This is a genomic window from Facklamia sp. P12955, from assembly GCF_050409565.1.
In the GTDB taxonomy this organism is placed as follows: domain Bacteria; phylum Bacillota; class Bacilli; order Lactobacillales; family Aerococcaceae; genus Facklamia.
In genome coordinates this window covers 1-45365 of the sequence record NZ_JBNUPF010000019.1, presented here as the reverse complement: position 1 = coordinate 45365, position 45365 = coordinate 1, and the positions used below count along the sequence as shown (strand labels likewise).

Annotated in this window: 39 protein-coding genes, 1 pseudogene and 1 riboswitch; of the genes and pseudogenes, 29 read left to right on the top strand and 11 right to left on the bottom strand. The window is 38.4% G+C overall.

The features are described from left to right. Positions 1-115 precede the first annotated feature (115 nt). The 4 genes from ACQV2G_RS06590 to ACQV2G_RS06575 are packed head-to-tail and all read right to left on the bottom strand — an operon-like array spanning position 116 to position 5489. Complete coding sequence (locus ACQV2G_RS06590; protein WP_428876414.1) at positions 116-1858, bottom strand: ABC transporter ATP-binding protein; 1743 nt, start codon at positions 1856-1858, stop codon at positions 116-118. Continuing rightward, positions 1848-3611, bottom strand: coding sequence for an ABC transporter ATP-binding protein (locus ACQV2G_RS06585; RefSeq protein ID WP_428876413.1), 1764 nt, complete (start codon positions 3609-3611; stop codon positions 1848-1850). The genes ACQV2G_RS06590 and ACQV2G_RS06585 overlap by 11 nt, the downstream gene beginning before the upstream one ends. Then, positions 3604-4062: a MarR family winged helix-turn-helix transcriptional regulator gene (locus ACQV2G_RS06580; RefSeq protein WP_428875374.1), complete on the bottom strand. Its 459-nt coding sequence runs from the start codon at positions 4060-4062 to the stop codon at positions 3604-3606. Before ACQV2G_RS06580 ends, ACQV2G_RS06585 begins: the two co-directional genes overlap by 8 nt. 59 nt (positions 4063-4121) lie before the next feature. Continuing rightward, the gene (locus tag ACQV2G_RS06575) at positions 4122-5489 is read right to left on the bottom strand and encodes a PLP-dependent aminotransferase family protein (RefSeq protein ID WP_428876412.1); all 1368 of its coding nucleotides are present in this window, start codon (positions 5487-5489) and stop codon (positions 4122-4124) included. 84 nt (positions 5490-5573) lie between these two features. Here ACQV2G_RS06575 and pdxS point away from each other — a divergent pair, with 84 nt between their 5' ends. Beyond that, positions 5574-6434 carry a pyridoxal 5'-phosphate synthase lyase subunit PdxS gene (gene pdxS / locus ACQV2G_RS06570; RefSeq protein WP_428874142.1) on the top strand — a complete coding sequence of 287 codons (861 nt, stop codon included), beginning with the start codon at positions 5574-5576 and terminating at the stop codon, positions 6432-6434. A 73-nt stretch (positions 6435-6507) separates the two neighbouring features. On the opposite strand, the gene ACQV2G_RS06565 is transcribed toward pdxS, so the two are convergent. Continuing rightward, positions 6508-6849 (bottom strand): phage holin family protein, encoded by a 342-nt coding sequence (locus tag ACQV2G_RS06565; protein ID WP_428874141.1) that lies wholly within the window; start codon positions 6847-6849, stop codon positions 6508-6510. Between the two features lie 122 nt (positions 6850-6971). Between ACQV2G_RS06565 and ACQV2G_RS06560 the strand changes: the two genes are divergently transcribed. Continuing rightward, positions 6972-9866, top strand: a complete 2895-nt coding sequence (locus ACQV2G_RS06560) for an insulinase family protein (protein ID WP_428876411.1) — start codon at positions 6972-6974, stop codon at positions 9864-9866. A gap of 71 nt (positions 9867-9937) precedes the next feature. Here the strand turns inward: ACQV2G_RS06560 and ACQV2G_RS06555 are convergent, their stop codons facing one another. Next, positions 9938-10891: an NAD(P)-dependent oxidoreductase gene (locus ACQV2G_RS06555; protein WP_428876410.1), complete on the bottom strand. Its 954-nt coding sequence runs from the start codon at positions 10889-10891 to the stop codon at positions 9938-9940. Between the two features lie 333 nt (positions 10892-11224). On the opposite strand from ACQV2G_RS06555, the gene ACQV2G_RS06550 reads away from it, so the two are divergent. Next, on the top strand, positions 11225-12967 hold the full coding sequence (locus ACQV2G_RS06550) for an ABC transporter ATP-binding protein (RefSeq protein ID WP_428876409.1): 1743 nt from the start codon (positions 11225-11227) through the stop codon (positions 12965-12967). Further along, on the top strand, positions 12954-14699 hold the full coding sequence (locus tag ACQV2G_RS06545; RefSeq protein WP_428874137.1) for an ABC transporter ATP-binding protein: 1746 nt from the start codon (positions 12954-12956) through the stop codon (positions 14697-14699). The genes ACQV2G_RS06550 and ACQV2G_RS06545 overlap by 14 nt, the downstream gene beginning before the upstream one ends. Positions 14700-14780: 81 nt before the next feature. Here the strand turns inward: ACQV2G_RS06545 and ACQV2G_RS06540 are convergent, their stop codons facing one another. Then, positions 14781-15464, bottom strand: coding sequence for a histidine phosphatase family protein (locus ACQV2G_RS06540; protein ID WP_428874135.1), 684 nt, complete (start codon positions 15462-15464; stop codon positions 14781-14783). A gap of 158 nt (positions 15465-15622) precedes the next feature. Between ACQV2G_RS06540 and ACQV2G_RS06535 the strand changes: the two genes are divergently transcribed. Beyond that, positions 15623-16474 (top strand): YihY/virulence factor BrkB family protein, encoded by an 852-nt coding sequence (locus ACQV2G_RS06535; RefSeq protein WP_428875498.1) that lies wholly within the window; start codon positions 15623-15625, stop codon positions 16472-16474. Positions 16475-16537: 63 nt separating this feature from the next. Then, on the top strand, positions 16538-17749 hold the full coding sequence (locus ACQV2G_RS06530) for an FtsW/RodA/SpoVE family cell cycle protein (RefSeq protein WP_428874133.1): 1212 nt from the start codon (positions 16538-16540) through the stop codon (positions 17747-17749). Between the two features lie 43 nt (positions 17750-17792). Here the strand turns inward: ACQV2G_RS06530 and ACQV2G_RS06525 are convergent, their stop codons facing one another. Next, positions 17793-18530 carry a gamma-glutamyl-gamma-aminobutyrate hydrolase family protein gene (locus tag ACQV2G_RS06525; RefSeq protein ID WP_428876408.1) on the bottom strand — a complete coding sequence of 246 codons (738 nt, stop codon included), beginning with the start codon at positions 18528-18530 and terminating at the stop codon, positions 17793-17795. 130 nt (positions 18531-18660) lie between these two features. On the opposite strand from ACQV2G_RS06525, the gene holA reads away from it, so the two are divergent. Beyond that, a complete protein-coding gene (holA, locus tag ACQV2G_RS06520; RefSeq protein ID WP_428876407.1) occupies positions 18661-19680 on the top strand; it encodes a DNA polymerase III subunit delta in 1020 nt (339 codons plus the stop codon). Positions 19681-19695: 15 nt separating this feature from the next. Further along, positions 19696-20673, top strand: a complete 978-nt coding sequence (locus tag ACQV2G_RS06515; protein ID WP_428874129.1) for a diaminopimelate dehydrogenase — start codon at positions 19696-19698, stop codon at positions 20671-20673. 163 nt (positions 20674-20836) lie between these two features. Here ACQV2G_RS06515 and rpsT read toward each other — a convergent pair whose 3' ends face one another. After that, entirely contained in the window at positions 20837-21097 is a 261-nt protein-coding gene (rpsT, locus tag ACQV2G_RS06510) for a 30S ribosomal protein S20 (RefSeq protein WP_428874128.1), read from the bottom strand. A 186-nt stretch (positions 21098-21283) separates the two neighbouring features. Between rpsT and uvrB the strand changes: the two genes are divergently transcribed. From uvrB to ACQV2G_RS06460, 10 genes and pseudogenes are all read left to right on the top strand, one after another. After that, positions 21284-23281 carry an excinuclease ABC subunit UvrB gene (gene uvrB / locus ACQV2G_RS06505; RefSeq protein WP_428876406.1) on the top strand — a complete coding sequence of 666 codons (1998 nt, stop codon included), beginning with the start codon at positions 21284-21286 and terminating at the stop codon, positions 23279-23281. A gap of 61 nt (positions 23282-23342) precedes the next feature. Beyond that, positions 23343-23435: riboswitch (THF riboswitch) on the top strand. A gap of 75 nt (positions 23436-23510) precedes the next feature. Further along, a complete protein-coding gene (folP, locus tag ACQV2G_RS06500) occupies positions 23511-24503 on the top strand; it encodes a dihydropteroate synthase (RefSeq protein WP_428876405.1) in 993 nt (330 codons plus the stop codon). A gap of 8 nt (positions 24504-24511) precedes the next feature. Further along, entirely contained in the window at positions 24512-24862 is a 351-nt protein-coding gene (gene folB / locus ACQV2G_RS06495) for a dihydroneopterin aldolase (protein WP_428874125.1), read from the top strand. A gap of 3 nt (positions 24863-24865) precedes the next feature. After that, positions 24866-25937: pseudogene (gene folE / locus ACQV2G_RS06490) on the top strand (GTP cyclohydrolase I FolE). Further along, entirely contained in the window at positions 25934-27208 is a 1275-nt protein-coding gene (locus ACQV2G_RS06485; protein ID WP_428876404.1) for a bifunctional folylpolyglutamate synthase/dihydrofolate synthase, read from the top strand. Before folE ends, ACQV2G_RS06485 begins: the two are co-directional and overlap by 4 nt. Next, on the top strand, positions 27195-27728 hold the full coding sequence (locus tag ACQV2G_RS06480; RefSeq protein WP_428876403.1) for an NUDIX hydrolase: 534 nt from the start codon (positions 27195-27197) through the stop codon (positions 27726-27728). Before ACQV2G_RS06485 ends, ACQV2G_RS06480 begins: the two co-directional genes overlap by 14 nt. A gap of 131 nt (positions 27729-27859) precedes the next feature. Beyond that, positions 27860-28129 (top strand): 30S ribosomal protein S15, encoded by a 270-nt coding sequence (gene rpsO, locus ACQV2G_RS06475; protein ID WP_428874122.1) that lies wholly within the window; start codon positions 27860-27862, stop codon positions 28127-28129. Positions 28130-28290: 161 nt separating this feature from the next. Next, positions 28291-30396 (top strand): polyribonucleotide nucleotidyltransferase, encoded by a 2106-nt coding sequence (gene pnp, locus ACQV2G_RS06470; protein ID WP_428874121.1) that lies wholly within the window; start codon positions 28291-28293, stop codon positions 30394-30396. Positions 30397-30624: 228 nt separating this feature from the next. After that, positions 30625-32313, top strand: coding sequence for a ribonuclease J (locus ACQV2G_RS06465; protein WP_428873766.1), 1689 nt, complete (start codon positions 30625-30627; stop codon positions 32311-32313). A gap of 2 nt (positions 32314-32315) precedes the next feature. Beyond that, the gene (locus ACQV2G_RS06460) at positions 32316-32915 is read left to right on the top strand and encodes an energy-coupled thiamine transporter ThiT (protein ID WP_428874825.1); all 600 of its coding nucleotides are present in this window, start codon (positions 32316-32318) and stop codon (positions 32913-32915) included. Positions 32916-33010: 95 nt separating this feature from the next. Here ACQV2G_RS06460 and ACQV2G_RS06455 read toward each other — a convergent pair whose 3' ends face one another. Further along, entirely contained in the window at positions 33011-33361 is a 351-nt protein-coding gene (locus tag ACQV2G_RS06455) for a hypothetical protein (RefSeq protein WP_428874824.1), read from the bottom strand. 190 nt (positions 33362-33551) lie between these two features. On the opposite strand from ACQV2G_RS06455, the gene gmk reads away from it, so the two are divergent. The 11 genes from gmk (at position 33552) to ACQV2G_RS06400 (ending at position 44946) form a co-directional block, all read left to right on the top strand. Continuing rightward, a complete protein-coding gene (gene gmk, locus ACQV2G_RS06450) occupies positions 33552-34193 on the top strand; it encodes a guanylate kinase (protein ID WP_428873763.1) in 642 nt (213 codons plus the stop codon). Next, positions 34190-34384: a DNA-directed RNA polymerase subunit omega gene (gene rpoZ / locus ACQV2G_RS06445; RefSeq protein WP_428873762.1), complete on the top strand. Its 195-nt coding sequence runs from the start codon at positions 34190-34192 to the stop codon at positions 34382-34384. The genes gmk and rpoZ overlap by 4 nt, the downstream gene beginning before the upstream one ends. Positions 34385-34458: 74 nt before the next feature. Next, the gene (gene priA, locus ACQV2G_RS06440; RefSeq protein WP_428874822.1) at positions 34459-36873 is read left to right on the top strand and encodes a primosomal protein N'; all 2415 of its coding nucleotides are present in this window, start codon (positions 34459-34461) and stop codon (positions 36871-36873) included. Between the two features lie 14 nt (positions 36874-36887). Next, positions 36888-37868: a methionyl-tRNA formyltransferase gene (fmt, locus tag ACQV2G_RS06435; RefSeq protein ID WP_428873760.1), complete on the top strand. Its 981-nt coding sequence runs from the start codon at positions 36888-36890 to the stop codon at positions 37866-37868. A 6-nt stretch (positions 37869-37874) separates the two neighbouring features. Next, complete coding sequence (gene rsmB, locus ACQV2G_RS06430; protein ID WP_428876402.1) at positions 37875-39236, top strand: 16S rRNA (cytosine(967)-C(5))-methyltransferase RsmB; 1362 nt, start codon at positions 37875-37877, stop codon at positions 39234-39236. Positions 39237-39244: 8 nt separating this feature from the next. Next, entirely contained in the window at positions 39245-40021 is a 777-nt protein-coding gene (locus ACQV2G_RS06425; RefSeq protein ID WP_428876401.1) for a Stp1/IreP family PP2C-type Ser/Thr phosphatase, read from the top strand. Beyond that, a complete protein-coding gene (pknB, locus tag ACQV2G_RS06420) occupies positions 40005-41984 on the top strand; it encodes a Stk1 family PASTA domain-containing Ser/Thr kinase (RefSeq protein WP_428873757.1) in 1980 nt (659 codons plus the stop codon). Before ACQV2G_RS06425 ends, pknB begins: the two co-directional genes overlap by 17 nt. A 78-nt stretch (positions 41985-42062) precedes the next feature. Next, entirely contained in the window at positions 42063-42983 is a 921-nt protein-coding gene (gene rsgA, locus ACQV2G_RS06415) for a ribosome small subunit-dependent GTPase A (RefSeq protein WP_428876399.1), read from the top strand. 12 nt (positions 42984-42995) lie between these two features. Further along, positions 42996-43640 carry a ribulose-phosphate 3-epimerase gene (rpe, locus tag ACQV2G_RS06410; RefSeq protein ID WP_428873755.1) on the top strand — a complete coding sequence of 215 codons (645 nt, stop codon included), beginning with the start codon at positions 42996-42998 and terminating at the stop codon, positions 43638-43640. An 11-nt stretch (positions 43641-43651) separates the two neighbouring features. Further along, a complete protein-coding gene (locus tag ACQV2G_RS06405) occupies positions 43652-44314 on the top strand; it encodes a thiamine diphosphokinase (RefSeq protein ID WP_428876397.1) in 663 nt (220 codons plus the stop codon). Between the two features lie 131 nt (positions 44315-44445). Beyond that, a complete protein-coding gene (locus ACQV2G_RS06400; protein WP_428873753.1) occupies positions 44446-44946 on the top strand; it encodes a hypothetical protein in 501 nt (166 codons plus the stop codon). A 67-nt stretch (positions 44947-45013) separates the two neighbouring features. On the opposite strand, the gene rpmB is transcribed toward ACQV2G_RS06400, so the two are convergent. After that, on the bottom strand, positions 45014-45202 hold the full coding sequence (gene rpmB / locus ACQV2G_RS06395) for a 50S ribosomal protein L28 (protein WP_258436016.1): 189 nt from the start codon (positions 45200-45202) through the stop codon (positions 45014-45016). Between the last annotated feature and the right edge of the window lie 163 nt (positions 45203-45365).

The following is a 45365-nucleotide window of genomic DNA, read 5'->3' as shown; positions in this document are numbered from 1 at the left end:
TTTTTATTATATATCAAAAAGCCCTCTAAATCACCATAGGTTGGTGATTTAGAGGGCTTTGTCTACAGTCTGAAGCTCGCCTGCTAGGGCGAGCTTTTGTGTGAGTAAACTTAGATTAGGCAGCTTCAAACTGACTATTATAGAGGTCGGCGTAGAATCCTTGTGCTTGAATTAATTGGTCATGGTTACCTTGTTCTATGATATTACCATCTTTTAGGACTAAGATTAAATCAGCATTACGAATAGTTGATAAGCGGTGGGCAATGATAAAGGAAGTTCGACCCTCAGTTAATTTATCCATGGCTTCTTGGATAAGCACTTCTGTTCGTGTATCTACTGAAGATGTTGCCTCATCTAGAATTAATAATGGCGCGTCCTTAATGAGCGCACGGGCAATGGTTAGTAATTGTTTTTGCCCAACTGATAGGGTAACTTTTTCATCTAGGACAGTGTCATAAGTATGGGGGAGGGTATTAATAAAATGGTCAATGCCGACAGCTTGACAAGCCGCAATCATTTCAGCTTCTCCCACATCTTTTTTATTAAAGAGTAAGTTTTCACGAATGCTTCCTTCAAATAGCCAAGTATCTTGTAAAACCATAGAGAAGTAATCGTGAATTTCACTACGTTTCATTTTTTGGATATTTTTACCGTCTAGACGAATCTCACCCCTATCAATTTCATAAAAGCGCATTAATAAGTTCACAATTGTGGTTTTCCCCGCACCGGTTGGCCCAACAATGGCAATCTTTTTGCCTGGCTTGGCATAGGCAGAGAAGTCGTGAATAATCATTTCTTCAGGATCGTAGCCAAAATGAACATGGTCGAATTCAATTAAACCCTTAACGTCTTCTAATTGACGCGTCTTATGGTTTTCATCTTCTAATTCTGCTTCATTAAGAAAATCAAACACACGAGCCATAGCAGCGCGAGCCTGAGCTAAAGCTTGGCTGGATTGAGCCAACTGTTGAATCGGCCGAGAGAACATCCGAATATACATCATAAAGGCGACAATGACTCCAATCGTTATCTGACCTTCGATTACTAAGGCTGCACCGAAGATACACACCAATACATAACCAAAGTTACCAATAAAAATCATTAAAGGCATGGCAATACCTGAGAGAAATTGGGCTTTCCAAATGCTACTTTCTAAATCTTCATTAATCGTCCGAAAGGTTTCCTTGGCGAATTCGATGGCATTATATGAACGTACAATAGCATGGCCAGTATACATTTCTTCTATATGGCCGTTAATGTCGGCTAAGTGGTTTTGTTGTTGCTTAAAAAAGCTCCTGGATTTTATCATTAGAAAAATAGTGATTCCAAAACCAACTACAACGGTTGCGATAGAAACAAAGGTCAAAGTAACATCTGTGCGAAACATCATAATAAGTGTTCCGATTAACATAGTGGTAGCAGAAACAAGGGTAGACATACTTTGGTTGAGTGTTTGTCCTAAAGTGTCTAAGTCATTGGTCACTCGTGACAGGGTATCGCCTTGCGAATGTTGGTCAAAATAATTAAGAGGCATGCGGTTGACCTTGTGACCAATCCCTTCACGCAAATTTTGCGTTAAACGTTGTGAGATAGTTGCCATGATAAAGGAAGCACCGTAGTTGGCAACAGCCCCCAAAGCAAACAACATAGCTAAATAAGTGGCTTGTTGACTGATCTTTTCTAAATTCATTTCATTCATCATGCCTTGAGCAATTAAGTCGGTAATTTGGCGAATTCGATCCGGTCCGATTACTGAAATATAAGAACCAGCTATTGAGAAAAGAAGAGCCAATGCAAAGATTAGACGGAAGCCCTTGCTATAGGTTCTTAAAGTAACAGTTTTATCTTTATTTTCCATTGTCAAGTTCCTCCTTGTTTAATTGTGAATAAGCGATTTCTTGATAGATTTTGTTGGATGTTAATAATTCTTGGTGGGTTCCTTTACCAACAATTCGTCCCTTTTCTATGACCATAATCAAATCAGCATCCATGATGGTTGAAATTCTTTGACCGACAATGACTTTAGTCATTTCTTTGGTTTTTTCAGCTAGAATGTGGCGCAATTTACGATCGGTTTGATAGTCAAGGGCTGAGAAGGAATCATCAAAGATAAGAATTTGCGGTTTTCGACCGATAGCTCGGGCGATGGCTAAACGTTGCTTTTGCCCACCTGAGAAGTTGGTACCGTCTTGAGCCACATAACTTTGTAATTGTTCTTCTTTTTCAGTGACGAAATCTTTTGCTTGGGCGATATCGATGGCCTCCCATATTTCGGCTTCACTGAGTGGGCTTTGGCTGGAATCGCCAAAAGCAATATTAGATTCAATGCTTCCTGAAAATAAGACAGACCTTTGGGGGACATAGCCAATAATTTCGTTTAGGCGTTCACGAGGATAGTCTTTGATCGAATTGCCATTAATCAAAATTTCTCCTTCAGTGGTATCGAATAAACGTGGAATCAAGTTGATCAAGGTGGATTTACCAGATCCAGTTGACCCGATAAAGGCGAGGGTTTGACCAGCTTTTGCTTCAAAGGATATATCCTTAAGTACAGGCTTAGAAGCACCTGGATAAGTAAAGCTAACATCTTGGAATACCAGCGACCCTTTATCTTTTTCTTGTGGGGCATTTTCTGGATAGATGAGACTCGATTTAGTATCTAGTACTTCACCGACTCTTTTAGCAGAAACCATGGTACGAGGCGTTATAATGAAGATCATAGTCATCATCATAAAACCAATCACTACTTGCATGGCATAAGATGAAAAGACAATCATATCTGAAAAAAGAACGATTTTTTCTTGAAAGGCAGCAGCTGCAATCAAATAGGCGCCTACCCAATAAACTCCTAAAGTCAAACCGTTAGAAACAAGCATCATTAGAGGGTTCATAAAACTCATTGTTCGGTAAATGACTAAGTTTAAACCGGTTAGTTCTTGGTTAGCGTCTGAGAATTTTTCGGTTTGATAGTCTTCCGCATTATAAGCACGAATTACGCGCATACCGGATAGGGTTTCTCGCATGATACGGTTCAAGCGGTCGGTTAAGCTTTGGACTAGCTTTTGTCTAGGTAAAACGATGGATAAGAGGATAATAATGGTTGTTAACATTAAGCCAACAGCAGTAAAGGTTACCCACATCCATTCCACATTTTTTGTAGAAATTTTACCAACAGCTAAAATAGCCATCATCGGTCCTCTAACAATAATTTGTAGGCCCATAGCCAAGAAGACTTGAATTTGAACGATGTCATTGGTTGTTCGCGTTAATAAGCTAGGAATGGAGAAATCTTGCAATTCTTTTGTTGAATAATCCATAACAGAATCAAAAACGTCACGTCTCAATCCCGAGGCAAAACTAGCTGCCACTCGTGCTGATAGGAAGACAACTATCAGCGATAAGACGAGACCAATAATCGATAGACCAACCATCTTAGATCCTGGATGATAGAGATCTGAAACAGCTACTCCCGGATTTTGCAGTCTTTGTGTAATTTCTGACATATAGCCAGGTACTTGCAATTCAATCCAAACGCTAGCAATGATTAAGATAATAGCAGTTATCATCGTGGCTACTTGTTTAGCGGTTAGTCTTTTAAATATTTTAAACATGAGTATCCTCCTTTTGATCCAATAATTTATTGGCTCTTATAATATTTTGGTCTATTCGCAGAAAAATTTTATGCAAGCAATTAATTTCTTCTTGTGAGATTCCATTCAGAAGGGTTTGTTTGATCATGATAATAAACGCTTCAATTTTACTCGATTTTTCAAGACCTAATTTTGTTAATTGTATGACTTTATGACGTTTATCTTCCGCATAGGGAAAAGTTTCAATAAAACCATTACGTTTCATCCGTTGAATTAAATGGCTGGCCACAGATTTAGAAATGTTTAAGTGGTCTTCAATATCCTTTTGAAAAACGTCTGAGTCTTGATGGCAGTATAGGTACATAATAGTGTGTCCTTGTGGACCGTCTAAATGTTGTATATCATAATCATTTGCATAACGCATTTTAAGTTGTTCGGCCTGGTGGATTGTATGTTTTAAATGATAGAGCATGGAAGTCTCCTTTCATATTAGTTACCATGAGAACTATTTTAAAGCAATCCTTTCCAATGTCAATCATTATGATCTGAAAGCTCTCTCTTTTTAAGATTTAATATTTCCTCCAAAAGCTTCATTCCGGCTTCTAATTCATTAAAATCAGCTCTAGCATATCCAACTACTAAACTAGCGGGTCTTCTTTTTTTATTTAATTCATAGTCTGCTAAAGGGGATAGAGCCATGCTGTTTTTTTTTGCTATCTCAACAATTTTACTTTCACTAAGAGTAGTAGCGTGAATTTCCAATAATAGGTGGAGCCCCGCGTTTGTACCAACAATTTTGAGATTATCGAAGTTTTTAGCCCATTCTTCTAATAATTGTCTTTTTTTAGCATATTTTCGTCGCATGCGGTTAACATGACGCGTAAAATGTCCACCAGCCATGAATTGTGCTAAGACATTTTGGGTCAATCGTGGAACGGGACAAGAAAAATAATAAGGGTATTCTTTAAATTTTTGTAAGAGCGAGTCTGGTAAAAGTATAAAAGATATTCTTAAAGCGGGACTAATTAATGATGAAAAAGACTGTAAGTAGATAACATGGTCATGTGAGTCGATCGCCTTTAAAGGGGGAATAGGCTTACCTTGATAGCGAAATTCACCATTGTATTCATCTTCAATTATCCATTTATCGTCTTGATTGGCCCACTCTAATAATTCTTGTTTGCGTCCGATTGTCATAATCGAGCCCGTCGGAAACTGGTAAGAGGGGGTAACATAGAGTAAGTCCATTTCTTTTTTATCAGTGGGACTAGGATTTGCACCTTCTTGATCTAATTCAATCGGTATCTGTTCAATTTGATTGGCTTTTAAAAAATCACCCCAACGATGAAAACCAGGATCTTCAACACCGATTTTAGCCTTACCAATCAATTTAACTAAGAGTAAAAGTAAGTTTTCAGTTGAGGAGCCAATAATAATGTGACTAGGAGAAGCCTTAATTCCTTTGGCATTCCATAAGTAGGTAGCAATCGTTTCACGTAAATGATGTTCACCGAGTTTAGAGCCTTTTTCAGTCAAATATCTTGCATCTTGATTGAGACACTCCATAGTAATTTTTTTCCAAGTGGCTACTGGAAATTCAGGATCCACTCCCTTGTAACGCCAATCAATAGCTGGCTGGCTTTCTGCTTCTATTTCACTTAGCTGCCATTGATTGGGTTCTTTTAAACTTAACTTTTGGCTGAGAACGAAATATCCCTTTCGCTGAATAGCTTCAATATAGCCTTCTGCGGCTAACTGATCCAAACTAGCTGTTATAGTATTAAGGCTGACCCCACGGTCTTTAGCCATTTGTCTTTTACTAGCTAGCTTTTCACCGGGATTTAATTGACCTTGTAGGATTCTTTGTTTGATTTCATTATATAATTGTAAGTATAACAATCTGGTACCCTCACATTCTTTTGTTTTGGTACTTTATATAGTACCAAAATCTTTTATCATATAGCTATAGAAGGGAATGATTTTATGTCTAAAGAAATTATTGATCCAAAAACTTTTGTCGGTGGCGTGATTATGGATGTTATGAATCCAGAGCAAGCTAAAATTGCTGAAGCGGCGGGTGCAGTGGCTGTTATGGCTCTAGAACGTATTCCAGCAGATATTCGTCAAGCAGGTGGCGTTAGCCGGATGTCCGATCCAGCCTTAATCAAGTCGATTCAAGAAGCTGTTTCTATCCCGGTTATGGCTAAAGTGCGTATTGGTCATTTTGTCGAAGCGCAAATCTTACAAGCTATTGACGTTGATTTTATTGATGAATCTGAAGTTTTATCACCAGCTGATAATGACCATCATATAAATAAGACAAATTTCCAAATACCTTTTGTATGTGGAGCTAGAAATATTGGCGAAGCTCTCCGTCGTATTCAAGAAGGAGCTTCCATGATTCGGACCAAAGGAGAAGCGGGAACAGGAGATGTGGTTCAAGCTGTGACCCATATGCGGTCGATCCAAGCGGGCATTAAACGTATTCAAGCCATGGATGAAGATGAACTATATGTCGAAGCCCGTGACTTAAAGGTACCTTATGATTTACTTAAAAAAGTGCATGAAACGGGTGAATTACCAGTAGTTAACTTTTCTGCTGGTGGGGTAGCGACTCCTGCCGATGCAGCTTTAATGATGCAATTAGGTGCTCAAGGGGTCTTTGTTGGGTCTGGTATTTTCAAATCAGGTAACCCTGAAAAAAGAGCCAAAGCAATTGTTCGAGCTGTTGAAAATTATCAAGATCCTAAAGTCATCGCCGAAGTGTCAGAAGATTTGGGTGAAGCCATGGTCGGCTTGAACCCAGATGAAGTCGAAGTGATTATGGCTAATCGCGGTAACTAATCGAAAAGATACATACTTCAAAAAAGACAAGGTCTGCCATGGCAAACCTTGTCTTTTTGTTTTTAAAATGGAACTAGATTCTATTGTGTTTTATATCTTCGTTCTGATTGAAAGTAGAGAAGAGGCTAATAACGATTGACAGTAAAGCTGCGTACCAGAAGTTTTCAACTTGAATACCATCCAACATACTGTCTACTAATTGAATCATAAAAGCATTAATAGCAAGGTTGAAGAAACCAAAGGTCAGTAAATTAATGGCACAGCCTGCAAACTTTAATAAACGTCCTAGAGTTCCACTTACTAATCCCAATAAAATAGAAAAAATAATGACAGACAATAAACTAGTGACAACAATCCCAGGGATTATGTAACTTAAAACAAGAACCACTAAAGTTGTTGTTAAAATATTTTTCATTCAATCACTCCTTTTATAATATTATAGCAGAAATTATCGCTTCGAAATACTTCTAAATTCTTTTAAAGGGCTTACAATTATGCCATAATGAGAAAGTAAACAATTAATTAGGAGGTCATATAATGACATTTAACAAAATAGAAAGTCAAAACATTCCAGATATTCACTCGGTGGGACATTTATATGTCCATGAAGAAACGGGGGCTCAAGTTCTATATCTCGAAAATGAAGATAAGAATAAATCTTTCACCATTGGCTTTAAAACACCGCCATATAGTGACAATGGAATTACGCATATTATCGAACATTCAGTTCTCAATGGGTCTAAAAAATATCCGTCTAAAGAACCTTTCGTAGAGATTATCAAAGGATCGATGAATACCTTTGTAAACGCTATGACTTTTGCCGATAAAACCATTTATCCTGTCGCTTCAACGAATGACCAAGACTTTAGCAACTTGATGAGCGTTTATTTAGATGCCGTTTTCGAACCGAATTTCCGTCAAAATCCTCAAATTTTAGCGCAAGAGGGTTGGCATTATCATTTAGAAAAGGCTGAGGATGAGCTGATTTATAAAGGGGTCGTCTATAATGAAATGAAAGGGGCAATGGCTTCACCGGATGATCAAATGTATCATGCCATGAGTCAATCCTTATATCCAGACTCTATTTATCAATATGAATCAGGTGGTCTACCATCAGCTATTACAGATTTAACCCAAAAAGAATTTGTGGACTACCATCAAGAATATTACCATCCAAGCAATTCATTAACCGTTCTTTATGGTGACTTAGATATTAACCATGCTTTTGAGAGGTTAGAAGAATACTTTTCAGGAAAAGGCAAAACACCAGCTGTAGATTTAAAATTTAATATCCAAGAGCCAAGTCAAAAAGAAATTAATAAACACTATTCGATCACTGAAGGAGATGACCCAGCTGACAAAGACTATCTATGTTTAGCTTGGCATGTTTCGACTGCTGACAGATTACTAGAAGCCATGGCCTTTGAAATTTTGGAAGAAATTTTATTCGGTAATAACCAGTCTCCCTTGAAGAAAGCACTCCTTGATGCGGAAATAGGTGGCGACATCAGTGGAGGTCATGATTTACCTGGTTATACTGAAGTTTTTATGATTCTAGCTAAGTACTCGTCTGCTAATAAGATGGAGGACTTTAAAAAGGTTGTTAAAGAAACCTTAGCTAAATTGGTTGATGAAGGAATTGATCCAGCAATTATTCAAGCTTCCATTAATAAAATTAGCTTCCGTTTGAAAGAAAGAGTCATTTCAGAATCACGTCCTCGCGGCCTTTTTTATACCTTATCGGCTTACCAAACCTGGTTGTACGACTTTTCACCTTTTGACATTCTTTCCTTCTCTGAGAGGTTAACAGAATTGCGAAAGCTTGCCAAAGAGGGCTACTTTGAAAAATTAATTGAAGAAAAATTGTTAAACAATAACCACCGTGTGGCAATCACGCTTGAGGCAAGTCCAGGACTAAGTGATCAAAAAGAAGCCAAGCAAGATCAAGAACTACAAGCATACAAGTCTCAACTCTCTCAACAAGAGGTAGAAGATTTGGTAGCTTCCACTCAAGCCTTAATTGAACGTCAAGTATCGGTCGATAAACCAGAAGATTTAGCTAAAATCCCTATGTTAACTAAGGAAGACTTAACAACAGAAACAGAAGAATTACCTTTGACAATTAATCCGCTTGAAAAGAGTCAAGGTAAGTTTTATCATGCAGACCAATTCACCTCAGGCATTGATTACTTATCGCTTTATTGGGATATTCGTGATCTTGAAGTCGAAGAATACTCACGCCTTTCATTATTAGCCAAGTTGATGTCAGGCCTTGCTACAAAAAACTATTTTTCTGATCAATTACAACGGCAAATGGATACCCACACCGGTGGCATCTTAGCCTCAGTAGATATCGTTCCCAAATTAGACGGTAGTATTCAAACCTATTTTGCCTTAAATGGAAAAGCACTGGAAGCTTCATCCGATCATTTGATCGACTTAATGCAAGAAATTATGACTTCGACCTTGATTGAAGATCAGCAAGAAATCTTACGCATCATCCAAGAATTAATTGCCGGTTTTGAAAACCGTATAAACTTTGGGGCTCATGTTTTAGCCCTTAAACGCGCACTGAGCCAGTATAAGCCAGCTCTTAAATTAGAACAAATGACTTCAGGCATTGATTTCTTTAATTATTTAAAAGAATGCCGTGACTTACTCAAAGAAGGAAAAGGCGATCGATTATTAGACCAATTAAAGACTAGCTATCAAAAAATTCTTAACTTTAACCGTCTAAACATTTTATATACCGGTAATCAAGAGCGAGCAAGTTTGGTTAAAAATAAGGTGCTTAAAGCGTTTAATCAGCTTCCATCAAAAGATTTAGGACCTTTGCAAACTTATCCAAGTGGCAAGAAACAAAATGAAGCCTTTGTCACCGCTCAAGATGTCAACTATGTTGGTCTTGCGGCTGATGCTAGTGACCACCTACAGTATTCAGGTGCTTCTAAGGTCCTGAGCAATGAATTGAATTTAGGCTATCTTTGGAATACCATTCGTGTACAAGGTGGAGCCTACGGTTCTGGTTATGGTCATGATCGGTTAGGTTCTTTATATATGATGTCCTATCGTGATCCTAATATCCGCCAATCAGTAGAAAGTTATTTAGCGATTCCTGCTTATGTGCGCCAATTAGAGCTTTCAGAAAGCGAGCTACTTAAGAATATCATTGGCAGTCTTTCACCATTAGAACGTCCTAAATCAGCACACGAAAAAGGAGTAGAAGCCTTCACCTTGCATTTAACTGGCTTAGATTATCAAATGATTAGTCAGTTAAAAGAAGAGATGATTGCTGTAACGAATGAGCAACTAAATGACTTAGCAGATGGATTAGAAAACGCACTTCAAGATTACACTCTAGCAGTTATTGGTAATAAGGCGAAAATTGAAAAAGATAAAGACTTATTCGATGTAATCTATGAATTATACTAAGCTATTTAACTGGTTCAAATTGAAAGAGAAAAAGCATCCTATTTTTTTAGGGTGCTTTTTTATAAGGAGTATTAAACTAAGTTTTGTGGTTGATTTTCAAGATAACGATAGATGTTTTCAAAAGCGATTTGAGCTCTTAAATCCATCGCTTCATGGGTAAAGTAACCAACATGAGGAGACAGTAGGATGTTTGGTGCGGTTAGCAGCGGGTGGTCTTCACGAAGAGGTGCCTCGCTATCAAAGACATCAATTCCGGCTCCAGCAATCTCTCCATCCTTTAAGGCTTGGGCTAGGGCATCACTATCAATGATTGGACCGCGAGCGCAATTAATCAAAACGGCTGATTTTTTCATAGCTTGTAATTGATCTTTTCCAAAGAATTGCTGGGTTTCGCGATTAAGTGGAAGGTGGATAGTGATGATATCACTCTTAGCTAGTAATTCTTCTAAGGAGGAGTAATCCATTCCCATATTGATTAATTCCTGATCACGACTGCGATTGAATCCCATTAAGTTAGCGCCAAAGGCCTTGAATAATTTAGCCGTTTCTTTACCAATTTTTCCAGTTCCAATAATTCCTACCGTCTTGCCTTTAATTTCAGAGCCTTGCCGAATACCAGGAAAGTCTTCGGTCATTCTTACTTCTTGGTCGCTAGCCTTGAGTTGACGGAATAAATTAAGCGTCATCCCTAGGACTAATTCAGCGACGGCTGTATTGGCATAGCCAGCGGCATTCGAAACTAAAATGTCGCGATCTTTGGCTTTGATTAAAGGAATATGGTCGACGCCAGTAAAAGCCACATTGATATATTTCACCATGTCTAATTGATCTAAGACTTCTTCGGGAAAAGGATTGTTTGCCAAAGTTATTATATCTGCTCCCTGACAGCGTTTAATCATTTCGTCTGGGTCTGTCGTTTTTTCAGGATAATATTTAAATTCATGGCCTGCTTCTATTAAAGGTTTTGCCAGTTCTTCAATCCGTTCTTGGGGGACTTTTAAGTTTTCTAGAACAACAATTTTCATAAATAAACCTCCTAATTAAATAGCAACTCTAATTATACGATACGCTATTGACAATTAATTGCAAATAAAATGAAATCAGTGTTTACAGATTATATGAAAAGGTATACAATAGATTCATTAAATTTAGAAAGGAGTTAAAACAATGAACACTATGAACTTATTTGTCTTTCATTTAATTATCACAAAAACTCCTTTCATAATAAATAGGAAGACTCACTAGCTAATTGATCTAGGAGTCTGTCATTATGCAAAAAGACACCTATTTAAGGAGCACCTTAAATAGGTGTCTTTTATGCTTACTTATTATGAAAGGATCTAGGAAGAAGGAGAGAGATGTTAGCAGCATTATATCAATTTATTAAGGAACATAAAATGGCTTATTTCATTGGCGGCCTACTAGCCATTTTATCAGGCTTATTAGCTATCGTTCCCAATTATATTATTCAATTATTCATTGATGCCATTGTCAAAAAATCTTTAGATTCAAAGACTTTAATTTTTTATTTAGCCGTTTTCTCAGTAGCGGCTGTATCAAATTATATCGTAGAGGCTTCTTGGTTGGTGATTCTTTTTGGTCGTTCATCACTTTTCACCAAGCAAGTCCGTCAAAAATTATTTCGCCGACTCACTTATTTAAAATTACCTTTTTATGAAAATTACCGCTCGGGTGATTTAATGACGCGGATGACTTCAGATATAGATCGTTTGGGGGAAACATTAGCTTATGGTTTTCTAATTATCATTTCAGATGGATCTTGGCTGATTTCAATTCTTTTAGTCATGTTTATTACTATTTCCTGGAAATTGACCTTAATATCAATTATTCCTTTAATTCTTTTTGGGGTGATCATTCATTTCCTAGGACAAGAAGCCGATAAACGCTATGAAGCCAGCCGCGATGCGGTAGCTAAATTGTCTAACGAAGTGCTTGAAACAGTTGATGGGGTACGCGTAATCCGTGCCTATGGAAAGAAAGACTTAGAGCAGGTGCGTTTTCAAGAAAGAACCAAAGATGTTGTCAAACAAACCAATGTGATGAACTTCTTATTTGGTTTTTTTGGACCTTCTGCTCGTATCTTTTCTGGCCTTTCCACAGGGATTGGTCTGGCCTTAGGGGCATACTACGTCAACCAAGGCCAATTATCAATTGGTCAATTGATTACCTTCCAAATTTATCTCGGTATGTTTAATGAAGTGATTTGGGGGATGTCTGATTTGATTGCGATCTATCAACAGGGTCAAGTTTCACACCGTAAGATTCAAGAAATCGAAGAGGCTGATGATCTCTTTGGCAAAGAAGGCGACCGATCGATTAGTCAGATTGAACAAATTGATTTCAAAGATTTTCAGTTTGCCTATCCTGATGATCAAGAGCCAGTTATTCAAGCCATCAATTTTTCTTTAAAGGCGGGTCAAACTTTAGGAATTGTTGGCAAAACCGGTTCAGGTAAGTCGACCTTAGTGCGACAACTCTTACGCCAGTATCCTGTTGAAGATCCTGAATCCTTAAAGATTAACGGCCATCCGATTGCTGATTATCATTTTGAACAATTAGCTAGTTTGATTGGTTATGTTCCTCAAGACCATGTGCTTTTCTCTCGCTCAGTCAAAGACAATATTCTTTTTGGAAAGTCTGATGCGACAGAAGTGGAGCTGAACGAGGCCATTGAAGCAGCTGATTTTACTAAGGATATGGCCCATATGAATAAGGGCTTAGAAACCTTAATCGGTGAAAAAGGGGTAGCCATTTCAGGTGGACAAAAACAAAGAATTGCGATTGCCCGTGCTTTAATTCGTAAGCCGGAGCTTTTAATTATGGATGACTCCTTGTCTGCAGTAGATGCTAAAACCGAAACTGCTATCATTAAAAATATTCAAGCAGCACGTCAAGATAAAACCAATATTATCATTACCCATCGTCTTTCAGCTGTTTCGCATGCAGACTTAGTTTTAGTCTTAGAAGATGGGCGCATCATTGAAAGAGGAAAACCTGAAGAACTATTAAAAACTAAAGGTTGGTATTACCAACAGTATCGTAATCAACTAATGGAGGAGGGCGAAAATGGAAACTTTTAAACGTTTATTGTCCTATTTGAAGTATGCTAAATGGAAATTTTTATTAGGTGTTTTCTTCCTAATTGCTTCGGTCGGCCTTTCTGTTTATGCTCCTTTATTAGCTAAAGATTTAATTGATTATGCAGCCAATCAAGTCAGTAATAATCAAATCATTGAACAAGGCAAGGTAATTAGCTTCTTCATTCGCTATGTCTTGATTTTGGTTTCTTCGGCAGTCCTTTCTTACTCTGCATATATTTTAATGGCTTTTGTGGCCAATCAGTTGAGTAAAAAGGTGAGGGATCAAGCCCATCAGCATATGCAAACCCTACCGGTTTCATACTTTGATGATAAACCGGCTGGAAAAATTGCGGCTCGAATTGTCAATGACACGGAAGTTTTGCGTCAGTCCTTTTATCAAAACTTTTGTAACCGTATGTTGATTAACTTAATGACGGTCATTGGTATTTATGCCGCCTTACTCTACGTCAATTTAAAAATTGGTTTAGCCTTTCTTTTATTCATCCCACTTTTTATCGTTTGGCAAGTTATTTATATGCGTAAAATTGCGCCAGTCAATACTAAATGGCGTGAAAGTATCTCTGAATTAAACAGCAAAACGGCTGAGATTATTCAAGGGGTAACAATTGTTCAAGCCTTTGGACAAGAAGAAATGCTCAATGATGAATTTGAAGCAACCAATGAAGAATGGTATCAATCAAGACTCCAATCCCAAAAGATTGATTCTAGACTCTCTTGGTCCTTGGCTGATTTATTAAAAAATATGGGTATTTTATTGGTAGTGACCTATTTAGGAACTCAATACTTAGAGGGCATCTTAGGTATTTCTGTCGGTAAATTATATGTGTTAATTAATTATGTATCGCGCCTTTTTGATCCGATTACACAAATTGTGCGTTTAATGACTATGTTGCAACAATCTTTAGTTTCAGGCTCTAGGGTCTTTTCCTTGATGGATCACCCCAGTGAAAAAGATCAAGCAGCAGTCTTTGAAATGGGTGAGGGGCGTGTTAGCTTTCAAAATGTGAACTTTGCCTATAAAGGCGATCAAAAAGTCTTAAAAAATATTAATTTTGAAGTTGAGCCTGGTCAGACAATTGGTTTAGTCGGTCATACCGGTTCAGGAAAATCTTCGATAATTAATTTAATTTTCCGTTTCTATGATCCACAAGATGGAACGATTTTGATTGACGGCCAGGATATTCAAGACTTTTCGCGTGAGAGTGTTCGAGCCGATATGGGCATCGTCCTACAAGAGCCCTACCTCTTCTCAGGAACCATTGCTAGTAATATCTCTATGAATGATCCGGAGATCAGCCAAGAAAAGATCATGCAGGCTATCGAACAAGTTGGGGCCAAAGAAATGATGGCTAAATTAGAAAAGGGGATCGATGAAGTAGTGGTTGAAAAAGGTCAATCCCTTTCTTCAGGGGAACGGCAGTTAATTTCCTTTGCGCGTACCCTGGCTGCTGATCCTAAGATTTTAATTTTAGACGAAGCAACTTCACATATTGACACTGAGACTGAAACGATCATTCAAGCAGCCATGAAAGTGCTACAAAAAGGTCGGACAACTTTTATCATTGCGCACCGCCTATCGACTATTCAGCATGCCGATCAAATTATTTTGATGGATAATGGCGAAATCAAAGAAAAAGGCAACCATCATGAATTGATGGCTTTAAATGGACAGTATGCCGAAATGTATCGGATGCAGGCTAAGGTTTCCTAGTTTCTAAATTCTCAAGCAAAAAACACCGGGTAAATGCCCCGGTGTTTTTATTGTTTAGGATTAATTTATAAAATGGCTGACTTATTTATCGTAGATAAAATGCTCAGTTTGATTAAAGGCGTTTAAACGAAATTGTCCGTCACGATATTCAACAATGGATAGGGAACAATTAGATAGGGGTTGTCCACTCTCGAAATCTGCCACTAAACCGTGAATTAGATTGCTAATGGCCATGCCATGGCTCATAATCAATATTTTTTGATTAGTTCCCGCATGCTTATTTAATAGAATTAAAAGTCCTGATTCAATCCGATCCCAAAATTCAACATAATTTTCAGCCCAATGTTCAGGGTCTAAATGTTTTACTAGCTTTAGAAATTTAGGCATTTCAATTGGTTTATCCATTTTTTTTACGTCAATACCACCGGCCAATAAATGCTCATCCACTGCATCATACAGATTGGAAGCAGGTTGACCTTCAAATGAACCAAAGAAGACTTCCCGTAATTCCTTCATTAATTGGATTTCGTAGTGGTCTTTGTGATGGTTTTCATCCAGAACATAGCGGAGAGTTTCTTGCGTTCTGTGTAAATCGCTGGAATAAACCGCATCAAAATGGATATCTGCAATGCCACGACCAGAAGCTCTTGCTTGCTCAATTCCTTTAGCAGTTAGGGGGGCATCGGACCAACCTTGCACTTGACCATTGTGATTAAATATCGTTTCACCGTGCCGCATAAAGTAAAAAGTAACACCGTTAGACATAAATTCCCTCCGTTCTTTATTCTCTTTAATTATAACCTTATTGCCAATTATTGTCTAAGCAATCCGATTGAATTTATCGATTTTGCTTAGACATTCAAGTGCAATTACTCAATGATTATGGTAATCTATAGAAGTTATAAGAAGGGAGAGTAGCCTAAATGGGGTTGTTAAATACCAAGTCTAAAGACCAAATCAAAAGCTTAGTTGTCAAAATAAAAAAGCAGCTTGATGGGCTTTCTTTTGGCTCATACGCGGCGGAAGTTTCTTACTTTATTCTCTTAGCCGTTGTTCCTATTCTCTTAGCCTTTTCCAACTTGATTGTGCTCTTACCTTATTCTTATGAAGAAGTCATTGTCTTTTTGAGAACTTCTTTGCCTGGACAAGTGGCTAAGTCCTTAATCCCAATGATTCAACAGTACTATCAAACAGCTTCTACTAGCTGGGTGCCAATTGGTTTAGTCTTAGCTTTATGGCCTGCTTCCAATGTGTTTAATGCCTTGCAAAGAGTGCTCAATCAAATATATAGGGTAAAGAGTAAGAGACACTTTTTGATTCAACGCTTATTTGCCTATCTTTTTACCTTAGTCAGCGTCTTAGTTATTTTAGTTTCAACCTTTATTTTTACTTTCGGTGAGTATTTACTGACTTGGATTGACCAGTATTTAAGAAGTGATTTGAGCTTTTTGTTTACTTGGTTAAGAGGGGGAAGTTGGGGGTCTTTATTTTTCCTCTTTATTTTTCTAGTGATTGTTTATACCTATTTACCGCATCATCAATTAAAATATACTAAAGCTATTCCAGGATCCTTATTCTCTGTATTAACGTTTACTCTTTTAGGTAAATTATTTGGAACCATTATTCAATTTAATCAATCACTTAATAGTAACACTGCCTTGGGTGCAATTTTAGTCATCATGTTTTGGATTTATCTAAATTGTCTCATATTTTTTATCGGCGCTTTTATAAATGTTTTAACTTTAGATTTTAAGGCTGTTAATAAGAGACTTTAATGAAATGATTCGATCTATCAAATCCATCGATTAAGTCTTATCCTTAAGGAGGAAGAAATATTAATGCAAATAAATAGAAGAATTGCTAGTTATCAAGAAAATCGAATTGATTATGGCATTGTTTTAACTGTTTTGTTGTTATGTTTAGTGGGCTTAGCCGTTGTATATGCAACTACCGCAATGATTTCCAACCAAGGAATCGGGCCGACCTTACAACAAGCCTTGTGGTACGCCTTAGGTTCTCTGGTCGTTATTATCGTTATGCAGTTTGATAGTGAACAGTATTGGAAATTATCTATTTACTTTTACGGTATTGGTCTGTTTTTACTGGTGCTCGTCCTTTTTTTCCATGATCGCCAAACAGCAATCATGACGGGAGCTAAATCTTGGTTCAAATTAGGTTCTTTATCTTTTCAACCTTCAGAGTTGATGAAACCAGCCTTGATAGTTTATCTGTCACGATTGGTAACCGAACACAATAATCAAAATACTAATCGAACGATTCAAAGCGACTTTATCTTGATTGGTAAACTCTTATTGGCTTCCGCACCTGTATTAATATTAGTGCAAATGCAAAATGACTTGGGAACTAACTTGGTCATGCTGTCTATTATCGCTGGATTGATTCTTTTATCCGGTGTTTCATGGAAAATTTTATTTCCAGCTTTTTCAGTTGTTTTCATTGTTGGTGGGGGATTAATCTTACTGGCCGTCTTATTCCCAGATGCCTTACTGAAAATCGGCTTCCAACCTTATCAGTTAGGCCGGATCACTACTTGGTTAGAACCCTTCTCAGACACCAGAGGTGAATCTTACCAACTGGTTCAATCGATCTTAGCGATTGGATCTGGTCAACTCTATGGTAAGGGCTTTGGCATTTCCGAAGTGCCAGTTCCGGTTCGTGAATCAGACTTTATTTTTACGACTATTGGTGAAAATTTTGGTTTTTTTGGTGCGGCGATTATTCTGGTGATTTATTTTGTTTTGATTTATCAAATGGTTCAAACTTGTTTTGAGACTCAAAATGAGTATTATACTTATATTTCTGCAGGAGTTATTACCATGATTCTTTTCCACGTTCTAGAGAATGTGGGCATGACTATCGGTTTACTGCCAATTACGGGAGTACCATTACCCTTTATCTCTCAAGGGGGATCGGCCATACTGTCTAATATGGTCGGAGTGGGTCTGATACTCTCTATGCGTTACCATCACCGATCCTATATGTTCTCAGAAGCTGACCCTTATATGTACGGTGATCGTAAGCAATACTAAAACAAAAACGAATCCTATGCAGGATTCGTTTTTGTTTGATTAATTAAATATTACTGCTTATTTTAGCCCGTTCTACCAAATCTTTAAAGATAGCTCGACTGCTTTCTTGATGTTTGTAAGTGAGTTCAGGGTGCCATTGGACAGCTAAAATATCCACATTTGGATCAGTGGATTCAATGGCTTCAACCAGATGGTCACCTGACCAGGCAATGGCTTTTAAGTCTTTACCCAGCTCTTTAATGGCTTGATGGTGAAGACTGTTGACGTAATCACCAGTTCCCATCCAATTACTTAAACGTGAATTGGGATCAATTTTAACCCGGTGGGTCATACGGTTTAATTCTGATTTTTGCACGTGTTGAATAGCCCATTCTGGATACAAGCTGAGGTCTTGATAGAGGTTCCCACCTTGAAGAACATTAATTAATTGCATACCACGACAGATACCAAGGATTGGCTTGCCAGCTTGCATAAAATGTTTAATTAATTTTAATTCATGGTGGTCACGGTCGATATTTAAAGATCCTAATTTTAAATGAGGTTCTTCTTGATAAAAACGTGGATCCACATCTTGTCCACCAGTTAGGATCAGACCGTCTATACGGTCAATAATGGCTTCAATTGGATATTGGTTATTGATGGGTAGAACGAGTGGAATCCCTCCCGCTTCAATAATAGCTTCTACAAAAAAGTGAGGGGTGTAAGTAGCATCGAAGGCTGCATATCGAGGGTCGTTTTGAATGGGTGTAATACTACCAGTAATTGCGATGATTGGTTGCATAATAAATTCCTTTCTGCGACTATAATGATATTCCTATTATACAAGAAAGTGCCTGCAAGTTAAAAGGCTTTATAGCATACAAAGCATAAAATATTTGGTACACTAATGAGAGAGGATGAGGAGGGGCATTATGGACTTTCAAAAGGCAAAACAGGCTTTAGTTCAGGGTAAGATTGATAATGTTTACTGTCTTCAAGGCAGTGAAGTCTATCTTCAACAGAATTTTCGACAAGCTCTGGCTCAAAAAATTGAAAATTTGGCCGGCGAACTAGACCTTTCTAGCTTTGACGCTAATGAAGTATCCATTGACACTGTTTTAGATGAAGCAGAAAGTTATTCGTTTTTTGTCGACCAACGCCTCATTATAGTGGACCAAGTAGATTTTCTAATCAGCCAAGCTCAACAAAAAATGACTGATGGTCAAACAAAGCGCTTGTTGGATTATTTGAAGGATCCTAATCCCGCTACTTGTATTCTTTTTATCGTCCCTCATGATCAAGTGGATAAAAGGCGAAAATTAACTAAGGCATTCCTGAAAGAGACGACTTATATTAATATTTCTCCTCTAGGAGAAGCGGCTGTTCAGTCCTTTATTCAAAGTTATATTCAAAGTGCTGATTTTGAGATGACTACAGAAGCCCAAAAGGCTTTGTTACAACGTGTAGATTATCAATTGAGTCAAGCAGTGGCTGAATTGGAGAAGTTGAAACAATTTGCTCAAAGTGGTCAAAAGGTTACCCTGGAAGTGGTAAATTCTTTAGTCACACGCAGCCTAGCTTCAGATGTCTTTGAATTGACCAATGCTATACTAGCCCGCAAGCTTGATCGCTCGATTCAAATTTATCAAGACTTAATATTAATGAAGCACGATCCCATTCAACTACATGCCTTAATCGTTTCGCAGTTTCGCTTATTTTTACAAGTTAAACTCTTACAAATGCAAGGAATAAAGCAAGATGAAATAGCTCAAACACTCTCTGTCCATCCTTATCGAGTGAAATTAGCCCTTCAAGCCAGTCGACCCATGCAAATAGGAGAACTTAGTCAGCTTTATTTACAACTCATTCAAGCTGATTACCAAATGAAAACCGGTTTAGGCAATAAGGATACGTCTTTCTATCTGATCCTGACCAAAATCATGCAACTTTAATTAAAGGAGGTTCCTATGCAAAAAATTCGCTTAGCCATCGCAGGTTTCGATCAAGTGGGTCAAGCTATTATGGAAGTTATGGATCAACACCAAGACTTAATTATCCAACATATCTTTAGCCGGCAAAGTAAGCAGGACTTCCCACAAGCCTTGCAGTCTTTGCCTATTCATCCCATGGAACAAGCACTTAACTTTAAAGAGTCTATTGATGTCTTGCTAGTCTGTAGGGGTACTACTGAGGATAATCCTGATAATCTAACGGAATATGCGGCTCATTTTAATTTAGTGGATACATATAATTTTTATGCTAAGCCAGCTCTTTTATTAAAATCGATCGATTCTATCAGTCAGGTTCACCATAAATTAGCCGTGATAGGTGTAGGGTGGAATCCTGGTATTTATACAATCAATCAATTATTGGCAGAAGCTGTGATGCCTCAAGCAACTAATTATCGTTTTATCGAAAATGAATGGAGTCAAAAAATGAGTGAAACACTGGCTGGCATAGAAGGAGTAGCCCAAGCAAGTGTATATATCAAAGCCTCTCCTCAAAGTATACAAGCCATTTTAAAAGGGGAAGGTGCTGATTTGCGTTTTTCTGACTATCAAGAAAGAGTGGCTTACCTAGTTTTGGAAGAGGGAGTGAATCCTGACAGGATTCATGATCAAGTACAGGCCTTACCTAATTATCTTTCTCAAGTTGAAAGGAATATAAATTTTGTTTCGAGTGATCAGATGACCAAGCTTTCAAAGGAAGCCAAAGCGGGTCGGCTGATTCGGACCCTTTCAGACAATCAAGAGCTTACTACTTATGATTTGAGCTTAAGTTTTAATCACCCTCGATTTAATCAAGCCCATTTACTGCTGGCCTATGCCAGAGCGGTTTACCGTTTAGCTAGTGAAGGAAAATCAGGAGCCTTAACACAATTAGATGTTCCAGTGTCTTATTTAAGCAAGCACAGTCGACAAGAACTACTTAATCAGTATCTATAAAATGAAGTTCAACATAAAAAGCATCCTTCTTAAAACCTTTCGATTAGGGTCTGTAACAAGATTTATCGGCTTGTTGTTAGGCCCCTAATCAAACAAGGATTAACGAGGATGCTTGGTCTGATTAATCAGTAAAACAAAAAAGCTCCCAATGGAAGCTCAATTATTATTTAGCAGATGCAATTAATTTAGCTAAACGAGATTTATCACGTGCTGCTTTGTTGTGATGAATTAAGCCTTTAGTTGCGGCAGAGTCAATAGCTTTAACTGCGGCTTGGTATAATGCTTGAACATCACCTTCGCCCGTTTCAACTGCTACGCGAACTTTTTTCATTGCAGTTCTTAAAGCAGAAACTTGAGTGCGTTTACGGCTAGAAACTTTTTCAGTTTGACGTGTACGTTTTTTTGCTGATGCTGTATTGGCCATGAATGGTCACCTCTTTTCAATAAATCTAGTCTAAGTCTGAAAACTTAGTCAACAAGAAATATTATACAGAAGACAATGTCAACTTGCAATAAAAATAAGTCAGATTATTTAATAAGCATTGAACTTGTGAGACAAGCAAAAGTTGTGTAATTTATTAAGAGCAAAAGCATAAATGGAGGCGAGTTTTTGAAGAGTAATAAATTTAGGGTGGTATCACCTTATGAACCAGCTGGTGACCAACCCCAGGCAATTAAAGAGTTAGCGGCTGGTTTAAGAGCAGGAAAAAAAGAGCAGATTTTACTTGGGGCTACTGGTACGGGTAAAACATATACAGTGGCTAAGGTAATTGAAGAAGTCAATAAACCAACATTGGTCCTAGCTCATAATAAAACACTAGCCGGTCAATTATATTCCGAATTATTAGAATTTTTCCCTGATAATGCGGTCGAATATTTTGTCTCCTACTATGATTATTATCAGCCAGAAGCCTATGTGCCATCTTCTGATACCTATATCGAAAAGGAATCCAGTGTCAATGACGAAATTGATAAGTTGCGTCATTCAGCTTCTTCTTCTTTATTAGAAAGAGACGATGTGATAGTAGTCGCCTCAGTGTCGTGTATTTATGGTTTGGTTGATCCGGACATGTATCGTGAGCATGTACTTTCTTTACGTCAAGGTCAAGAAATTGCCCGTGACCAAGTGATGGCTCGTTTAGTCGACATGCAATTTGTTCGCAATGATATTGATTTTCAACGTGGAACCTTTAGAGCCCGTGGCGATGTCCTAGAAATCTTTTTAGCTTCAAGAGATAAAGAAGTCATTCGGATTGAGTTTTTCGGTGATGAAATCGACCGTATCCGTGAAGTAGATGTTTTAACAGGTGAAATCAAAAAGGATGTCGAACACTATCCCATTTATCCGGCTACCCACTTCGTAGCTAATCAAAAACAAACGCAAAGAGCAGTTGAAAGTATTCGTCAAGAATTAGAGGAAAGATTAGAAGTCTTACGCTCTGAGAATAAACTATTAGAAGCTCAGCGACTAGAGCAAAGAACTAACTATGATATTGAAATGTTATTGGAAATGGGCTATTGTTCAGGCATTGAAAACTATTCGCGCCATCTGGATGGGCGTGCACCAGGAGAGCCACCTTATACGCTATTAGATTTCTTTCCTGATGATTTTCTAATCGTTGCTGACGAATCCCACATTACCATGCCGCAGATTCGTGGGATGTATAATGGTGACCGGGCGCGTAAGGATCAGTTGGTTGAATACGGCTTTCGTCTACCTTCAGCTGTGGATAATCGTCCACTTAAACTCAATGAGTTTGAAGACCATATTAATCAGATTATTTATATCTCAGCCACACCAGGCCCTTATGAATTAGAACATACCAACCATGAATATGTCGAACAAATTATTCGTCCAACAGGTCTTTTGGATCCTGTTATAGAGGTTCGACCGATTAAGGGACAAATTGATGATTTAGTTTCCGAAATTAGTTTAAGAGTGGAAAGAAATGAACGTGTCTTTGTAACGACTTTAACCAAAAAAATGTCTGAAGACTTAACCGATTATCTAAGGGAATTGGATATTAAGGTCAAATATCTGCATTCAGATATTGTGACTTTGGAGCGAACGGAAATCATCCGTGATCTCAGATTAGGTGTTTTTGATGTCTTAATCGGGATTAACTTATTAAGAGAGGGACTAGATGTCCCTGAGGTATCACTGGTGACGATTTTAGATGCGGACAAGGAAGGCTTTTTAAGGTCAGAACGTGCCTTGGTACAAACAATTGGTCGAGCCGCTCGAAACCAAAACGGTCGCGTAATTATGTATGCAGACCGCATCACTAATTCTATGCAAAAAGCGATTGATGAGACAGAAAGACGACGCCAAATTCAAACAGCTTATAATAAAGAGCATGGCATCACACCGACGACTATCAAAAAAGATATTCGCGACTTAATTCGTATCACTCACGATGTGGAAGCAGAAGATCGTCAAGAAAATGTCTTACTAGATTTCAAACAACTATCTCGGATGCAAAGAGAGGAAGAGCTGGAGCGTTTAACCATGTTGATGAAAGCTTATGCTAAAGAAATGAATTTTGAAAAAGCAGCCGAGACGCGTGATTTAATGATGGAGTTGAAAGCGCATTTCAAGATAAAATAAGTAATAAAAATCTAACATTGTAATTTTTAATGTATTCCCTTACAATATAAGGGAATTCAAAAACAGAGTAGGTTATTTACGTAAAGTGCTTCTAGATGGGATGTCGCTAGAAGACGAAGTGATTCTCACGCGATAGATAATCGCCTCCGCTGTTTTCATCTTGTGGAGGGCACTCTTTTGAAGAGTGCTCTTTTTTTGAGTCAAACTATCTAAGTGGGGAGAGTAAAACATGCAAGTAAATCCAAAAAAACAGCCAGTCTTTCGCTTTAACCATCGTGAGATTAAGCATGGCGACCCGACCATTCTCTGTGGAATCGTCAATGTGACCCCAGATTCTTTTTCAGATGGAGGAAAATGGTTTGGTCTAGAAGTGGCTTGTAAGCGAGCGATGGAACTGATTAAGCAAGGTTGTCAAATGATTGATATCGGAGGAGAATCTACCCGTCCGGGGTCGACTTATGTGGCCGTAGAAGAAGAAATCCAACGTGTCGTCCCAGTTATCAAGGCCCTAAGAGCGCAAACTGATGTAATAATCTCAGTTGATACTTGGAAAGCTGAGGTTGCTCAAGCAGCGCTTGCAGCCGGAGCCGATATTATCAACGATATTACTGGACTTTTAGGTGACCCGCGCATGGCCTCAGTGATTGCACCAACTCAAGCTGGTGTCATTGTGATGGCTAATCCAGTAATTGTCCGTCCAGACCATCCTTCCGCCAAGGTCTTTCCGCAGTTTGGAGCAGAAGGCGTCTTTAGCAAAGCAGAATTGGACGCTTTTGCCAAAATGGACGCTGTTGAATTGATGGATAAGTATTTTGATAAGTCTTTAAAGTATGCGACTGAAGCGGGTATCAAAAAAGACCGCATCGCACTTGACCCAGGTATCGGCTTTGGTTTAACTAAACGTGAGAACTACCAATTAATCCATCAAGCCAATCGGATTCACCAAAAAGGCTTTACCTGCTTCTTAGGGGTTTCTCGTAAACGCTTTATTCAAAACACCCTGCAAGAAGCTGGCTTTAATGTAGATGTTGAAACCGAAGAAGGATTCAGACAAAGAGACGAAGGCTCTGCTGCCTTATCCGCTATCGCTGCTTTTATGGGTATCGAAATGCTTAGGGTTCATGTGGGAAGCTCTCACCGGATTGCTTCGTTAATTGGTAACCACTTGCGCTTATCTGATGGCTTAGAGGATACAAATTTTGCTGCTTATCCACTTAAATAGGAGGAGTTATGTTTAAGATAAAATTAAATAACATGCGTTTTTATTCGCATATTGGCTATTTTCCTGAAGAGAAGAAATTAGGTCAAAATATCGCTGTTGATCTGACGGTGACCATGAAGGCCAGTCTCACGCGAGATGATTTAAATGAAACAGTCTCTTATGCGCATTTTTATGATCTAGTTGCTGAATATATAAAAAAAACACGGGTCGACTTGATTGAAACAGTTGCTTTTGACCTTTTAGATTTAATAAAACAATCCAATCCACAACTAATTAGTCAGGTCAAAGTCAATGTTCGCAAATTACAATTACCCATCGATGGTATTTTAGATTCTGCCGAAATTGAATTGGAGGGATAGAGGATGGCAACTGTTTATCTGAGTGTCGGATCTAACTTAGGAGATCGGATGGCTAATCTGCGAAAGGGGCAAGAGCTGTTAGCGACTCATCCACAAATTGAAGTCTTAAAAGCCTCGGCCTATTATCAGACTTCTCCAGTAGGAGGAGTCGTGCAAGATGACTTCATTAATCAAGCTCTCGCCATTGAAACAGACTTAGATCCTTATGACTTATTGGACTACCTTCATGAAATAGAAGCCAAGTTACTAAGAAAGCGATTGATCGTTTGGGGACCTAGAACTTTAGATATGGATATCTTATATTTTGGCCATCTAGAAAGTGAAGACCCTCAGCTAACTTTACCGCATCCCGAAATAATGAACCGTTTGTTTGTGTTAATTCCTTTAAAAGAAATTATTGACACCAATTTTTATGCTTATTGTCAAATTAATCAAGCCATTGAACATTTAGAAAAGACACAAGACCAAAGAATAGAAAGAGTGGTAGAAAATGAAAGAAATTAATTTGAATCGTATAGAAGAATTAGTTCGTGAGCTTTTAATCGAAATCGGAGAAGACCCAGATCGTGAGGGGCTCATTGAAACACCTAAACGTGTTGCCAAGTCGCTAAAGGAAATTACAGCTTCTACTCGCTTAGAAGAATTTACGGAAGGAAAAATGTTCCCAACCGATGCCAGTCCTAATCAACAAATGGTGGCAGTCAATAATATCCCTTTTTATTCTATGTGTGAACATCATATGTTACCCTTCTTTGGGAATGTTCATGTAGGCTATCTTCCACAAGATGGACAAATTATTGGCCTGTCAAAAATACCAAGATTGGTAAACTATGCTGCAAGAAAGTTAAATGTGCAAGAAAATATTACGCGTGAAGTCGCTGAGGTTTTGATGGAGATTACCCATGCTAAGGGAGTAGCTGTGGTGGTTGATGCCCGTCATATGTGTGTGGAAATGCGCGGGGTCCAAAAAGTCAACTCCATTACCCGTACCAACTATTATTTAGGCGTCTTTAATGAAGATGTTCAGTTGCGGAATGAATTTCTGCAGTCTTTACCTAAGGTGAACGCCTTATGATTAACAGTTTGACCGATGATTTACCAACTATTCTTTATGGTGAAGGAGACCGTCTAAGTGTTTTAAAAGCCATGTTGAAACAATTGGGCCAACCGGACCAAACCGTTAAAATCATCCATATTGCGGGAACTAATGGTAAGGGGTCAACTGCTAATATGATTTCTCATTTATTACTTGCTCATGGATATCGCACAGGACTATTTACCAGTCCTCATTTATATTCAGAATGTGAAAGTATTAAAGTCAATGACCAAATGATTAGTCAGTCAGATTTTAGCTGTATCATGGCGGAAGTTCACCGAGCGGCGATTATGTTAGGCTTAGACCCACAAAAAGATTTGTCACAATTTGAGACCACCTTTTTGATTGGGATCCTGTATTATGCCCATTTAGCCTGTGATTATCTAGTTTTAGAATGTGGTGTAGGTGGGGGCCTTGATGCGACCAATGCAATTAGCCACTCTGAATATGCCATCTTTACTAAAATTGGTATGGATCATTTAAATTTACTGGGGGATTCTTTGCAAGCTATCGTAGAGACTAAAGCTGGTATTATCCGTTCAAATCAACAAGTCATTGTGGCGCCGAACCAAAAGAACGGAGTGGTTGAGCGTCTTAAACAAATAAGCTCGGAGCAAAAAAGTTCTTTCCATGATAGCTCTGACCAAAAGATTGTTTACAAGCGTCCACATTATTTTCAAGTGGAACTAAATCAAAAAAGTTTTGAACTCTACTTGCCCTTATTAGGGACTTTCCAAAATGAAAATTTAAAGACCGTCTTTAAATGGTATCAAGTATGGTTGGAAAGTGAACAACCTTCTCCTATAGAGACTGACATGACAAAAGCTTTTAAAGACTTAAGAATGGTAGGACGTTTTGAAAAAGTGCAAAGCACTCCCGACATTATCCTAGATGCTGCTCATAATTTAGATGCCATTCAAGAATTAATCTCTAGCATCCAATCATTATATGCTGGTCAAAAGTTGAGCATTTTGTGTGGTTTTCTCAAAGACAAAGATGTACCGGCTATTCTAGATGAATTATTAAAATTAACTGCTGATTTTTATGTGACCCAGCCCGATTTTCCAGATCGAGCGATGGATACCAAAGAGCTAGCAAAACTTTTTGAACAAAAAGGAAGCTCAGTGATTTCTTATCCGGATAGTCGTGCAGGATTAAAACAACTGATGGAAGACCAAGACGATCCTATTATTGTTGTGGGCTCTTTCCATCTGATAAAAAAAGTGAGGGATTTGTTTGCAACAAATTAATGCAGCAGAGCTTTTGAATAATGCGCAAGAATTGATTAAAGTCTCACCCTTCTTTAATCAGAAGAAGTTTTTAAGGCTCCAAGAAATAATGGATCAATATCCTGCAAGCAATCTCTTGGACCGCAAAAGTCCATTGCACTTATCAGCTTCAGCCTTGGTTTTTCAAGATCAGTCTTTAGTTTTTATTCATCATCCTTATTTACATAAAACTTTATTACCTGCAGGACACGTGGAAATAGGGGAGACCCCTCAAACAACAGCCTTGCGTGAGCTATACGAAGAAACGGGTTTAAAATTCACCTCCCTTACTCAGTCCGAATTAGTAGACCTTAATCTATTTGCCATCCCCGCTAACCCACAAAAAGGCGAAGGGGCTCATTATCATCTAGATTTTAGGTACTACTTCCAAGGGACCACTAAACAAAGCGCTCAATCAGAATTGGCTGTTCACTTATTAGCAGAAGATCAAGCTCCAGACGAATTTCAGCCCTATTTCCAATTAATTAAGAAACCCCCTTGATTATGAGACTGCTTTAAACTATAATTAATCATTGTTCTGTATGAAAATTCAGAACAATGCCCTCGCTCGGTTTAGCGCATCACCAACGCTTTACTTAGCTAGTGGAAATAAATTAGAAAGAGGTGAATAATATGGCATTAACACAAGAACGTAAAACTGAAATCATGAAAGAATACGCACGTCACGAAGGTGATACCGGTTCTGTTGAGGTTCAAGTTGCTGTCTTAACAGAAGACATCAACAATTTAAACGACCATATTAAAACACATAAGAAAGATTTTCACTCTTATCGTGGATTAATGAAGAAAATTGGTCACCGTCGTAACCTTCTTGCTTACCTACGTAACAAGGACGTTACTCGTTACCGTGATTTAATTAAAAGATTAGGATTACGTCGTTAATCCTGCGACTAAAGGATGGCAATTAGCCATCCTTTTTGTTATATTACTAGTAGATTTGTTCGGAGTTTCACACTATACAAAAATGAGTCGTTTAAACTTTAAACGGTTGATTTTTGTTTAGTGCTACTCCGAATGATTAAAAATTTAAAAGGAGTTATGTTATGACAACTAAACAAGTATTTGAAACAAATTGGGGAGGCCGTCCCTTAATTGTTGAAGTAGGACAAATGGCTAAACAAGCCAATGGAGCAGTTTTAGTACGTTATGGCGATACAGTCGTTTTGACTGCTGCTGTCGCTTCCAAATCCCCTTCACCGATGAATTTCTTCCCCTTAACGGTTCACTACATTGAAAAAATGTATGCGGTTGGTAAGGTGCCAGGTGGTTTCTTAAAACGTGAGGGTAGACCTTCTGATAACGCGACCCTGACTGCCCGCTTAATTGACCGTCCAATCCGCCCAATGTTTCCTGAAGGCGTGCGGAATGAAATTCAAATTACTAATACAGTCCTTTCAGTTCAACAAGATTGCTCACCAGAGATGGCAGCTATGTTTGGTTCTTCGCTAGCATTGGCTATTTCAGATATACCATTTGATGGACCGATTGCCGGAGTGGATGTGGGACGTGTCGATGGTGAATTTGTTATCAACCCTACACCCGACCAAAAAGAAGTTTCTGAGATTGATTTAACCGTAGCAGGGACTGCGACCGCGATCAACATGGTAGAATCATCTGCTAAGGAAGCATCAGAAGAGGATATGCTGGAAGCCTTATTGTTTGGACACGCTAATATTCAAGAATTAGTGGCCTTTCAAAAAGAGATTGTCCAAGCAGTTGGAAAAGAAAAATTTGAATTTGAATTAGTTCAAATCGATCAAGAAATCACTGAGCAAGTCAAGAGCTTATACAATGAAAAAATGGTTACAGCTGTTAAAACACAGGAAAAACAAGCCCGCGATGAAGCGGTTAATCAATTGAGTGAAGAAGCTGAAGTTTTCTTTAGTGAAAAGTATGCCGAAGCAGAAGATTTAGAAGAGAAACTGAAAGATGTTTCTTCGGCTATGCAGGACTTAGAAAAAGAAGTCGTTCGTCGGTTGATTACCCATGACCGTATTCGTCCAGATGGTCGTCAAATAGATGAAATTCGTCCTTTGGAATCTTTGGCTGGCATTTTACCACGTACCCATGGTTCAGGACTCTTCACCCGTGGACAAACGCAAGCTTTATCAGTAGCTACCTTGGCTCCTTTATCCGAACATCAAATTATTGATGGTCTTGGATTAGAAGAAGGCAAACGCTTCATGCATCATTATAACTTCCCTAACTTCTCAGTAGGAGAAACCGGACGAGTGGGTTCACCAGGTCGTCGTGAAATTGGTCACGGTGCGCTAGGTGAGAAAGCTTTAACCCAAGTGATTCCTTCAGAAGAAGAATTCCCATACGTTATTCGTTTAGTGGCTGAAGTATTAGAATCCAACGGTTCTTCTTCACAAGCATCCATTTGTGCCGGTACGCTGGCATTAATGGATGCCGGTGTTCCGATTAAAGCACCGGTGGCAGGAATTGCTATGGGCTTAGTGATGGACGGCGATAACTACACTGTCCTAACCGATATCCAAGGCTTAGAAGACCACTTAGGCGATATGGACTTTAAAGTGGCGGGGACTGCCGAAGGCATTACGGCCTTACAAATGGATATTAAGATAAAAGGAATTACTAAGGCCATTTTAGAAGAAGCTTTAGCCCAAGCTAAAAAAGCCCGTCTCGAAATCCTAGATAATATCACTCGTGAATTAGCTCAACCACGACCAGAATTAAGTCCTTATGCACCGAAGATTGAAATGGTTCAAATTGATCCTGAAAAAATTAAGGTGGTTATTGGTAAGGGTGGTGACACCATTAACTCCATTATTGACCAAACTGGCGTTAAGATGGATATTTCTCAAGAAGGACAAGTTAGCATTGCTTCTTCAGATTTAGCTATGATTAAAAAGGCAAAAGAGATTGTGCTTAGCTTAGTTGAAGATGTGGAAGTCAATAAAATATACGAAGGTAAAGTTATTAGAATTGAGAAGTATGGTTGCTTTGTGGAAGTCCTACCTGGTAAATCAGGTTTGCTTCACATCTCTCAAATTGATCATCGTCGCATTGAAAAGGTCGAAGATGTCTTTGATATTGGGGATACTGTAACAGTCAAAGTAACCAGTATCGATGAAAAAGGTCGGATTGATTTATCACGTAAAGTGTTAATGCAAAAGCCAGAATAATTATTAACGATAAATTTAATAAGTCTTAGCCCCCTCCTATAAATGAAGGGGGCTTATTCTAATTCATTAGTCTTTAATCAGTAGTCGTTGAGGTGGAAAGAGGCTCAAATTTTAATTTAAGGTGGTCTATGTTATAATAACTGAGATAAGCCAGAATTTGACCCCTTAACGGAGATCAAGCTGCTAAGCGTTTAATAAAATATGAAAAAATAATAATAGAGGTGTATTATGAGTGAGATTAAAGTTATTCCCTTAGGTGGTGTTCGCGAAGAAGGCAAGAATATGTATTTGGTCGAAGTCGATCAAGCCATATTTGTGCTAGATTGTGGGCTATTGTATCCACAAGATGATTTATTAGGAATTGATATGGTGATTCCAGACTTCACCTATTTAGAAGAAAATGCTGAGCGTGTAGTGGGGATTTTCTTGTCACATGGGCATGCCGATGCAGTAGGTGCCTTACCTTATTTATTAGATAAGATTGATGCGCCGGTTTTTGGAACCCAGTTAACGATTGAATTGGCTTCTATTTCTGCTCGTAGACAAGGACACGATGACCGCCTTGAAAATTTCCATGTGATTGATTCAGAAACTGAAATTGAATTTGGTGATGTCAATGTTTCTTTCTTCCCTACCACTCACACCATTCCAGATTCAGTCGGAATCGTGATAGATACTAAAGATGGGGCGATTGTCTTCACAGGCGATTTCCGCTTTGACCCTTCAGCTTCTCAAGCTTACCGCACTGATTTTGGTCGGTTGACAGACTTAGGTAAGAAAAAGGTTCTTGCCTTATTGAGTGACTCTGCTGAGGCAGAATCACCAGTGGAAAATGTGAATGATCGTGTTATTACAGAAGAAATAACAGAAGTCTTCCGCAATGCGCGAGGAAGAGTGATAGTAGGGACGATTGGCTCGAACATTATGCGTATTCAGCAAGTCTTAGAAGCAGCTCACCATTCAAGACGAACCATTTTCTTCCCAACCAAAGACCTTTACGAAATTGTCGATGTCGCTTTAAAGTTAGATAAAATTTCTATTCCAAGTCGTGATGTCTTTGGTAATTTTAAAAATATCGATAAATATCAAGAGGATCAAATTGTTATTCTGGCTACTGGCGATGTGGGCGAACCGATTCAAACTATCCAAGCCATGGCTCAAGGTAAGCATAAAACAGTCACCATAAAGGAAGATGATACGGTTTATATTGCAACCACTCCATCTGTTTCAATGGAAAAGAGTGTGACTCGTACCAAAGATATGATTTATAGAGCCGGTGCTCGGGTTATGAGTGTGACAGACCACTTTAAGACATCGGGTCATGCTACACCCAATGATTTAAAATTAATGTTAAACTTTATTCAACCGGACTTTTTACTTCCAGTCAGTGGGGAATACCGTATGTTAAGAGCCCACGGTGATCTAGCCTTGCAAGTGGGAATGTCTGAAGATCAAATTATTATCCCATCTATTGGAGATGTATTAAGCTTTGAAAACGGAAAAGTTATCCAAGCAGGTCAGGTGACAGCAGGGGATGTCTTAGTCGATGGAAGTGGCGTAGGCGATATTGGGAATGTGGTTTTAAGAGACCGTCGTATTTTAAGTGAAGACGGAATTTTCGTTGTAGTCGCGACTATTTCACGTCGTTTGAAGAAAATTCTAGTTGGCCCACAAATTACCTCGCGTGGTTTCGTCTTTATGAAAACTTCCATTGATTTAATTGAAGCTTGTTCAGATATTACGCTAGATGTTTTAGAAAAACACATTGTTTCAGATGATTTTGATTGGAATAATCTTAAGGGCGATCTGCGTGAAAAAATTGGTAAGTATCTATATAAGGAGACTAAACGTCGTCCGGTTATCCTACCGATTATTATGGAAGCTTCAAATTATCAAGTAAAAAAAGGTGATAAATAATTATGAATAAACGCAGTATTAGACAATTTTGGGACATGGTGATTGCTCTTGTCCTATCCCTAATCTTGTTTTTTGTGTCTGATGAAGTAGCCATTAATTTTTTTGGGCTTGAGCTAATTATTGCCTTAATTCCTTTAATGTGGTTGGCATTGCGCCATGGCGCCCCATCAGCTATTATTAGCGGACTTTTGGTAGGAATTATCCAAGGAGTGCTTAACGGGGGATTAGATGATGGGTTAGTCTTAATCGTTCAATGGATTGCTCCCATCTTAGCAGTAGGAGTAACCGGTTTATTTGCGAAATATACACAAAAGACCTTGAACAATAAACGTTACTCTTCTACTTATTTGAATATCTTCACTGGCAGTCTTTTAGCTTTAATATTATTTATTGCTATTCGCCAACTGATTGTGCCATTTGCCTTGGGTGAAGAAGTCTTATTTGAGTTCAATAATCTTAACCATTGGCTAGGTCTTTTATTATCCTGGCTGCTATCAGCAAGTGTCCTAGTGCTGCTTGCGCGATTTATGCCACAAACAATTATTCCCAAACGCAGTAAATATCTTTCACGCAAAGAAACTTCTAGTTTATTAAATGATTAACAAAATTAATTAAAGCCCCCATCTTAATGATGAGGGCTTTTAAAAAACAGCGGGGAGGATGCTGTTTTAATCAAATCTTTAATCGATTAATGGACTTAAGCAATTAAAGTTTCTGTGATGGCAGTCACATTAATAATTTGATTCAAATTTAAAAGGAAGTGATTGGCTCCTACTTGCAGGCTAACGCTGTTTTGTGAACCAATTGGAGCCAGTACATATGCTTCCATTTCGGTCATATCCATTGTTTGATCGGGTAAATAATATTCAATGAGTATGTTTAAAGGAACTTGCTTGATATAAGCTTGATGAAGGATTCTTTCAACTTGTGCAAGGGGCATCATTTCAATAGATTCTTTGATAAGTGGAGTGGGTTGAAAGAAAGGTTGAAAAAGGGATTGGCTTACACGGCCAAGCCAGTTAGTTTGTCTTTTGATGGGTAATTCCATAAAAACCTCTCCTTTAATATCGAACGTTTGTTTGTAATTATATTATACGAACAAAGGTTCTTTTTGTCAACCTTTTTACGAACAAATTTTCGCATTTCATAATGGCTGTATTTTATTTATTTTTCAGCTTATCTTTATGTAGAGAGTGAATTGTGGTACTATATAGAACATGAAGTAATGGAGGGAAGTCATGTTAAAACAAAGGGGATTATTAATCGTTTTATCAGGCCCTTCGGGTGTCGGAAAAGGAACAGTTCGCAGCGCGATTTTTGAAGATTCAAATTGTGACTATGTTTATTCTGTTTCAGCAACTACTCGAGAGCGTCGACCAGGTGAATTAGAAGGGGTAGACTACTTCTTTATGAGTAGAGAATCATTTGAGGACTTAATTTCCCAAGAAGCCTTGTTAGAGTACGCGGAATATGTTGGAAATTACTACGGGACGCCGCTAGCATCTATTGAAGAAAATTTAGCGCAAGGACGCGATGTATTTCTTGAAATTGAAGTTCAAGGTGCCCGTAAGGTGAGAGAGAAGATTCCTGAGGGAATTTTCATTTTCTTAGCGCCTCCAAGTCTGAATGAGTTGGAGTCCCGTCTAACCGATCGTGGAACGGATTCCCAAGAAGTAATCGCTCGCCGTATGAATAAAGCTAAAGAGGAAATTGAATTAATGCGTCACTATGATTACGTGGTAGTTAATGATGAAATTTCTGAGGCGGTCGATGAAATTAATGCTATAATTAAAAGTGAACATCTAAGGGTTGAAAGAGTCATGCATTCGATCCAGGCAGATATTAATGCATATTTTGAAGAGGAGGCCAAGCAATCATGATGCTATATCCATCAATTGACGAATTATTGAAAAAAGAACCATCTAAGTATTCTTTAATAACTTTGGCAAGTAAACGTGCTAAAGAAATGGAAGATTATAAAATTATGCAATTACAAGACTATCAATCAGATAAACCTGTAGGCAAGGCTTTAGAAGAAGTTGTTGCGGGCGTATTATCCATTAAAAAATAAGAGGGCGAATAAGAAGGCTACTATGCAGATCATTTTAATGATTTCATAGTAGCTTTTTAATAGGAGGTGAGCGAATGATCGCTGAAGTTATCATTGATATACCTACTGCACAAGTCAATCATAGCTTTGATTACAAAGTAAGTGCTGAAATGCAAGCTTTAATAAAAGTGGGTATGCGAGTGGAAGTTCCTTTTGGATATCGTAACCTAATGGCTTTTGTTGTTCATTTAAAAGATAATAGTGACTATCAAGGGGAATTAAAGGCGATTAGACGCTTGATTGATTACGAATCTTTTTTGAGTCAGGAACTAGTTGAACTTTCTCAAGTGCTTGCCGACCAACTTTATGCTTTTAGGATTTCAGTCCTACAAGCCATGTTGCCAAGTATTTTACGAGTCAAGTATCAAACGGTTGTTACAGTTAAACAGTCTGAAAAATTAGCTGAAGTGCTCGATTGTTCACCTGCAAAGTTAAATCAGCTTGGTGTCACGCGCCAATGGTTGGAAGAAAGGCTGACAGCTAGTCAAATTCGTTCATTATTAGATGAAGAAATTATTCAATTATCTTATCAGTTAATTGATAAAAAAACGCATAAGACCCTTAAGTATATCTTGCCTAATCGTTCACAGGCAGAATACCAAGACTTACTCGATCATTTAGATAAACGCAGTCATAAACAAGGTCAAGTTTTATCAGTCCTCATCGACCATCAATGGACTCAAGCCATAGAGTTCGATCAATTAGCAAAGCTGGCTCAAGTTTCTAAGGCCACCCTTAATACCATGATTAAAAAGGGGTGGTTGACGCTGGAAGAAAGGGAAGTTTATCGGCCAGCTTATCAAGTAGATCAAGCACTTCCTTCCTCAGCCAAAGCCTTATTAGCACAGCAACAAACAGCATTTGAGACTATAAAAAATCACATGACAGCTGAAGAAGCCCAAACCTTTTTATTGCAAGGAGTCACCGGATCAGGTAAAACCGAAGTCTATTTACAATTAATAGCTGAAGCCCTTAAAGCTGGTAAATCAGCGATTCTATTAGTGCCAGAGATTGCCTTAACACCACAAATGGTAGACCAGGTGATTGGTCGCTTTGGCAAAGGCGTTGCCGTTTTGCATTCAGCTTTATCATTGACCGAAAAATATGATGAATGGCGCAGAATCATTCGGCAAGAAGCGAAAGTGGTCGTCGGAGCGCGTTCTTCTATTTTTGCTCCGTTAAAAAATATCGGCATCATTATTATTGATGAAGAACATGAAACGACCTATAAACAAGGAGACAATCCACGTTATCATGCAAGAGAAGTTGCTAAATGGCGATCAAAATACCATCAGTGTCCCTTAGTTTTAGGTTCAGCCACACCTTCTTTAGAATCACGTGCTCGGGCTGAAGTTGGTAAGTATCAATTATTAAGAATGGACCAACGTGTTAATCAACAACCCTTACCACCCGTAACCATAGTGGATATGACTCAGCATTTATTGGATCAAGAAACACTGGAACTTTCTCAACTTTTAGAAGATAAAATTGCCGAAAAATTAGCGTCTAAAGAACAGGTTGTTTTGCTTTTAAATCGCAGAGGCTATGCCTCTTATGTCTTATGCCGTGAATGTGGTCATGTCATTCAATGCCCACATTGTGACATCTCTTTAACTTACCATAAGACTGGAGAAAAGCTTAAATGTCATTATTGTGATTACCAAGTAGGACTGCCAACCAATTGTCCTCAGTGTGGTTCTAAGCATTTGAGAAAACAAGGCATTGGCACTCAAAAAGTAGCCGAAAGTTTAAAGCAACGCTTTCCTCAAACACCCATTATCCGTATGGATAATGACACCACTCGACGCAAGGGCGCTCACAAAAAATTATTAAAAGCATTTGCCAGTCAAGCAGGTTCAATCCTTTTAGGAACACAGATGATTGCTAAAGGTCTCGACTATGAACAGGTAACCCTGGTTGGTGTCATTAATGCAGACACTGGTTTGAACTTACCAGACTTTAGAGCTGCTGAAAAAACCTTTCAGTTGCTGACTCAAGTAGCCGGAAGAACAGGGCGAGGCAAGCTAAAAGGCGAAGTGGTCATTCAAACCTATAATCCTAACCATTATGTGATTCAGCTAGCCAAAAAACATGATTATGACAATTTTTTTTATTACGAAATGCGAAGACGCCATATGAGCCATTATCCTCCTTATTTTTATACAACGTTAATTAAGGTGTCTTCTAAAAACCGAGGCAAGGCTCAAAAAATGATCTATCAACTCAAGGATCAATTGATGGACAAAGTGAATACCCAATTAATGATATTAGGTCCCTCAACAGGAGGGATTGAAAGAATCAATGATTATTATCAATTCCATTTGCTCTTAAAATATAAAGAAGTAGACTTAGTTAAAGATCAGCTACAAACTATTCTTCTTGCTAGTCAAGAAAGCCAGGCCAAGGGAGTCTTTGTTCAAATAGACCATGAACCCCAGTATTTTATTTAGAAAGAGGTTATTGAATGAAAAAAATAATTTTTATGGGAACCCCTCCTTTTGCGGCAACCATTCTGAAAGGATTAATTCAACAAGTAGAGTATGAAGTGATTGCAGTAGTGACTCAACCAGATCGTCCAGTTGGTCGAAAACGTATTCTAACACTACCTCCAGTTAAAAAAACAGCTTTAGAAGCTAATATTCCAGTCTTTCAACCGGAAAAGTTAGCCGATTCAAAGGATTATCAGACTCTATTGAATACAGAAGCCGATTTAATCATAACGGCTGCTTACGGACAGAAAATACCACTTGCTTTATTAGAAGCACCCAGTCAAGGGTCTATTAATGTTCATGCTTCACTCTTACCTAAATATCGTGGAGGGGCTCCAATTCATTATGCAATTTGGCGGGGTGAAGAAGAGACGGGTGTAACAATTATGAAAATGACTGAAGAAATGGATGCTGGGGATATTCTCATTCAAACAGTTTTACCGATTTCTGAGAAGGATGATGTGGGCATACTGTTTGAAAAACTGGCTGTCGTTGGTAAAGAATTATTATTGAATTTCTTGCCGAAATTTTTTAATGGGGAGTATGAAGCGACTCCACAAGAATATAGCCAAGTACTATATTCTCCAACCATCAAAAAGCATGAAGAGCAGTTAAATTGGTTGCAAAGTGCGCGTGTCATTGACCGTCATATACGCGCCTTTAGACCTTTTCCAACAACCTATACCCTACTAGATGGTCAAAGAGTAAAAATCTGGCAAGCTCAACCCTTAAAAGAACTGGATGATAACATTGAAAGAATATTAACAGAAGAAATTCCGGGCCAAATTGTTGCTGCTGATGAAGAACACTTCTATGTTCGATGTGGTCAAGATTCCTACTTAGCAGTTAGTGAATACCAACCCGCTGGAAAAAAAAGGATGATGGTTAAAGAATACTTAAAAGGGACACCGGCAGAAAGTTTAATTGGTAAGATATTCGACAGTGAAAAGGACTAATAAATAATGAAAATTAAACAAAGAAGCCAAACAAAATTGAAAAACAATCTCCGCTGGGACATGCTGAGATTGTTAGATCAAATTGATAACCAAGACCAATATTCTAATATCGTGATAGATAATTATCTGGCTTCAAGTAATCGAAGCAGTCAAGATAAAAATTTAGTGGTTAAGGTGGTTTACGGTAGTGTCCAACGTCGCTTGACCTTGGATTTCTATTTACAGGATTTAGTAAAAGGTAAAATAGAAGATTGGGTACGCAGCCTATTGCGATTATCTATCTATCAATCTGTTTATTTAGACCGCGTGCCTCAGCACGCTATTGTAAATGAAGCAGTCGAGATAGCCAAAGTAAACGGCCACCAAGGCATTGGAAAATTAGTTAATGCTATTTTACGTAACTTTTTCCGCCAAGAGCTTCAGTCATTGACGGTAATCACAGAACCCTTGGAGAGACTATCGATTGAGCATTCCGTTCCGCTTTGGTTGGTCAAATACTTTGACCAGCACTTACCAGAACATCAGCTCAAAGCATTTCTTTCTAGTTTGAATCAAGTTCCTAATTTGAGTGCTAGAATCAATGGTCCAACAGCCAAACGATCACATATCATGGACCAATTAAAAGAGCAAGGGTTGGCGGTTACTAGCAGTCAAGTTTCTCCTTTTGGTTTTCGAATCACAGCAGGGGATGTCTTTAATAGTCAAGCTTATCAGGAAGGTTTGTTTACCATTCAGGATGAATCATCCATGCTGGTTGCACCTTTAGGTAAATTGACAGGTTCTGAAAATGTTTTGGATGCATGTGCAGCTCCAGGAGGAAAAGCTAGCCATATTGCTTCACTTCTAACTGACGGACACTTAACAGCTTTAGATATTTCTAAGCATAAGTTAAGTATCTTAAAAGATCATGCCGAGCGGTTAGGCTTAAGTCATAAGATAGATTCGATAGTAACCGATGCCTTGGACTTCCAACCACTTTCTCAAACTGCTTTTGATGTGATATACTTAGATGCACCCTGTTCGGGTATCGGTTTGATGCGTCGTAAACCTGAAATCAAATATCAGAAGTCGCCTGTCGCTATTCAAGAACTGGTTAAATTACAAAAGCAATTATTTAAACATATGCTTTCTTTGCTCAAGCCAGGTGGTCGCTTAGTCTATTCTACTTGCACCCTGACTTATGAGGAAAATGAACAATTAATTGAAGAAATCTTAAAGGAAAATAGTGAGTGTCAAGTGGAGTCCATCCTAGCTGAAGAAGTTTTAACAGATAATGTAATAACTTCCCAAGGCTTTCTTCGCATTTGGCCCCAACAGCATGGAACAGATGGCTTTTTTATCAGTCGTTTTCTTAAAAAAATAGATTGAGGTGAGTTATGAAAATCACTATACATTCAAACATAGGGAGAAAGAGAAGTTCTAACCAAGATTATGCGGATTATTTTTATTCTCAAAACCAACAAATCCTTTTTATTCTATGTGATGGCGTGGGAGGCAACTTGGCAGGAGATATTGCTAGTCAACAAACGACAGAGTTTGTTGGTCGGGCATTCGAAACAATTGATTACCCTATGACCATCACCCAAGCGCATGCTTGGATGACCCAAATGACCAATCAAGTGAATACTTTCATTTTGAATCAAGCAGACCTTAATCCAGATTATGAAGGAATGGGAACGACAATTGTACTTGCAACAATTATCGAGCAGACCATTCTTATTTGTCATGTCGGTGATTCGCGGGCTTATGCATACGGAGCGGGCCAATTAAAGCAATTAACCGAAGACCATTCTTTAGTCAATGAGTTAATTCGTACAGGTGAAATAACAGTAGAAGAGAGTATTGATCACCCACGTCGTAATGTGGTCACCCAATCCATTGGAACACCAATGGTTTTAGAACCAGCTTTTTCAGAGATTTCTCTTGATAAAGTGGAACTTCTCTTGCTTTGCTCGGATGGTTTAAACGGCATGCTTAAAAATGAAGAAATTGAACAAATAATTAATAATCAAACAGATTTAGACCGCTTAGGTGATGAACTAGTCGCAGCGGCTAATAATGCTGGGGGTCTCGATAATATTACTATTATTCTAGCCAGCGATTTTAATTTGGAGGACGAAGGAGGTGACATTATTCATGGAAATAGGGGATAAACTATCCGATCGTTATGTCCTAACTTCTGTCATTGGTCAAGGCGGCATGGCAAATGTCTTTTTAGCTCATGATTTAATTTTGGATCGAGACGTAGCTGTGAAGGTGTTACGCTATGACTTCCAGGATAATCAAGATGCGATTCGTCGTTTCCAAAGAGAAGCCATTTCAGCCAGTCAACTGCTACATCCCAATATTGTAGAAGTTTATGATGTCGATGAACATGAAAAACAGCAATATATTGTGATGGAATATGTAAAAGGTCAAGACCTTAAAACTTTTATCAAAAAGAATGCACCTGTCCCGCTAGAACTAGTTGTTTCCATTATGGGACAAATTGTAGCGGCTATCGATGTGGCCCACAAAAATCGTATTATTCACCGCGATATAAAACCACAAAACATTTTAATTACTGCAAATAATGTGGTTAAGATTACGGACTTTGGTATTGCTGTGGCTTTATCAGATACTTCGATTACTCAAACCAACACCTTGCTAGGCTCAGTTCATTACCTATCGCCCGAGCAAGCCAAGGGCAATAGTGCAACCACTAAATCAGATATTTATGCCATGGGTGTAGTTTTATATGAGCTAATCACGGGTTCTGTCCCACATGATGGTGAATCCGCAGTTTCGATTGCACTTAAACATTTTCAAGAACCCTTTCCAACTATTCGAGAGCGCTTAGAATATGTTCCTCAAAGCTTAGAGAATGTCGTCTTAAAAGCGACGGCTAAGCAAGCGAAGGATCGTTATCGTACGGCTCAAGAGATGTTTAACGACTTATCTTCTTCTCTTAGTGTCGGACGTATTGATGAAAAACCCTTTATTCCTAGCAGTCAGTTGGATGAATCAGAACAATTTAAATCCATTCAGCCCATTCCAGCCGCTGATCGTGTGTTGACGGAAACAATCGAAGGGCCTGAGCCTTTAAATGAAGAGGAGTTTCCAACTTTTGATTTACCAGATAAAAAGACTAGCCATTTAGGGTCCAAGATTTTTAAAATTCTCTTCTTTGCTACGATATTGTCCTTACTATCTTTAGCTGTCTTTTTCGCCTATCGCTTATTCGTTGCCAGTGTAATCGTTCCTGAATTGGCTGGCCTAGACCAAAAACAAGCCATTGAATTACTAGAAGAGAATGATTTAATGCTAGGCGAAAGTACTGTTGTTTGGGATGATCTTATTCCGCGCGGCCAAATTATTGAAAGTGATCCCCAATCAGGGGACCGCATAAATCGTGGCTCTAAAGTTAATTTAACCTTCTCTGACGGCAAGCCGAGAGTCAAAATAGGTGATTACCTCAATCAAAACTATGAGCCGGTCCGTCGTAAACTAATTGATGCAGGTTTTATAGTTGACTTAAGGTATTTAGCAGCTAGTCAGTCAGAAGCAGGTAAAATTTTAGAACAGAGTATTGCACCGGGTACGGAAGTCGTTCCTGGTGAAAGTTCAATTATTTTAGTAATCGGATCCTATTCTGAGCAAACGACCATGCAAGATTTTACTAATTTATCAATTGATATGGTCTATAAGTTTGCAGACACTTATGGTCTCTATGTAGAAGAAGCTTATCAATATCATGATTATCTACCTGAAGGGATTGTCATTGATCAAGACCCACTTTCAGGCTCACCCATTGCTCAAGGAGACACCATTAAGGTGACGGTTTCTCAAGGTGAAGAAAAAGCAGAAGTGTCGACTGCCACAGAAACGGTATACCTTGATTATGTCCCTAAGTATGCTGAAAATGACTACGAACAAAGCAAGCCATTACCGAATAAAATTCAAGTTTTTATAGGAGATGACCGTAATAATATCACTCAAGTTGCGCGTGAAATTGAAATCACCGAATCGCGTGAAATTCAAATCGTCCTCTATATTCCCGAAGGAGGATCCGGACAGTACCGTGTCTTAAGAGACGGCGAAATTGTCGCACAGTCCTCAGCCGTTTATCCTAATTAAGAATTTGAAGAGTTAAGAGCAGCATTACTGACTCTTAACTTTTTTTCTGAATAAATACTGACCAAAGGAGGAAATTATTTGAAACAGCTTATTACCTCACATGAAGGGATCATCTATCAAGCAGTTAGTGGCTTCTATTATGTATGGTCGCAAGGAGAATCTTTTGTAACAAAAGCAAGAGGTAACTTTCGTCACTTGAAGACCAATCCCTTAGTGGGAGATCGCGTACGATTTGTCATGGATCAACAAGATGAAAGTCAAGTGGGCAGATTAGAAGAGATCTTCGAACGAGATAACTTTTTGATTCGACCGGCTGTTGCTAATGTCGACTATGCTCTCATTGTCATGTCCTTAGTTGAACCTGAGTTTTCCTATAATTTATTAGATTATTTCCTTGTTTCGATGGAGTCTCATCGCATCCAACCCATTATTATCTTGAGTAAATATGACCTTTTAATCGAGCATCAGGGACGGGATGCAGCCAATGACTTAGTAGCAGAAATCAGAGCAATCTATGAAGTAATTGGTTATGATGTTTTTCTCTTTGACCAATCCAATGAAAAGATGCAAGCTATTCAAACCATTTTCCAACAAGGAATATATGTAATGACCGGTCAATCGGGAGTGGGAAAATCGACCCTTTTAAACAAACTGCTACCTCAAGCTGAAATTAAGACCAACCAGATATCCAGCCATTTAAACCGCGGTAAGCATACCACTCGAGAAGTTACTCTTTATCGTTTTGGTCAAGGACTCTTAGCCGATACACCCGGTTTTTCAGCTATTGATTTCGACCATTTAGAAAAAGAAGAACTGGCCGCTTGTTTCCCAGAAATTCACCAAGCAGGTGCAAAGTGTCGGTTTAGATCTTGTATCCATAAGAACGAACCTAATTGCCATGTGAAAGAGTTGGTGGCAAGTGGCATAATAAGTAACAGCCGTTATCAAAATTATTTGCAGATTTTAGAAAAAATTGAAAACAAAAAAATTTATTATTAAAGGAGAATAGTCATGAAAATTGCACCTTCAATGTTGAGCGCTGATTTTAATCACTTGTTAGAAGATATCCAGACCATCGAAAAGGGTGGAGCAGATTATCTACATATTGATATTATGGATGGCAGCTTTGTACCGAATATTTCATTTGGTCCCATGATTTTTAAAGGATTAAGATCTCATAGCCATATGGTTTTTGATTGTCACATGATGGTGGATCAACCGGAGCGGTATTTGGAAATGGTTGCTGATGCGGGAGCGGATATTATCACCGTACATGTGGAAGCGACCCAACATATTCATTCAGCCTTACAAAAGATAAAAGCCTTAGGAAAAAAAGCGGGAGTGGCTATTAATCCAGGAACTCCAGTCGAAGCGGTTTATCCTTTATTGGAATTAGCGGATTTAGTCTTGGTGATGACTGTTAATCCAGGCTTTGGTGGTCAGGCTTTTATTGAATCAACCATGAAGAAGGTAGAAAAACTAGCCAAACTACGTCAAGAAAATGATCATTATCACTATGAGATTGAAGTAGACGGTGGGGTCAATGATCAAACAGCTAAAAGTTGTATAGCAGCTGGTGCAGATGTTTTAGTAGCTGGTTCCTACATCTTTAAGCAAATGGATCTGGCTGCAGCTATCGCTTCCTTAAGACCCTAAGGCCAATTAGTATGGTGGATAAGATTATTATCTGTGCTGGGGCTCCTAATCCAGCCCTCAGCCATTTGTCTGAGGTGACAGATCAGACTTATCTCATTGGAGTTGACGAAGGGGCCCTCCAATTGGTGAAGGCAGGCTACCGATTGAACGTTGCAATTGGAGACTTTGACTCGGTCACTCCCACCCAATTTAGTAAGATTGAAGCGGCTAGTCAAGAGGTTTTAAAATATCCAGCTGCCAAAGATGATACCGATATGGAGTTGGGCCTTGAATTCGCTCTTAAACAAGACAGTCGATGTCCGGTGGAAGTATATGGCGCAATAGGTAATGGAGAGGGACGTTTAGATCATTTAATTGCTAACCTTTGGCTCGTCTTTCAAGAACGCTATTTTGCAATTATTCCCCGTTTAAGCTTTATTGAAAAAGATCAAGTGGTGCGATTTTTTAAACCAGGCAATTATTTTCTACAAGACTTGAACAATTGCCGCTACTTATCCATTATTTCAATGACGGCTGTTAAGCAGCTGCAGATTAAGCAGGCCAAATATGAACTAGGTCTAACAGATTATGCTTTTCCTCGAGCCTTGGTGTCTAATGAGTATGTCGATCAGCATAAAGTAAATCTTTCTTTTACTGAAGGTCTCTTGATGGTTATTTGGGAAAAAGGAAAATAAAGGCTTGAGTTTAAAAATAGAAGATAGGGATATAAAATTGAAGCACTTTCATTATTGTGTTAAAATTTGCTTAATAAATGATATTCGAAGTTTATTTAATCAAGTTTTTATTAGGAAAGGAAGTTGATGGGATGAAAAAGCTTTTTGCTTTAATAATGATTATGATACTCATGCTACCGCCAGCTATATCTGCTCAAGAGGAGATAGTTGATTTTGAAGGACGCTATTTGACTGAAGAAAACTCAAATATTATGGGGTTCGAAATAGAAGAAGACTTATTGAAAGTAATTTTAGGCCGGTCTTACTTTGGACAAGCAGCTTTGGAAGGTGATTATTCGGACGCATTACTACAATTATATACCGAGAGCATTAATCAGGATGGGCGTTTAATGATGGTAAAAACAGATGAAGCAGCAGAATCTTTAAAAAATCAACAATATATTAACTTGCGCTTTTCTGATGAAGTTCCTATGGCAGTTGAAATTATCGTACATAATCCAACCTACAGAATAAAAGATCAAAAACTAACCATTTCTTTTGCGGATAAAGAACTTTTCAGCTTTGAACTAAATGAAGAATCTAATTTGGTGGATGAAGAGGGCAATCAATTTATGCTAAAAGAAAAAGATTAAACCAAACAAAAAAGCCTCCTAGCGCTTCATCTTGATGATGATTGGCTAGGAGGTTTTAATGTATTGATTAAGCACGTTCAACTTTACCTGATTTTAATGCTCGCGCTGAAACCCAAACTTTTTGAGGTTTGCCATCGATCATAACACGTACTTTTTGTAAGTTAGCGCCAAAACGACGTTTTGATTTATTCATTGCATGAGAGCGATTGTTACCAGATACAGCTTTACGCCCTGTGAAATAACATTCTTTAGCCATGGTTCTGCCTCCTTTTCCTTGTAACAATTTAAAAGTTACATTTCATACCAAATTAATTTACCATAATTTGACTTTTGAAGCAAGTGAATTATGATGAAATTAACTACTAATTGTCAACCGTAAATGAAAATGTCCTGAAATTTTAAAAATTTGCGGGATAAAA

Coding starts and splice junctions, on each gene's coding strand:
- ACQV2G_RS06590 (WP_428876414.1), bottom strand. CDS start 1,858: ATGGAAAATAAAGATAAAACTGTTACTTTAAGAACCTATAGCAAGGGC.
- ACQV2G_RS06585 (WP_428876413.1), bottom strand. CDS start 3,611: ATGTTTAAAATATTTAAAAGACTAACCGCTAAACAAGTAGCCACGATG.
- ACQV2G_RS06580 (WP_428875374.1), bottom strand. CDS start 4,062: ATGCTCTATCATTTAAAACATACAATCCACCAGGCCGAACAACTTAAA.
- pdxS (WP_428874142.1), top strand. CDS start 5,574: ATGTCTAAAGAAATTATTGATCCAAAAACTTTTGTCGGTGGCGTGATT.
- ACQV2G_RS06565 (WP_428874141.1), bottom strand. CDS start 6,849: ATGAAAAATATTTTAACAACAACTTTAGTGGTTCTTGTTTTAAGTTAC.
- ACQV2G_RS06560 (WP_428876411.1), top strand. CDS start 6,972: ATGACATTTAACAAAATAGAAAGTCAAAACATTCCAGATATTCACTCG.
- ACQV2G_RS06555 (WP_428876410.1), bottom strand. CDS start 10,891: ATGAAAATTGTTGTTCTAGAAAACTTAAAAGTCCCCCAAGAACGGATT.
- ACQV2G_RS06550 (WP_428876409.1), top strand. CDS start 11,225: ATGTTAGCAGCATTATATCAATTTATTAAGGAACATAAAATGGCTTAT.
- ACQV2G_RS06545 (WP_428874137.1), top strand. CDS start 12,954: ATGGAAACTTTTAAACGTTTATTGTCCTATTTGAAGTATGCTAAATGG.
- ACQV2G_RS06540 (WP_428874135.1), bottom strand. CDS start 15,464: ATGTCTAACGGTGTTACTTTTTACTTTATGCGGCACGGTGAAACGATA.
- ACQV2G_RS06535 (WP_428875498.1), top strand. CDS start 15,623: ATGGGGTTGTTAAATACCAAGTCTAAAGACCAAATCAAAAGCTTAGTT.
- ACQV2G_RS06530 (WP_428874133.1), top strand. CDS start 16,538: ATGCAAATAAATAGAAGAATTGCTAGTTATCAAGAAAATCGAATTGAT.
- ACQV2G_RS06525 (WP_428876408.1), bottom strand. CDS start 18,530: ATGCAACCAATCATCGCAATTACTGGTAGTATTACACCCATTCAAAAC.
- holA (WP_428876407.1), top strand. CDS start 18,661: ATGGACTTTCAAAAGGCAAAACAGGCTTTAGTTCAGGGTAAGATTGAT.
- ACQV2G_RS06515 (WP_428874129.1), top strand. CDS start 19,696: ATGCAAAAAATTCGCTTAGCCATCGCAGGTTTCGATCAAGTGGGTCAA.
- rpsT (WP_428874128.1), bottom strand. CDS start 21,097: ATGGCCAATACAGCATCAGCAAAAAAACGTACACGTCAAACTGAAAAA.
- folP (WP_428876405.1), top strand. CDS start 23,511: ATGCAAGTAAATCCAAAAAAACAGCCAGTCTTTCGCTTTAACCATCGT.
- folB (WP_428874125.1), top strand. CDS start 24,512: ATGTTTAAGATAAAATTAAATAACATGCGTTTTTATTCGCATATTGGC.
- ACQV2G_RS06485 (WP_428876404.1), top strand. CDS start 25,934: ATGATTAACAGTTTGACCGATGATTTACCAACTATTCTTTATGGTGAA.
- rpsO (WP_428874122.1), top strand. CDS start 27,860: ATGGCATTAACACAAGAACGTAAAACTGAAATCATGAAAGAATACGCA.
- pnp (WP_428874121.1), top strand. CDS start 28,291: ATGACAACTAAACAAGTATTTGAAACAAATTGGGGAGGCCGTCCCTTA.
- ACQV2G_RS06465 (WP_428873766.1), top strand. CDS start 30,625: ATGAGTGAGATTAAAGTTATTCCCTTAGGTGGTGTTCGCGAAGAAGGC.
- ACQV2G_RS06460 (WP_428874825.1), top strand. CDS start 32,316: ATGAATAAACGCAGTATTAGACAATTTTGGGACATGGTGATTGCTCTT.
- ACQV2G_RS06455 (WP_428874824.1), bottom strand. CDS start 33,361: ATGGAATTACCCATCAAAAGACAAACTAACTGGCTTGGCCGTGTAAGC.
- gmk (WP_428873763.1), top strand. CDS start 33,552: ATGTTAAAACAAAGGGGATTATTAATCGTTTTATCAGGCCCTTCGGGT.
- rpoZ (WP_428873762.1), top strand. CDS start 34,190: ATGATGCTATATCCATCAATTGACGAATTATTGAAAAAAGAACCATCT.
- priA (WP_428874822.1), top strand. CDS start 34,459: ATGATCGCTGAAGTTATCATTGATATACCTACTGCACAAGTCAATCAT.
- fmt (WP_428873760.1), top strand. CDS start 36,888: ATGAAAAAAATAATTTTTATGGGAACCCCTCCTTTTGCGGCAACCATT.
- rsmB (WP_428876402.1), top strand. CDS start 37,875: ATGAAAATTAAACAAAGAAGCCAAACAAAATTGAAAAACAATCTCCGC.
- ACQV2G_RS06425 (WP_428876401.1), top strand. CDS start 39,245: ATGAAAATCACTATACATTCAAACATAGGGAGAAAGAGAAGTTCTAAC.
- pknB (WP_428873757.1), top strand. CDS start 40,005: ATGGAAATAGGGGATAAACTATCCGATCGTTATGTCCTAACTTCTGTC.
- rpe (WP_428873755.1), top strand. CDS start 42,996: ATGAAAATTGCACCTTCAATGTTGAGCGCTGATTTTAATCACTTGTTA.
- ACQV2G_RS06405 (WP_428876397.1), top strand. CDS start 43,652: ATGGTGGATAAGATTATTATCTGTGCTGGGGCTCCTAATCCAGCCCTC.
- ACQV2G_RS06400 (WP_428873753.1), top strand. CDS start 44,446: ATGAAAAAGCTTTTTGCTTTAATAATGATTATGATACTCATGCTACCG.
- rpmB (WP_258436016.1), bottom strand. CDS start 45,202: ATGGCTAAAGAATGTTATTTCACAGGGCGTAAAGCTGTATCTGGTAAC.